This window comes from Desulfosporosinus metallidurans, from assembly GCF_001936615.1.
Lineage (GTDB): Bacteria > Bacillota > Desulfitobacteriia > Desulfitobacteriales > Desulfitobacteriaceae > Desulfosporosinus > Desulfosporosinus metallidurans.
This window is the reverse complement of record NZ_MLBF01000028.1, coordinates 1-56209: the sequence shown is the minus strand read 5'-3', so window position 1 is coordinate 56209 and position 56209 is coordinate 1. Positions and strand designations below refer to the sequence as shown.

70 protein-coding genes, 1 other RNA gene, 1 pseudogene and 1 riboswitch (1 of these 73 cut by a window edge) are annotated in these 56209 nt (G+C 42.3%); of the genes and pseudogenes, 56 read left to right on the top strand and 16 right to left on the bottom strand.

Annotation, left to right across the window (positions count from 1 at the left end; genetic code table 11):
* On the top strand, positions 1–161 hold the 3' portion of the coding sequence (locus DSOL_RS15990) for a hypothetical protein (protein WP_075365830.1). Its footprint begins 40 nt before the window's first position; only the last 161 of its 201 coding nucleotides appear in the window; the start codon falls outside the window, past its left edge; its stop codon occupies positions 159–161.
* 212 nt (positions 162–373) lie between these two features.
* The gene (gene lgt / locus DSOL_RS15985) at positions 374–1162 is read left to right on the top strand and encodes a prolipoprotein diacylglyceryl transferase (protein ID WP_075365829.1); all 789 of its coding nucleotides are present in this window, start codon (positions 374–376) and stop codon (positions 1160–1162) included.
* Between the two features lie 109 nt (positions 1163–1271).
* On the opposite strand, the gene DSOL_RS15980 is transcribed toward lgt, so the two are convergent.
* Both DSOL_RS15980 and DSOL_RS15975 read right to left on the bottom strand, forming a co-directional pair.
* On the bottom strand, positions 1272–1703 hold the full coding sequence (locus DSOL_RS15980; RefSeq protein ID WP_075365828.1) for a formylmethanofuran dehydrogenase subunit E family protein: 432 nt from the start codon (positions 1701–1703) through the stop codon (positions 1272–1274).
* 207 nt (positions 1704–1910) lie between these two features.
* Positions 1911–2282, bottom strand: coding sequence for a TIGR04086 family membrane protein (locus DSOL_RS15975; protein ID WP_075365827.1), 372 nt, complete (start codon positions 2280–2282; stop codon positions 1911–1913).
* Between the two features lie 190 nt (positions 2283–2472).
* On the opposite strand from DSOL_RS15975, the gene panB reads away from it, so the two are divergent.
* The 4 genes from panB to DSOL_RS15955 all read left to right on the top strand — a co-directional run bounded on the left by panB (position 2473) and on the right by DSOL_RS15955 (position 4980).
* Positions 2473–3306 carry a 3-methyl-2-oxobutanoate hydroxymethyltransferase gene (gene panB / locus DSOL_RS15970; RefSeq protein ID WP_075365826.1) on the top strand — a complete coding sequence of 278 codons (834 nt, stop codon included), beginning with the start codon at positions 2473–2475 and terminating at the stop codon, positions 3304–3306.
* 130 nt (positions 3307–3436) lie between these two features.
* The gene (locus DSOL_RS15965) at positions 3437–3895 is read left to right on the top strand and encodes an IclR family transcriptional regulator (RefSeq protein ID WP_075365825.1); all 459 of its coding nucleotides are present in this window, start codon (positions 3437–3439) and stop codon (positions 3893–3895) included.
* Positions 3896–3945: 50 nt separating this feature from the next.
* A non-coding RNA gene (ssrS, locus tag DSOL_RS15960) (6S RNA) lies at positions 3946–4131 on the top strand.
* Between the two features lie 222 nt (positions 4132–4353).
* A complete protein-coding gene (locus DSOL_RS15955) occupies positions 4354–4980 on the top strand; it encodes a histidine phosphatase family protein (protein WP_075365824.1) in 627 nt (208 codons plus the stop codon).
* A 104-nt stretch (positions 4981–5084) separates the two neighbouring features.
* Here the strand turns inward: DSOL_RS15955 and DSOL_RS15950 are convergent, their stop codons facing one another.
* The gene (locus DSOL_RS15950) at positions 5085–6113 is read right to left on the bottom strand and encodes a phospholipase D-like domain-containing protein (protein WP_083642645.1); all 1029 of its coding nucleotides are present in this window, start codon (positions 6111–6113) and stop codon (positions 5085–5087) included.
* 148 nt (positions 6114–6261) lie between these two features.
* Between DSOL_RS15950 and DSOL_RS15945 the strand changes: the two genes are divergently transcribed.
* The 11 genes from DSOL_RS15945 (at position 6262) to surE (ending at position 15551) form a co-directional block, all read left to right on the top strand.
* The gene (locus tag DSOL_RS15945) at positions 6262–8571 is read left to right on the top strand and encodes a M28 family metallopeptidase (protein WP_075365822.1); all 2310 of its coding nucleotides are present in this window, start codon (positions 6262–6264) and stop codon (positions 8569–8571) included.
* 74 nt (positions 8572–8645) lie between these two features.
* Entirely contained in the window at positions 8646–8885 is a 240-nt protein-coding gene (locus DSOL_RS15940; protein ID WP_075365821.1) for a YkuS family protein, read from the top strand.
* A 550-nt stretch (positions 8886–9435) separates the two neighbouring features.
* Positions 9436–9876, top strand: coding sequence for a Fur family transcriptional regulator (locus tag DSOL_RS15935; protein ID WP_075365820.1), 441 nt, complete (start codon positions 9436–9438; stop codon positions 9874–9876).
* Between the two features lie 350 nt (positions 9877–10226).
* On the top strand, positions 10227–11393 hold the full coding sequence (locus DSOL_RS15930; protein WP_075365819.1) for a tetratricopeptide repeat protein: 1167 nt from the start codon (positions 10227–10229) through the stop codon (positions 11391–11393).
* Entirely contained in the window at positions 11393–11914 is a 522-nt protein-coding gene (gene queD, locus DSOL_RS15925) for a 6-carboxytetrahydropterin synthase QueD (RefSeq protein ID WP_235838850.1), read from the top strand. The genes DSOL_RS15930 and queD overlap by 1 nt, the downstream gene beginning before the upstream one ends.
* A 3-nt stretch (positions 11915–11917) precedes the next feature.
* Positions 11918–12610: a 7-cyano-7-deazaguanine synthase QueC gene (gene queC / locus DSOL_RS15920; protein ID WP_075365818.1), complete on the top strand. Its 693-nt coding sequence runs from the start codon at positions 11918–11920 to the stop codon at positions 12608–12610.
* A 48-nt stretch (positions 12611–12658) separates the two neighbouring features.
* A complete protein-coding gene (locus tag DSOL_RS15915) occupies positions 12659–13222 on the top strand; it encodes a DUF366 family protein (protein WP_075365817.1) in 564 nt (187 codons plus the stop codon).
* Positions 13222–13953 carry a 7-carboxy-7-deazaguanine synthase QueE gene (locus DSOL_RS15910; RefSeq protein WP_075365816.1) on the top strand — a complete coding sequence of 244 codons (732 nt, stop codon included), beginning with the start codon at positions 13222–13224 and terminating at the stop codon, positions 13951–13953. Before DSOL_RS15915 ends, DSOL_RS15910 begins: the two co-directional genes overlap by 1 nt.
* Before the next feature lie 42 nt (positions 13954–13995).
* Positions 13996–14571, top strand: coding sequence for a GTP cyclohydrolase I FolE (folE, locus tag DSOL_RS15905; RefSeq protein WP_170871532.1), 576 nt, complete (start codon positions 13996–13998; stop codon positions 14569–14571).
* Positions 14572–14590: 19 nt separating this feature from the next.
* Complete coding sequence (locus DSOL_RS15900; RefSeq protein WP_075365815.1) at positions 14591–14785, top strand: YpmA family protein; 195 nt, start codon at positions 14591–14593, stop codon at positions 14783–14785.
* A 13-nt stretch (positions 14786–14798) separates the two neighbouring features.
* Positions 14799–15551 carry a 5'/3'-nucleotidase SurE gene (surE, locus tag DSOL_RS15895; RefSeq protein WP_075365814.1) on the top strand — a complete coding sequence of 251 codons (753 nt, stop codon included), beginning with the start codon at positions 14799–14801 and terminating at the stop codon, positions 15549–15551.
* Between the two features lie 165 nt (positions 15552–15716).
* Here the strand turns inward: surE and DSOL_RS15890 are convergent, their stop codons facing one another.
* Positions 15717–15944, bottom strand: a complete 228-nt coding sequence (locus DSOL_RS15890) for an alpha/beta-type small acid-soluble spore protein (protein WP_075365813.1) — start codon at positions 15942–15944, stop codon at positions 15717–15719.
* A gap of 121 nt (positions 15945–16065) precedes the next feature.
* Here DSOL_RS15890 and DSOL_RS15885 point away from each other — a divergent pair, with 121 nt between their 5' ends.
* Positions 16066–16323, top strand: a complete 258-nt coding sequence (locus tag DSOL_RS15885) for a hypothetical protein (RefSeq protein ID WP_075365812.1) — start codon at positions 16066–16068, stop codon at positions 16321–16323.
* A gap of 3 nt (positions 16324–16326) precedes the next feature.
* Here DSOL_RS15885 and DSOL_RS15880 read toward each other — a convergent pair whose 3' ends face one another.
* Entirely contained in the window at positions 16327–17877 is a 1551-nt protein-coding gene (locus tag DSOL_RS15880; protein ID WP_075365811.1) for a putative polysaccharide biosynthesis protein, read from the bottom strand.
* 146 nt (positions 17878–18023) lie between these two features.
* On the opposite strand from DSOL_RS15880, the gene iadA reads away from it, so the two are divergent.
* The 4 genes from iadA (at position 18024) to DSOL_RS15860 (ending at position 26536) form a co-directional block, all read left to right on the top strand.
* The gene (gene iadA, locus DSOL_RS15875) at positions 18024–19190 is read left to right on the top strand and encodes a beta-aspartyl-peptidase (protein WP_075365810.1); all 1167 of its coding nucleotides are present in this window, start codon (positions 18024–18026) and stop codon (positions 19188–19190) included.
* 191 nt (positions 19191–19381) lie between these two features.
* A complete protein-coding gene (gene fusA / locus DSOL_RS15870) occupies positions 19382–21403 on the top strand; it encodes an elongation factor G (protein WP_075365809.1) in 2022 nt (673 codons plus the stop codon).
* A gap of 181 nt (positions 21404–21584) precedes the next feature.
* Positions 21585–22166 carry a TetR/AcrR family transcriptional regulator gene (locus DSOL_RS15865; protein WP_075365808.1) on the top strand — a complete coding sequence of 194 codons (582 nt, stop codon included), beginning with the start codon at positions 21585–21587 and terminating at the stop codon, positions 22164–22166.
* Positions 22167–22216: 50 nt separating this feature from the next.
* Positions 22217–26536 carry a 2-hydroxyacyl-CoA dehydratase gene (locus DSOL_RS15860; RefSeq protein ID WP_075365807.1) on the top strand — a complete coding sequence of 1440 codons (4320 nt, stop codon included), beginning with the start codon at positions 22217–22219 and terminating at the stop codon, positions 26534–26536.
* 85 nt (positions 26537–26621) lie between these two features.
* Here DSOL_RS15860 and cobS read toward each other — a convergent pair whose 3' ends face one another.
* From cobS to cobT, 3 genes are read right to left on the bottom strand one after another with little or no spacing between them, the layout of a single operon-like run.
* Positions 26622–27356 (bottom strand): adenosylcobinamide-GDP ribazoletransferase, encoded by a 735-nt coding sequence (cobS, locus tag DSOL_RS15855; RefSeq protein ID WP_075365806.1) that lies wholly within the window; start codon positions 27354–27356, stop codon positions 26622–26624.
* Between the two features lie 5 nt (positions 27357–27361).
* Positions 27362–28000: a bifunctional adenosylcobinamide kinase/adenosylcobinamide-phosphate guanylyltransferase gene (gene cobU, locus DSOL_RS15850; protein WP_075365805.1), complete on the bottom strand. Its 639-nt coding sequence runs from the start codon at positions 27998–28000 to the stop codon at positions 27362–27364.
* Positions 28001–28043: 43 nt separating this feature from the next.
* Positions 28044–29123, bottom strand: a complete 1080-nt coding sequence (gene cobT / locus DSOL_RS15845; protein ID WP_083642643.1) for a nicotinate-nucleotide--dimethylbenzimidazole phosphoribosyltransferase — start codon at positions 29121–29123, stop codon at positions 28044–28046.
* 116 nt (positions 29124–29239) lie between these two features.
* A riboswitch (cobalamin riboswitch) is annotated at positions 29240–29414 on the bottom strand.
* Positions 29415–29687: 273 nt separating this feature from the next.
* On the opposite strand from cobT, the gene DSOL_RS15840 reads away from it, so the two are divergent.
* Together DSOL_RS15840 and DSOL_RS15835 are read left to right on the top strand one after the other, a co-directional pair.
* On the top strand, positions 29688–30986 hold the full coding sequence (locus DSOL_RS15840) for an acetyl-CoA hydrolase/transferase family protein (protein ID WP_075365803.1): 1299 nt from the start codon (positions 29688–29690) through the stop codon (positions 30984–30986).
* Between the two features lie 8 nt (positions 30987–30994).
* On the top strand, positions 30995–31276 hold the full coding sequence (locus DSOL_RS15835) for a c-type cytochrome (RefSeq protein ID WP_083642641.1): 282 nt from the start codon (positions 30995–30997) through the stop codon (positions 31274–31276).
* A gap of 94 nt (positions 31277–31370) precedes the next feature.
* On the opposite strand, the pseudogene DSOL_RS15830 reads toward DSOL_RS15835, so the two are convergent.
* From DSOL_RS15830 to DSOL_RS15825, 3 genes and pseudogenes are all read right to left on the bottom strand, one after another.
* Positions 31371–32000 (bottom strand): annotated as a pseudogene (locus DSOL_RS15830) (Nramp family divalent metal transporter); the annotation flags it as partial.
* Positions 32001–32191: 191 nt separating this feature from the next.
* Complete coding sequence (locus DSOL_RS30070; RefSeq protein ID WP_427846749.1) at positions 32192–32272, bottom strand: putative holin-like toxin; 81 nt, start codon at positions 32270–32272, stop codon at positions 32192–32194.
* Between the two features lie 122 nt (positions 32273–32394).
* Complete coding sequence (locus DSOL_RS15825) at positions 32395–33933, bottom strand: recombinase family protein (RefSeq protein WP_075365801.1); 1539 nt, start codon at positions 33931–33933, stop codon at positions 32395–32397.
* Positions 33934–34009: 76 nt separating this feature from the next.
* On the opposite strand from DSOL_RS15825, the gene DSOL_RS15820 reads away from it, so the two are divergent.
* Positions 34010–34213 carry a hypothetical protein gene (locus tag DSOL_RS15820; protein ID WP_075365800.1) on the top strand — a complete coding sequence of 68 codons (204 nt, stop codon included), beginning with the start codon at positions 34010–34012 and terminating at the stop codon, positions 34211–34213.
* 11 nt (positions 34214–34224) lie between these two features.
* Here DSOL_RS15820 and DSOL_RS15815 read toward each other — a convergent pair whose 3' ends face one another.
* From DSOL_RS15815 to DSOL_RS15805, 3 genes are all read right to left on the bottom strand, one after another.
* A complete protein-coding gene (locus DSOL_RS15815; RefSeq protein ID WP_075365799.1) occupies positions 34225–34596 on the bottom strand; it encodes a hypothetical protein in 372 nt (123 codons plus the stop codon).
* A 9-nt stretch (positions 34597–34605) separates the two neighbouring features.
* Entirely contained in the window at positions 34606–35154 is a 549-nt protein-coding gene (locus tag DSOL_RS15810) for an ImmA/IrrE family metallo-endopeptidase (RefSeq protein ID WP_075365798.1), read from the bottom strand.
* A gap of 214 nt (positions 35155–35368) precedes the next feature.
* Complete coding sequence (locus DSOL_RS15805; RefSeq protein WP_139314501.1) at positions 35369–35734, bottom strand: helix-turn-helix domain-containing protein; 366 nt, start codon at positions 35732–35734, stop codon at positions 35369–35371.
* 161 nt (positions 35735–35895) lie between these two features.
* On the opposite strand from DSOL_RS15805, the gene DSOL_RS15800 reads away from it, so the two are divergent.
* From DSOL_RS15800 to DSOL_RS15785, 5 genes are all read left to right on the top strand, one after another.
* Positions 35896–36180: a helix-turn-helix transcriptional regulator gene (locus tag DSOL_RS15800; RefSeq protein ID WP_075365797.1), complete on the top strand. Its 285-nt coding sequence runs from the start codon at positions 35896–35898 to the stop codon at positions 36178–36180.
* 235 nt (positions 36181–36415) lie between these two features.
* The gene (locus tag DSOL_RS15795; RefSeq protein ID WP_075365796.1) at positions 36416–36616 is read left to right on the top strand and encodes a helix-turn-helix domain-containing protein; all 201 of its coding nucleotides are present in this window, start codon (positions 36416–36418) and stop codon (positions 36614–36616) included.
* 68 nt (positions 36617–36684) lie between these two features.
* Positions 36685–36846, top strand: a complete 162-nt coding sequence (locus tag DSOL_RS28025) for a hypothetical protein (RefSeq protein WP_170871531.1) — start codon at positions 36685–36687, stop codon at positions 36844–36846.
* Between the two features lie 130 nt (positions 36847–36976).
* Positions 36977–37189, top strand: a complete 213-nt coding sequence (locus DSOL_RS15790; RefSeq protein ID WP_075365795.1) for a hypothetical protein — start codon at positions 36977–36979, stop codon at positions 37187–37189.
* Positions 37190–37207: 18 nt separating this feature from the next.
* On the top strand, positions 37208–37891 hold the full coding sequence (locus DSOL_RS15785; RefSeq protein WP_075365794.1) for a DUF2786 domain-containing protein: 684 nt from the start codon (positions 37208–37210) through the stop codon (positions 37889–37891).
* A gap of 163 nt (positions 37892–38054) precedes the next feature.
* Here the strand turns inward: DSOL_RS15785 and DSOL_RS27380 are convergent, their stop codons facing one another.
* A complete protein-coding gene (locus DSOL_RS27380) occupies positions 38055–38666 on the bottom strand; it encodes a restriction endonuclease (RefSeq protein ID WP_139314500.1) in 612 nt (203 codons plus the stop codon).
* Between the two features lie 40 nt (positions 38667–38706).
* Here DSOL_RS27380 and DSOL_RS15775 point away from each other — a divergent pair, with 40 nt between their 5' ends.
* From DSOL_RS15775 to DSOL_RS15765, 3 genes are read left to right on the top strand one after another with little or no spacing between them, the layout of a single operon-like run.
* The gene (locus DSOL_RS15775; RefSeq protein WP_075365793.1) at positions 38707–39051 is read left to right on the top strand and encodes a hypothetical protein; all 345 of its coding nucleotides are present in this window, start codon (positions 38707–38709) and stop codon (positions 39049–39051) included.
* Positions 39052–39064: 13 nt separating this feature from the next.
* Entirely contained in the window at positions 39065–39247 is a 183-nt protein-coding gene (locus DSOL_RS15770) for a hypothetical protein (RefSeq protein ID WP_075365792.1), read from the top strand.
* Positions 39244–40314 (top strand): hypothetical protein, encoded by a 1071-nt coding sequence (locus DSOL_RS15765; protein ID WP_075365791.1) that lies wholly within the window; start codon positions 39244–39246, stop codon positions 40312–40314. The genes DSOL_RS15770 and DSOL_RS15765 overlap by 4 nt, the downstream gene beginning before the upstream one ends.
* 95 nt (positions 40315–40409) lie before the next feature.
* Here DSOL_RS15765 and DSOL_RS28020 read toward each other — a convergent pair whose 3' ends face one another.
* Positions 40410–40556, bottom strand: coding sequence for a hypothetical protein (locus DSOL_RS28020; RefSeq protein WP_170871530.1), 147 nt, complete (start codon positions 40554–40556; stop codon positions 40410–40412).
* A 96-nt stretch (positions 40557–40652) separates the two neighbouring features.
* Here DSOL_RS28020 and DSOL_RS15760 point away from each other — a divergent pair, with 96 nt between their 5' ends.
* The 23 genes from DSOL_RS15760 (at position 40653) to DSOL_RS15685 (ending at position 55837) form a co-directional block, all read left to right on the top strand.
* On the top strand, positions 40653–41363 hold the full coding sequence (locus DSOL_RS15760) for a hypothetical protein (RefSeq protein WP_075365790.1): 711 nt from the start codon (positions 40653–40655) through the stop codon (positions 41361–41363).
* Positions 41364–41935: 572 nt separating this feature from the next.
* Positions 41936–43015: a DnaD domain-containing protein gene (locus DSOL_RS15755; RefSeq protein WP_075365789.1), complete on the top strand. Its 1080-nt coding sequence runs from the start codon at positions 41936–41938 to the stop codon at positions 43013–43015.
* Positions 42918–43787: an ATP-binding protein gene (locus DSOL_RS15750; protein WP_139314498.1), complete on the top strand. Its 870-nt coding sequence runs from the start codon at positions 42918–42920 to the stop codon at positions 43785–43787. Before DSOL_RS15755 ends, DSOL_RS15750 begins: the two co-directional genes overlap by 98 nt.
* A 1-nt stretch (position 43788) precedes the next feature.
* Positions 43789–44163 carry a hypothetical protein gene (locus DSOL_RS15745; RefSeq protein WP_075365787.1) on the top strand — a complete coding sequence of 125 codons (375 nt, stop codon included), beginning with the start codon at positions 43789–43791 and terminating at the stop codon, positions 44161–44163.
* Between the two features lie 32 nt (positions 44164–44195).
* Positions 44196–44444, top strand: a complete 249-nt coding sequence (locus DSOL_RS15740) for an RNA polymerase sigma factor (protein ID WP_075365786.1) — start codon at positions 44196–44198, stop codon at positions 44442–44444.
* A 19-nt stretch (positions 44445–44463) separates the two neighbouring features.
* Positions 44464–46143: a DNA cytosine methyltransferase gene (locus DSOL_RS15735; RefSeq protein ID WP_235838849.1), complete on the top strand. Its 1680-nt coding sequence runs from the start codon at positions 44464–44466 to the stop codon at positions 46141–46143.
* A 23-nt stretch (positions 46144–46166) separates the two neighbouring features.
* Entirely contained in the window at positions 46167–46382 is a 216-nt protein-coding gene (locus DSOL_RS30065; RefSeq protein WP_427854416.1) for a helix-turn-helix transcriptional regulator, read from the top strand.
* Between the two features lie 11 nt (positions 46383–46393).
* Positions 46394–46741 (top strand): hypothetical protein, encoded by a 348-nt coding sequence (locus DSOL_RS15730; protein WP_075365784.1) that lies wholly within the window; start codon positions 46394–46396, stop codon positions 46739–46741.
* A 130-nt stretch (positions 46742–46871) separates the two neighbouring features.
* Positions 46872–47027 carry a hypothetical protein gene (locus DSOL_RS28015; protein ID WP_170871529.1) on the top strand — a complete coding sequence of 52 codons (156 nt, stop codon included), beginning with the start codon at positions 46872–46874 and terminating at the stop codon, positions 47025–47027.
* A 248-nt stretch (positions 47028–47275) separates the two neighbouring features.
* Positions 47276–47431: a hypothetical protein gene (locus DSOL_RS28010; protein ID WP_170871528.1), complete on the top strand. Its 156-nt coding sequence runs from the start codon at positions 47276–47278 to the stop codon at positions 47429–47431.
* A 199-nt stretch (positions 47432–47630) separates the two neighbouring features.
* Complete coding sequence (locus DSOL_RS28005; RefSeq protein ID WP_170871527.1) at positions 47631–47774, top strand: hypothetical protein; 144 nt, start codon at positions 47631–47633, stop codon at positions 47772–47774.
* 63 nt (positions 47775–47837) lie between these two features.
* Positions 47838–47981 (top strand): hypothetical protein, encoded by a 144-nt coding sequence (locus DSOL_RS28000; RefSeq protein WP_170871526.1) that lies wholly within the window; start codon positions 47838–47840, stop codon positions 47979–47981.
* Between the two features lie 100 nt (positions 47982–48081).
* A complete protein-coding gene (locus tag DSOL_RS15725; RefSeq protein ID WP_075365783.1) occupies positions 48082–49230 on the top strand; it encodes a glycosyltransferase family 2 protein in 1149 nt (382 codons plus the stop codon).
* Entirely contained in the window at positions 49196–50515 is a 1320-nt protein-coding gene (locus DSOL_RS15720; protein WP_075365782.1) for a fibronectin type III domain-containing protein, read from the top strand. Before DSOL_RS15725 ends, DSOL_RS15720 begins: the two co-directional genes overlap by 35 nt.
* An 8-nt stretch (positions 50516–50523) precedes the next feature.
* Entirely contained in the window at positions 50524–51549 is a 1026-nt protein-coding gene (locus tag DSOL_RS15715) for a fibronectin type III domain-containing protein (RefSeq protein WP_170871525.1), read from the top strand.
* A gap of 19 nt (positions 51550–51568) precedes the next feature.
* A complete protein-coding gene (locus DSOL_RS27375) occupies positions 51569–52087 on the top strand; it encodes a hypothetical protein (protein WP_139314496.1) in 519 nt (172 codons plus the stop codon).
* 36 nt (positions 52088–52123) lie between these two features.
* A complete protein-coding gene (locus DSOL_RS27370; protein ID WP_139314495.1) occupies positions 52124–52828 on the top strand; it encodes a hypothetical protein in 705 nt (234 codons plus the stop codon).
* 26 nt (positions 52829–52854) lie between these two features.
* Positions 52855–53313: a hypothetical protein gene (locus tag DSOL_RS15710; protein ID WP_075365780.1), complete on the top strand. Its 459-nt coding sequence runs from the start codon at positions 52855–52857 to the stop codon at positions 53311–53313.
* Between the two features lie 2 nt (positions 53314–53315).
* Positions 53316–53579: a hypothetical protein gene (locus DSOL_RS15705; RefSeq protein WP_075365779.1), complete on the top strand. Its 264-nt coding sequence runs from the start codon at positions 53316–53318 to the stop codon at positions 53577–53579.
* Between the two features lie 40 nt (positions 53580–53619).
* Positions 53620–54105 carry a hypothetical protein gene (locus DSOL_RS15700; protein WP_075365778.1) on the top strand — a complete coding sequence of 162 codons (486 nt, stop codon included), beginning with the start codon at positions 53620–53622 and terminating at the stop codon, positions 54103–54105.
* Positions 54106–54440: 335 nt separating this feature from the next.
* A complete protein-coding gene (locus DSOL_RS15695) occupies positions 54441–54791 on the top strand; it encodes a hypothetical protein (RefSeq protein WP_075365777.1) in 351 nt (116 codons plus the stop codon).
* An 18-nt stretch (positions 54792–54809) separates the two neighbouring features.
* Entirely contained in the window at positions 54810–55145 is a 336-nt protein-coding gene (locus DSOL_RS15690; RefSeq protein ID WP_075365776.1) for a hypothetical protein, read from the top strand.
* The gene (locus tag DSOL_RS15685) at positions 55145–55837 is read left to right on the top strand and encodes a zonular occludens toxin domain-containing protein (protein ID WP_075365775.1); all 693 of its coding nucleotides are present in this window, start codon (positions 55145–55147) and stop codon (positions 55835–55837) included. The genes DSOL_RS15690 and DSOL_RS15685 overlap by 1 nt, the downstream gene beginning before the upstream one ends.
* The last annotated feature ends 372 nt before the right edge of the window (positions 55838–56209 follow it).

The following is a 56209-nucleotide window of genomic DNA, read 5'->3' as shown; positions in this document are numbered from 1 at the left end:
CGTTAATAGTTACCTTTTATTCCGATCTGCTAACAGGCAAAAAGAAACATTCAAGTTATTTCCAAACGGTTCAGACGCCAACTGGAAAAGCGGAGCGTGAGGCTGTGATCCCTAATCTTAATCAATACGACTCTTTTTATGCCAAACTAAATAGCCTATAATAATAACAAACAGATCCGATGTACATCTTCGGATCTGTTTGCTATTTTTGTGGCTTATCGGGTTTGGAGTATAGGCTCGTGAAGGTGGAAGCTTGTCAGTTAGGTAGAAAACTTGAGACAGATGCTATTTCAAGCTATAATGGAGAAACAGTCGAAGATTTACATAATGAATCACTATATTGAGACAGTATTTAGAATACAAGGAGGAAAAAATGCATCAGTATTGGTTTTTTATTGGGAATTTCCCCCTTCGAGCTTATGGGACACTTTTCGCGTTGGCTTTTGTTCTAGGATTAGGGGTTACGCTATATTTTGCCAGAGCAGAAGGCCGACAGGACTATATGGAGATTATGATGGATCTTGGGCCACTCTTGCTTCTTTCTGGGATATTGGGGGCTCGCATCTGGCAGGTGTTTTTTTTCGATTGGGCATACTATAGCAAGAATCCAGGCGAAATTATTGCCATCTGGCATGGGGGGCTTTCGATTCAAGGGGGAGTCGTCGGGGCATTACTAGTCGGCGGGTTGTATGTTTGGTATAAGAAGATACCCTTTTGGGAAATTGCTGATTTGGCGGCGCCGGGGCTTATGTTGGCTCAGGCCATTGGCAGGGATGCTAATCTTATGAATGGCGACGCCTTTGGCGGACCAACCGGAGGAGATTTCGGGATTCTCTATCCAGTGGGTACAATCGCTCGTGACACGTTTGGGAACCAACCGCTCTGGCCTGCAGAAGTGTGGGAAGGGCAAGTGGATGTGATAATCTTTGCTTTGCTCGTGATCTTAAAATTGAGAAAATGGCCCTCGGGTACGATCTTTTTGTTATATATGGTCTTTTACAACCTATCTCGTTTCTTTTTGGAGAGTTTGCGAGGGGATAGTCCAAGATTTTTATTCCATTGGACAGCGGCGCAATGGAGTAGTATTGTGGCGGTTGGAATTGCTTTAGTCCTCCTATTATGGAGAATATGGAGAGAACGGAAACACGAAGTTCCTATGTAAAGATGACTAAGTAAAAGAAAGCATGAGAATTCTAAGGAAAGAGTTCTCATGCTTTCATAGTCCCTAGGGTGTATGGAGGTTTGTTTAGGATCCATCATTTAAGGAATGCTCAGACTTTTTGAAGGGCACAAAATTGGGTTTCTTCGGTTCCAAGGATAAATTGAATGGCTTCTAGATACTTATTTTGCTTTTCGCGCGCACTGGTGTGGATATGAGCCTCGGCAAGGTGTTCCAATAGTTCTGGCCGGATGGAAATAAGAATTCCCTCGGATGTACCCGTATATTGAAAGTGATAAACATGTTCCTTCGTTTCGTTGACAAGTAAATTTCCACGACCGTAGGTTGCACGGTTTAAGATCTGAAAGGCGTCAAGGGCACAGGAGTGGGTATTGGCAGTAACGGTTAGTTCGGAACTTGGAGTAGGACGAATACCCAATTCACGCATGGCAATCTGGGCCACTCGAAAACCGACTGAAATTTCTGGGCAGGTATGACCGTGAAAATCAATAACTTGTTCCCAAGGTGTTTTTTCAACACACATAATACAATCCCCCTCTCTAGCTATGAGAATATTGTAGTACTGACGTGGGTATTTGGAAAGTCTTTTGGTTATCTTTAAGAAATATTAATTCTTTAATTGCAGGATTTTTTGATTAAAAATAGAAAATTACAAAAAGGAATAAAGAAGAGAGGGGAATCTCACTGTGAGATTTCCCTCTCTTCTCAAGGAAGTTTTTCTGGGATGGGGTTAAGAATGAGGAAATAGAACTCCGATGATTCCGCCCACTCCACCAGAAACTAGGGCTATAATGGATTTTTCCCCCATTCTTAGCCAAGATGGAGTATCTGACCAGAAAATAGCTGATAGGATAAGTACCAAAAGGGTAAAGCCAAGGCCTACAGCCAATCCATAGTACAATCCTCTTGTGCCTGCTTGGTGAGCGGTGATAAACGCTCCGACGAAGATGCTGGTGGCAAAGATAATATTGATCGACAGATCGGATTCAGGAAGTGATGTGTAGGAAAGCAGAACGCCAAAGACTAGAGACATTAACAAAGCTAAGATGGTGGCTAAAAGAATTCCTTTAAGAATTAAGGTAAGTTGAAAGGATTTTGACATGGGTCATCCCTCCTTTAATTGATTACCTATGCTTTAATTTAGCAAAATATGACTGGGAAGAAGTGTCTTTGCCTGTACGCACACGTGGCATTGCTATACGCTTGATGCACGGGAGAACGCGCATGTTGGGTGAAATTCTTGATTCTATGAGAACAGTGATTTCGTACTAAACTATAAGGGGGAATTTTAGATGAAAAAGATGATACCTGATTTTGAGAAGATGAAACAAGCCGGTGAGAAGATTAGCATGTTAACGGCCTATGATTATCCTTCTGCCCAGTGGGTTGAAGCGGCTGGGGTGGATACGATTCTGGTTGGTGATTCTTTAGGTATGGTTGTCTTGGGGTATGATTCTACAGTTCCGGTAACGATGGAAGAAATGCTTCATCACACTAAAGCGGCTCGTAGAGGAGCACCACAAACATTTGTGGTCGCTGATATGCCGTTTATGAGTTATGCCACACTTGAGCTTGGTATCATGAATGCTGGTCGGCTGATCAAAGAAGGGGGAGCAGATGCTGTAAAACTTGAAGGTGGAAGTGAAATTGCTCCTATTGTTCAAGCTCTTACGCGCGCAGGAATACCAGTTGTTGGACATATCGGGCTGACTCCCCAAACTGCAAATCAACTTGGGGGATTTAAAGTTCAAGGACGGGATCTGGAAAGTGCTAAGCAGATCGCCAAAGATGGACACGCAATAGAACAGGCTGGGGCGTTTTTACTTGTCCTTGAGGCGATCCCTAGACAGGTTGCGGCGCAAATCACGACAGAACTGAAAATTCCTACGATTGGAATCGGGGCGGGACAGGATTGTGACGGGCAAGTTCTTGTGTACCACGATATATTAGGGCTTTTCGAACGGTTTAGACCTAAATTTGTAAAACAATATGCCCAATTAGGGCAAGACGCGGTTCGAGCAATGAAGGAATTTAATAACGAGGTTAAATCAAGCGTTTTTCCAACGGAAGAACATACTTTTGGTCTTTCTGAAGGTGTTATTCAAAAACTTTATGGAGATAAGTAAGTTAAACTCTATATAGTATAATTAAAGTTCAATTTAGAATACTATTTACGCTAGCTTTTTCTATTAAATTTGATATAATATAGATAAAAATTTAGGTAATTTAATAACTTCGTGGAAGGATGGACTTGTGTTGAGATTAAAGGAAAAAACCCATAGGAAATTTGTCGAATTTTTTGAGAAAATTTCTAATATGTACCAAGGTAAGGATTTCGAATTGGCATATTCAGATATTCAACGGGAGACAGGCGCAGCTAGTGTAACCTTAAAACGTGCCATTAAGGCTTTAGCTGAAGACGGCGTGATTGAAGTTGAACCGGGACGCAACTCGAGATACGCTCGTTTTCGATACCTTTTGGTTTCTCAAAACGCGGAGGAACTATCTGCAGATACCGCATCCAACGGATCAGAGAACTTGAGTGCCGAGGAAAAGGCTCCACCTAGAGGAACTTTTGATTCTGTGAATGAGGACGTTAGTGAACTTTCTCAGTTGGTTGACCATCTTCGGCGGCGTGTACGTAATCAAGAAATGGCGATTGCCTTGCTTCAAGATCGTCTAGCGGAAATCGAGGATAAGCTGCGGAAACGATAATTTCCAAACATTTGTAGAGATTTTTTTCGAAAGTGGTGCTATAATAAAAATACATCCTGGGTTGTGCGTTAGATTATCTTGGTTTTGATCCTATTAGTGACAAGGGAACTAAATGTCAAGTTAGTACAACAAGCCCTTTTCTTCCTGAATAAGGGAAGTTGGAAAGCTTGGACTAGGTGCCCACCTGCGAGAGCAGGGTCAGAAACCTGGAGTCTTACGGCAAGTTGGGGAAGGGTAGGGAGAATTCCCTACCCTTATTTATTTTACCAATCAGAAAGTATAAGTTTCGGGTGGCATAAGTGCAACTAAGGCGACCGCCTTCGCTAAGGCTTGGCGCTAGCCAAGTTTTCTTTATACCAATCAGAAAGTATAAGTTTTGGGTGGCATAAGTGCAACTAAGGCGACCGCCTTCGCTAAGGCTTGGCGCTAGCCAAGTTTTCTTTATAAGGGGGGTAAAGATGACACGGATCATTCTAACACGTCATGGCCAGACCTTGTGGAACATTGAAGGGCGGGTTCAAGGAAGTTTAGACTCTCCGCTTACTGAAAAGGGGATATTACAAGCCCGCTCTTTAGCTTCTAGGTTAAAGAACGAGGGAATTACGCATATTTATTCCAGTGATTCCCCTCGAGCAATGGGTACTGCTGAAGAGATTCGCAGCGAACTCGGACTTGATAAATTACGCATAGATATTGCGCTGCGTGAGTTTTCCTTTGGAGAGTGGGAAGGACGCATATGGCAAGAGCTACGAGTTGCCAATCCAGATGTATTTAAAGTCTGGGACGTAGAACCGCACTTAGTCACTGCACCGGGCGGGGAAAACATGGAAATGGTTTTGGAAAGGGCCTGGAACTTTTTGCAGAGCATTATAAAGAACCATTCTGGGGAGACGGTTTGTCTTGTGACTCATGGATTGACACTAAAACTACTCGTGACGAAAGCGCTGGGCTATGAGGTTCACGAGTGGGCTAAATCACCGTGGCAACATAATACGGCCTTGAATATATTTGAGGTTGATGGCCAACGATGGATACCAACGCTCGTTGGGGATTGTCATCATTTAGAGGAATTAGAAGACAAATAAATTTGCTATTAACATTGAAAGAGAAAGGTAAAGGGACAGGTTTAAACCTGTCCCTTTACCTTTCTCTGTTTGTTATTTTAAACTACATGTAGAGAGATCTTTGCTTATTCCGTGCTTTTGTTCCAATCTTGCTTAAACAACTCGCCGAATTTAACGGAGGCGGCAGGAGAGGGAACGGTAATGGAAAATTCGTGGTTTGCGACAAATGAGTAGTGTGTCCATCCTGAACTGCTTAAGAGAAATGAGGTATTATCAAAAATAGCTATGTGCATACCTAGTGGCGGTGAGCTCGGATAATACCGGATTTGAACCCCTTTGGCCTTTAACTTTTCTAAGGTGACCGGAGTTTTACTGTACACAGCTCGATCCCCAATAATACGAACGTCCCGTCCTTTCTCAGCGGCATTAGTCAAGGCCAGAATTAAATCAGGATCAGTAATTTCGGGGTTTTCTATCCAAATAGATTTTGTACCTGCTGATATCAGATCAGAAACCTGTTGTTTGACATTGGCATTGACCGCCAAAACAATATTATCCTCCGGTAGAGAGGATGTCTTGGCCACCGGCAAGGGAAATGTTGTGGTAAATTCCCAATCCTTTGAGAATAAGGCGGCTGATTTCCAAGCGGATTTTCCGGATAGCTCGATGGCAAGATCATGGGCCTGAAATCCACTACTGGTCCAGGTAGGGCCATTTATTAAAGCCCGTTTTTGGTCAATAATTAGGAGTTTAGTATGGTTAATTTGTCCTTTTTGGGCGGGGTAAAACTGAATTGATATATTGGGGTTGTTTTGGCTTTTCAATTGATCTAATGTGGCCCGATTTGCTTTTTGCCATTGGTCCAAGAGGATGCGGACATCCACTCCTGAATTAGCTTTAGTGAGGAGAAGTTGAATGAGGCGTGGGTCATCAAATTCTGCTTGCTCAACGTAGATAGACGTTTGTGCGGACTCAAGGAGAGCTAAGGTGCGGTTATAAATGGCGTCGTCAACAATAATGGCCTCAACGGGCAGATTGGAAACTGGGACTACTTTGGGGAAAAGGCTTGGTAGTTTAAGTGAACATCCAGTTAAAGCGACGATACTGAACAACGAAAGAACAAGGATAGAAACAAAAAATTTGAGTTTTGGCATGTACATACTTTCTCCCAAGTTTATAAATATTGTCTATAGTATACCATATATGTCCAAAAGGTTAAAAGGCTTGAGAGGCATAACCCTAAGAAGTTTCTCATAATAATGGGGAAAGTGACTATAAAACACTTTGAAAGGGCATGGAGTTATGAAATTATCGAAGACTAGTATGATCGTGCTCATGACAATTTTAAGTCTTATGGCAATTCCATGGCTAGTTTATTCAAAAACAAAGAGTACGCCTCTTCCCAGCCAATCGACAATGGGGTTTTCGGCTTCGAAAGCGTATGATCATGTCAAGTATCTTGTGCAAAAAGTTGGGCCTCGTCCGGCGGGAAGTAAGTCGGAATTAAAGGCTGCACAATATATTAGTTATGTGTTAAATCAAAATGGCTGGAAGGTCCGACAACAGCCCTTCAGTAAAGTGGTCGTTCGGGAAGTTTCCGTCATGCAAAGGGAACAACAGGTGGAACTGATAAATAGTCAAAACATCATTGCTGAATTACCGGGAAAACGACCAGACACTATTGTGATAGGAGCTCATTACGATTCGGCGAATCTGAACGCTCCTGGGGCAGTGGACAATGCTTCCGGTGTAGGGGTGTTACTGGAACTTGCTCGAATTCTAAGTCAGGAACCTCATGAAGAAACCTATCAGCTTATTTTCTTCGGGGCTGAAGAGTATGGGCTGGTCGGTTCGCAATATTACACCACTCAAGCAGATTTATCTGCCGTCCGCTGGATGTTCAATGTCGACATGGTAGGAACTCCATTAGAAATAGATGTGGCAGGTAAAAAGTCTGCCCCTCCAGAGTTGATTAGGCAAGTTACTTCAATCGCGAAGGAACGTCAGATCCCCTTCCATCTTAGTCGGGATTTTATCTTAATGACTCGTGAAAGTTCGCAAGGTGGAGCAAGTGACTTCAGCTCCTTCTTGGATAAGGGAATTCCGGCTTTTGGTCTCGGTATCTCAGGGCGACCTGCGGGTTATTTTCATCGACCAGAAGATCGCCTAGAGCGCGTTACTCTGGAAGAGATGCAGAACGTTGGGGATTATTCCCTAAGTTTGCTAAAGACAGTACGGATGGAAAAACTGGGACCCTATGTCTGGGATGAGTTATATTTGCCGTTTCAAATAGAGAAGAATGTATTTATTCTCCCTAGTGTTGGAATTCGAATTTTTACCTTCTTAACGTTTCTCTTAACGGGTTTGATTATAATTAAGTTTATGAGAAAAAATACGGAGAAGCAACGATTAAACTGGAAAAAGGTTTTCGTGATTCTTGGGGTTACGCTCATGCTGAGTTTGATTGTAATGGGCTTAAGTGGAATAGGAGAAATGATCTGGCAGGGGGTTAAACAAGTTCAGACAATCTATTTCGCTTATCCTTCCCTCTTTCTCATGGCGCGAATTGGAATTGCCCTAGGGACATTCATTTTCATTGCGAGTTGGGTTTATAAGCTTCCTTTAGCGCGTGATCCCCAGCTCTATTGGTTTACAGGCGTGATGCTGCTTTTAGGAGTGAGTTTAGTAATGGCCCTAACGCGAATTGACCTTGCTTTTCCCTTTGTTGTTTGGCTTCTATGCCTAGATTTGCAGTTTTTCTTCCCGAGTATTATCCTAGTCTTGATCGGCCCCTATTTCATTTATCGCCTACACTTTGAACTCTTAAATTCACAACAGTGGGTGAGCTATTACGAAGCAATCCATAACTATTTCTTGGTTTTCCTTGGTATTTATAGCTTGCTACTGATTCCCTTCTTCTTAGCTGGATTACATGTGGCGATCAGCAAAGCTCAATTTTCCAGAAAACTGTTGTATCGCTTGCGAAAACCTGCGTTGCTAGTTACAGGATTACTTGTTTTATCCTTAGGGTTAGTCCCCGCTTACACAACAGATTACCCACAGTCTGTCACAGTTCGAGAAGAGTGGTCAGGAAGTAGTGACGGAGTGGTGCATGTTTTCTCTGATGAACGCCTGCCGCGCCAACTGGTGAACGACCTGAGCGGTCAAGAGGGTAAGAGCTTATACGTCCCCATACTCAATGAAAAACCACCCATCAGCGTGGAGACATTCGTGTTGGAGAAAAAAGGAAATTTAGAAAGAACTCTAGATATTTCTTTGAAACTTAACTATACAAGTGAACCCTATTTGATTCGTCTTAAATTAGACAGTGCTCATCCTTTTGAAGTAAAAACGGATGATTTTTTACCAATGTCGAAACTGCCCAGAAAACTGCAACTAAAAGGTGTGCTGCAACCCTCTGGGAACTATTCAATCCTATTACAGAGAACCCCTCCCCAGAAAACTATGATTCAAATATCTGTGGAAACTCCGGGTATTATGACGTGCTCTCTAGAAGGGATATTTGCGGATCCGTCTCCACGGATACAAGTACAACACGCGCTTATATCTGCAGATTATCAGATCCGGTTTAAAGAAGACTTCCAATTTTAAAGGAAAATTGATCCTGTATAGGTTGAAACTATTGAGTAGAAAATAACGGTAGTAGTTAAGGAGGGTGAGAAAAAATGTATAAAATCATAGCTGTTGAAGATGGACTGGGAAATGTTACACAGGCTCTTCATAATGCAGGATTTAAAACGACGCCTTTAGAAGGGGAATCCTTACAGAATGTTCGGGCTGTCGTCGTTAAAGGAAATGGCACAGATATTCTAGCACCTGAATGGCCTGTCAAAATGCCTATTATCAATGCAGCAGGTCGAAGCGCGGATGAAATCGTGGATGTACTGCGGGATCGTTTGTCTTGAGACAAGGATATCACTAAGGTAATAGCTCTATAGGGTCGTCCTTTTATGATGGACGACCTTTTTTATACCCAAAAGGTAATGCTTTCCATATAATGAATTGGGAATCTAATCTCATTCAGGAAGGAGTTGCTCTTATGTTTTTCGGCATAATACCCTTTGCCCTGGGTTTTGGTTTGGGAACGTTAACGGCACCACGTTATGTTCCATCTTATCAGTATCCCCCATATCCCTCGTATCCCCCGTATCCTTATCCTTATAGGGGATGGTAGTGGTTTAACGTCACGATATAAAGAAAAGGAAGCAAAAGCTTCCTTTTCTTTCCACCAAACAGAAAGTATAACTTTCGGGTGGGTCCCTTCTCGCCATCCTTGGCCAGCGCATATAGTGCAACTAGGCGGCCACCTTCGCTAAGGCTTGGCGCCAGCCAAGTTTTCTTTAGTTGTATGGAGTTTCTCAAACAAAATCGCAAAAAGACTACAAATACTCTTTGCAAAGGATTGTCTTTAGCATATAATAGGAAACATATGGAGGAGAGTTAGGAGCGGAGGACGTGAAAACATTTGAAACTATTTGCATATTGCTACGTGATCACTCCTATAAGCTAACCCCCCAGCGTCAGACGATATTGCGAATGTTTCTGGAACAAGAAGATCGTCATTTAAGTGCTGAAGAATTGTATATGCTGGTAAAACACCAAAACCCGGAAATTGGCTTAGCTACAGTTTACCGGACCCTTGACATCTTGGCGGAAATTGGAGTTCTAATCAAGAATGATTTCGGGGATGGCCGAACGAGATACGAATTTAGCAGAAAAGACGAACATCACCACCACCATCACCTCATCTGTTTGGGTTGTGGGAATGTTTCGGAATTTGATGACGATCTATTAGAGTCACTTGAAGCGGTGATTACGAAGCGAAATCAGTTTAAAGTGATGGATCATGATTTGAAATTTTATGGATATTGTCGTAAGTGTGAAGAGGCGCGGTAAAATGCGCTTCTTTTTTCAATTTCCTTGAGTATAGCAAGGTAGCGTGTGCGAACACGATAGTCTCCAGTGACGATAGTGTCCGGTGGACACTATCGCCGAAGGCGCTAACCCCAAAAGAATACTATCGCCGTAGGATGCAAAGAAACTTCCTCATATTTTGAAAGAAAATAAAGAACCAGAGATGGCTATCTCAGAAATCTGACGAGGGGAGCAGATATAGCAACACTTCTTTACGAATTACCGCGCAATTGATAGGCATTTGGCGTACGATTTTAGGTATCAAGTAAAGGAATAAGGGGCCGGAAGGAGAAGATGTATATGGTAAAATAAGTAAAAAAGGGGCGAAGTATATGGGTGTACCTTTGGCCTCGAATGTCAAACAAAAAAGGCCATCTCTTAAGAGTTCATATTTATGGAATTCTCTACAAGGCAAATGGCATCATTGGTCAGGTAAGACGGATGTAGCTATTCAGGATTGGGTGGATTTGTTAAATCAGGATTCGACTAAGGCACGTTTTACAGAGGTAAGACATTTGATCGAAGTCCAGGCTTTTCAGGAAGCAAGAGATTATTTAGAACGTTTGGATCGTGACCATCATGAAGATTCGGCGGAAATATCCTATCTGCTCGCCCAGTGTTATCTTGGACAAGCGCTCATACCACAGGCTAAGCAAATAATTGAGCGAGCCATCCACGAAAAGCCACAGAAGGCCTGTTATTGGGACTTACTCGCGGATTGTCACTTAGAGCTTGGAGATTGGCGCGAGGGGATTAAAGCCCTAGATAATTCATTTCGTGCGTCCCCCCAAAAAGCAGAAACAAATTTCCGTCTGGGGACTATTTATGCTTATCATGAAGAGTATATGGAAGCCTTAAGGTGTTTTCAAGGATGTTGCCAACTTAAACCACGAGAATCCCTATATTGGGAAATGAAGGCTGAGATGCATTTGCAGTTAGAACAGTTGCCAGACGCCTGTATAAGTTTTGATAGAGCGCTTCGCTATGGAGGAACCCCCGATTTGGCCGCTCGCTTAGCGTACTGTTACATCCAGACAAATCAGATAAAGAAAGGAATACAGTACTATAAATTCACGCTTAAATATGAACCGGATCATTATGATTCATTAAGCAATCTCTCTGCTGTTTATCAAAATCAAGGTCGATCTCAAGATGCTTTGAATTTGTTGGAACGTGCCAAAAAAATATATCCCAAGGATCCAATTTTGCTTAATAATTTTGCGTTTACTTTAGTTCATCAGGGACGGACGAGAAAAGCAACGGAGTATTATCGTGAAGCTTTAGAGTTGGCACCTAATCACCCGCTTATTCTCTATAATTTGAGTGTTTGCCTTACTCGTAAAGGAAATTGGCAGGAAAGCATTGAATCACTAAACCAACTCTTTAAAATCGATCCGAATCATTCCGCGGGTTGGGCCTTGCTAGGAACTATTTATGATCAAATGGATCAATACGATACGGCGATTGACTGTTTTAATAAGGCACTGAAGCTTGCGTGATGGAGATCATTGTAAAGCGAGGGATTTTCCCTCGCTTTATTTTACCAAAACTGAAGATGAATTTCAGATTTGTTGATATTTCATTTTCTTTTGTAAATAATAATGGTAAAATGGATTGTAAAATGTCAAATAAGGAGTATAAAATGTTTCAGGTATGTGTTCAAATGCATTTTGATGCAGCTCATTTTATCCGTAATTATGATGGTAAGTGTGCAAACTTGCATGGTCACCGTTGGAATGTAGTAGTTTGTATCGAGGGTAGAGAATTAGATGATTTGGGGATGTTAATCGATTTCAGTGAAGTAAAGAAGGCCATGCGAAAATCATTAACATTGCTGGACCATAGTTTGTTAAATGACTTACCTTCCTTTGGGCCACAAGGGGTGAACCCTACAGCTGAGCACCTTGCACAATTCATGTTTAGGGAATTACAGAACGATTTGGTCTTAGGGGATAAGCGTTTGGCATGGGTTAAGATCTACGAATCGCCAGATACGTGGACCATTTTCAAGGAGGATTGATCAATGGCTGGGATCGTCTTACTTTCAGGTGGTTTAGACTCAACTGTTGCCTTAGCGCTCTACTTAGAAAAGAATAGTCTTAAGTTGGCCCTTACCTTTGATTATGGACAGAGGGCCAACGAAAAAGAAATTTCGTCAGCTCAAAAAATAGCGGAATATTATGACATCCCACACCGAGTTGTACCCTTGCCTTTTTTACAGGAACAGACCCATTCTGCTCTTGTAAATCGCTCGGAGGATCTGCCTAATATCGGAATAGAGGAGCTTGATCTTCAAGGAGTAACGACGCAGAGTGCAAGTCAAGTATGGGTTCCTAATCGCAATGGTCTATTTATGAATATCGCTGCCGTCTTTGCTGAAAATATGGGGGAACCTTCGGATATAATCACGGGTTTTAACCGAGAAGAGGCTGCGACGTTTCCCGACAATTCCTTAGAATTTATAGATGCAATGAACCGATCTTTTAGCTATTCAACTCAAGAAAAGGTGAGCGTCGTCAGTCCCACGTCAAATTTAACAAAAGCGGAGATTGTCAGAGAAGGATTGCGCTTGAATGTTCCGTTCGAGCATATCTGGAGCTGTTATGAGAGTAAGGATAGAATTTGTGGGCAGTGTGAGAGCTGTCAACGATTAAAACGTGCTTTGATGAACAATAAGGCTCAGGGACTTGTCAGTCAACTGTTTGGAGACGTATGAGGATGGTCCTTACCGTTTAAGAAAAGAAGCCGTTTAAGAAAAGAGGGAATGATCATTAAATACTCTGTGCAGCACAAACCTCTGAACTATGATGGTAGTCAGCTTCAATCTTTGTTTGCTTATAAGAATTTTGGCCTTAAGGGTGATAGCATCATCGTATTTCGTGGCTCGTGCCGTGTCGAACAAAACGAGATGGTCGATATGGAGGATGTTTTAGCCAAGGACTGGATCTTTAGCGAGGACATGCTGCATTTTATTGTTGAACATTTCGAAATGGATTTAGAAAAGACAATTATTCGCCAACGGTTACTTATAGCGATGATCAAGGAAGAACTCGAAAAGCTCGGGGTTACAACCCTGAGCCGGAGTGGGGATGATCTCTATGAAGGGGATAAGAAACTTTCTGTGAGTATTGCCACTCTTTCCCCGGTATCTTCCCTCATTCATTGTGGACTGAATGTTTTGAATGTAAATACGCCGATTCCTACGATTGGCCTTGCTAATCTACAGGTTAAGGATCCTTTGTCGTTTGGGGAGAGTGTTGCCCAACATTATTGTGATGAGGTCCGATCCATGCGCCTCGCGCGTTGTAAAGTTCGAGGGGTGCAATAATGCTAAATCTTCCGGTTACTGAAATCTTCTCGTCGATACAAGGGGAAGGTCCTTATGTCGGAGCTCGTCAGATATTTCTTCGTTTACCAAAGTGCAATATCTCCTGTCCCTATTGTGATACTGAGACTAAGGTGCTACAAAAGTTTCGACTGGAAACGGAACCAGGCTCACGGGTTTTTGAGGAGATGGACAATCCCGTATCCTTGGCTAAATTACTAGAACTACTAGAAACCTTTGACTTTTCGATTCATCACTCTCTGAGTGTCACGGGGGGAGAACCCCTGCTTTGGGTCAAAGAACTACAGGTTTTGTTTCCCCAGATAAGAGAGAAGCGTTTGAAGATTTATCTTGAGACGAATGGGACTTTACCGAACCAGCTCCTTGAAGTTTTACCCATGATCGATATCATCAGCATGGATATTAAGTTGCCGTTTGCTGGTCAGTCTTTTTGGAATGTGCATGAGTCCTTTCTGAGAAATAGCCTGCCCAAAGAAGTTTTTGTTAAGATTGTCGTTAATGAGGATACCCCTCAGATAGACCTTGAAAATGCCCGCGATTTAATTGCTGGGGTCAACCCATCGATTCTAACGATCCTTCAACCGGTTACCAAAACGCGCGGCATTAATGCTCCTAACCCTTGTCAGCTTTTGGAGTGGCAAAGCCTTTTTCTTAAGAAACTTAACAATGTACGAGTCATTCCTCAAACCCACGTTTTTATGGGACAACTTTAGATTGTGTTAATGAGGATTGAAGAGAGAAAAGGAGAAAAGATTATGGGGATGGATCTAGAAAAAATTGAGCAAGCTGTATTCATGATTTTAGAGGCTATTGGGGAAGACCCTAGCCGCGAAGGGTTAAGAGACACACCGAAACGTGTGGCCAGGATGTATGCAGAAGTTTTTGCTGGGTTACATGAAGACCCTAGTCGGCATTTAAAAGTTCAATTCACTGAAGAACAACATGAAGAGATGGTGATCGTGAAGGATATTCCTGTCTACTCAATGTGCGAACACCATTTGGTTCCGTTTTATGGTAAGGCACACGTTGCCTATATTCCGAGAAAAGGGAAGATAACTGGGTTGTCGAAATTCGCCCGTGTCGTTGAAGGGTTTGCGCGCAGACCTCAGCTTCAGGAGCGTCTGACATCCCAAGTTGCGAATGCTATTATGGACGAACTTTCTCCGCTAGGTGTCCTAGTCGTTATTGAAGCAGAACATATGTGTATGACTATGCGAGGGGTAAAGAAAGCAGGTTCACAAACCTTAACCTCTGCAGTACGGGGAATCTTCAAAACCAATCCTATTACGAGATCAGAAGCGTTTTCGATGATTCAAGGACACAGACTCTAAGAAAGAGGTAGCCATAGTCATGGATGATCAACAAATGAAATCGACCGATCGCCAAGGAAAAATAGAACTGATTGCGACACAACGGGTCGGTGTGAACGGTGAACTTTATAAGGTTGTTGACTTTCTTAATAAAAATCTAAAGGAACATCGGCTCATGTTTGGCTTGACAAAAAAAGAGGATAAGATGGTAATTTCCGTCTACGAAGTAGAGTGATTGAGGTAATAGCATGCATATTTTACTGACCAATGATGATGGCTATAATGCACCTGGTATCCAAACCTTATATCGCACCCTTAGATCCCAGAACAAGCATGAGATTAGTATATTTGCCCCTGAAGGTCAGCGCTCGGCCACAGGGCACTCCATTACCTTGTTTCAACCTTTGTTTCTCACAGAACACAATGTTGATGGAAAGCTAGAGGGGTATGCCGTTAGTGGCACTCCATCTGATTGTGTAAAAATAGCCATCCAAGGGGGATTTATTGCCAAGCCTGATCTTCTTATTTCGGGTATTAATCAAGGCTCAAACTTAGGCACAGATGTTTATTATTCGGGGACTGTTTCGGCCGCCATGGAGGGAGTATTGCTAGGAATTCCTTCTTTAGCAATCTCTTTAACAAGCTTTGATTTTAGGGATTTTGAACCAGCAGCTACGTATCTCGCAGACCAATTAGACTTCATTGTTCAACATCATCATGAAGGATTAGTGAATATTAATATCCCAGGGAAGCCTGCGTGTGAGTGGCGTGGTCTCAAAGTGACCAAATTGGGGAAGGCAATTTATGAGAACGTTTTTGAGCGACGAGTTGATCCTCATGGCAGAACCTATTATTGGCAGGCTGGGAATTTAACCCAAACCCTAGAAGAGGACACGGATTTAAGAGCAATTCAGGAGGATTTTATTTCGCTCACCCCAATGCATAGTGATTTAACCGATTTTAAGGCTCTCGAGGCGTGGCAAACTCTTTTCGACAGATAAAGAAAACTTGGCTAGCGCCAAGCTTTAGCGAAGGCGGTCGCCTAGTTGCCCTTATGCCACCCAAAAGTTATACTTTCTGGCTGGTATAGAAACGAAAATTATACTTTCTTTTGGGTAAAATAAAGGAGTACAGATTTTCTGTACTCCTTTATTTTAGACTTAGATTTACATAGGCGTGGTATTTAAGGATTCCTTCGCCCTACGAATCATGGTTTTTACCATGCTTCCACCGATTCGTCCTCCTACATGACCACATTCTCGAGAGGTCATATTCTCCCAGCCTTGCTCCTTGATTTTAGCGCTTAAACCTAATTCATCGGCTACTTCCCATTTGAATTGCTCCAAAACAGATTGAGGCAGAATGCCACTATTGCGATTGCTACTGCGACTCATATGAATGCATCTCCTCTCACTTAATATTTGGGACAGTTGTAGTATTCTCGAAAATTCGCCAGTTTATAGGGATCAAATTTTGGCTAGACTATGTCTTTTTGCTAATGGAGGAAGTTTGAGTATGATTATCGGAACATTTATAGTTTATTTCCTGCTCTTTATCATTATTTTTTCTTATCCTGGTGCGAGAAACAAAGAAAAATCAAGTACGGTATTTAGGTTTTTGGCAATACCTGCTATTTTAGGTGTCATAATAACCCTTTTTACGGTCATTAAGGTTTACTTCGTTTATAAATTATTGCTTTTGCTCTTTGGGTTTGTGACTCTTCTTTTAACTTATTGGCAATGGGGGGACCAGATCCGCCGCTGGTGGCGATAAGACCTAGTGTGGTAGATATTTTCCAATCCAAGGAAGTCGTCTTAAGTCTGTAAAGGTAACCCCTCCATTAATAAACAAGATCACACTGTAAAGTGCTATGCCGAGCGAAAATTCGCTGACATACCCTGCAACATGCCCTCCTAAGATAGGGTCTAGAAAATGAAAAACAAGTAACATACCGGCCGCCCCACTGACGGGTTGGAGGACGAATCGCTGTAGGTCTAAGGGCATTCCTGTATAGCGTACAATAGCCATAAGATTTAGAGCTGCCGTGATGAAAAATCCAAGGATAAAAGCCCACGCTGTTCCCCGGAGACCCCATTGGGGAAGGCCGGTTAGGTAGATTAAGATTGGAATACGAATAATAGCCGCAATGATGGAATGGAGGACCGGAAGATGAACTTTTCCTAGTCCTTGCAGGATTCCCGTTGTGGTTTGTTGTATATATGAAAATATCCCCCCTAAGGCTAACACGCGCAAAATAGGAGATATCTCCGTACTTTTAAAAAAAGAGGTTAGCGGCAAGGAAAAATAAAACAAGATAATAAGGCAGGGAATTCCGATCAAAATTGTTAAACGGATGGCTTCGGCGCTACGGGCTCGGACGACATTAAATTGGCATTGGGCAGCCGCTTCCGAAATGGCCGGAACGAGCGAAGTTGCTAAGGCAAAGGTAAATACACTCGGAAACGTGAGTAAGGTAAAAGCGGCACCCCCTAGTTGCCCAAATAAGGTTGTTGCTTCTCGGGCTGCGTATCCGGCCACTTGTAGGCGCAAAGGGATGAGCATGGCATCTAAGGCAGATAACCCAGTGGAAAGCAGCCTTCCGGCTGTTACAGGAGAAGCTAGGTACCATAATTTACGCAAGATGTGCCGAGCCGAATAAGTTGGTTTAGGACCCTCCCCCTTTGATTTAACCTTAGCCTTTACCCTCTGATATTGGAAGACAATAGCCAATAAACCAACCACTTCTCCCATTAACATACCGAAGGCTAAACCTACTGCAGCCCATTCAACCCCGTCATCAAAGAGCCGTAATGCTACGGTATAACCGACCGTGACTCGGACAATTTGTTCGAAAATCTGGCTAACAGCTGTTGGGACCATGTTTTGTAAACCTTGAAAGTAGCCGCGAAACACTGAGGAAATAGAGACAATAAAAATGGCCGGAGTGCAAATGAGAAAAATGTTCAGGACCCTAGGATCTGGAAAAATTCGATGTACTAAGTATGGGGTAAGAAAATAAAGTCCGATGGATACGATGGCTCCGGAAAGGCTGAGAAGCCAAAGGGCCACGCGGAAAATGGATTGTGCTTGTAAAGTGCGTCCAAGGGACACTTCTTCGGAGACCATTTTGGCAATGGCGAGTGGGATACCGGCTGTCGTGAAGACCAAGGCCAGCATGTAGATTGGGAAAACCATATTGAATAGACCATAGGCTTCCCCGCCAATATGGTTCATAATTAAGTATTGGTAAGCAAAGCCCAACAGGCGGTTCAATAAGTTTGCTCCCAAAAGTATGGTTGCCCCATAGACAAAGGTCCTTTTCGGCATGTAATCCTCCTGAGCAAAGTATAAAGGTTGGCACAAGACAGGTTTTCTATATAACCTTATGCTCGGGTAAAATAAGAAATGCTTTTCTGTTTTGGAATATTACACTAGAAGTAGGGGTATTCTACCTCCAAAGAGGGGGTATCACGATGTGGCAACTTCTTAAGAATGCAAAAATTTATAATCCTGAGGCAATAAAAGATACCGACGTCCTGATCGTGGGTAAGAGTATTGCTGCGATCGGCAGAAATTTGATAATACCTGATTATGTGGATGGGGAAGTGGTTGACCTTCAAGGAAAAACAATAGTGCCAGGGTTTATTGATGCCCATGTTCATCTTTGTGGGGGTGGAGGAGAAGCAGGCCCAGCCTCACGTACTCCTGAAATTCAACTTTCCCAGCTAACTCGGGGAGGAACGACCACGGTCGTCGGCTGTTTAGGGACAGATTCCGTATCGAGGTCGATGTCTGAACTTCTCGTGAAAGCACAAGCACTCGAAGATGAAGGGATAACCACGTTTGTATATAGCGGTGCTTATCAAGTTCCAACGCGAACCCTGTTTCCCACACTACAAGAAGACCTTGTGTTAATCGACAAGGTCATCGGGGCAGGGGAAATTGCCATATCGGATCATCGGTCCGCACAACCACAAATCGCTGAACTTGAACATTTAGCTGCAGAAGCCCGAGTGGGTGGGATGCTGGGGAATAAGGCCGGAGTGGTCCATCTCCATCTTGGGGAGGGAAAGCGAGGCCTGCAACCAATATGGACAATTCTTGACCAAACTGAGATTCCGATTACGCAGTTTGTTCCCACGCATATCAACCGCACGTATTCCTTACTGGAACAAGGCATCCAGTTCCTACAAGCGGGGGGGCACATTGATCTTACAGCGGGGTGTGACGATTTCCCTGTTGAACTTCAGGTCCCAGCGGTTTTGCACATGTTGAACCAGCGTAAAATGCTCAACGATCACGTTACCGTGACTTCAGACGGGAATGGAAGTATGCCTCAATATAATGAAGCGGGGGTGCTGATTGGCATGGGTGTCGGTTCTGTTGAGGTTTTGTGGCGTGATGTTAAAGAATCTGTCCTACATTACGGACTTCCATTAGAAGTTGCCTTGCGTACGATAACGTCCAATGTGGCTAATGTGCTTGGCTTTAAGAATAAAGGGATGATTCGTGTCGGCTTTGACGCGGACCTAGTGGCGCTAGACCAAGCCTTAGAGGTTCAAGATGTCTGGGCGATGGGGCAACGTATGCTTGCCGACAAACAAACACGAGTATGGGGGACCTACGAAAAGAGAAGTTAATGAGGAAATCGAGAAATTAATGGGGGGCCTACGAAACGAGAAATTAATTATGAGGATAGAGAATACTTGACCCACTCTCCTCGATAAAATAATACAAGAGGAATCTTCAGACATAAAGAACTCCGGTAATACTGTTGCAAGTTAAAGGCACGTGTCCTTTTTCTTAATAACATATCAGGGAGGAAATCGTATTGAAGACCTATGACGCAGAACATCTTCGCAACGTCTGTTTGGTGGGGCATGGTGGAGGGGGAAAGACATCCTTAACGGAATCTTTTCTTTTTAATTCAGGTGTGATCAAGCGTGTTGGCAAAATTGCTGAGGGAAACACTGTCTCGGATTATCTGCCAGAAGAAGTGAAACATCAAGTGTCGATTAGTACGAGTCTTATTCCGATTGAGTGGCAAGGGGTCAAGGTTAATGTTCTCGATACTCCTGGATATTCGGATTTCTATGGGGAAGTCAAAAGTGCCTTGAGAGTCGCCGAATGTGGGATTTTGGTTTTATGTGGTGTGACAGGTCTAGAAGTTCAGGCGGAAATTACTTGGGATGTCATGGAGGAACAGAAGTTACCTAGAGTGATCTTTATTAATAAATTGGATCGCCAAAATGCTAATTTTGACAAGGTATTGGAACAACTAAAAAGTACTTATCCCCAAACTCGGTTTGTTCCTTTGCAAATTCCAATCGGTCAAGAAGCAAGTTTTAATGGACTTATCGATATTATTGAGAATAAAGCGTATGAGTTTGACGCTCATGGAAGCGGAAATTATTTACTTAAAGGGGTCCCACCAGAGTATAAGGAAGAGATCGGCCGCTTAAGAGATCAATTAGCTGAAGCAGTCGCCGAAGCGGATGATGACATTTTAACGAAATACCTTGAAGGGGAAGGCTTGAATAAGGGGGATTTTCAAATTGCCTTGAGGAAAGCTTTGAAGCAAAATTTGGTGGTCCCAGTGCTTTGCGGTTCCGCGTATAAAAATATAGGGATTGCCAATATCCTGAATTTCGTTGCCGATTTTGTCCCAAGGCCAGACGTTATGGCCGAAAAAGCAGCTTTAGTGTTTAAAACCTTAGCAGATCCTTATGTGGGTAAAATGTCTTTCTTCCGCGTTTATGGAGGAAAGTTTACGGCCGAATCCTTGGTGTATAATTCAACTCGCGATTTAGAGGAAAAAATGGGGCAGCCCTTTTATCTGCGTGGAAAATCACAAGAACCCGTCTCGTTGGTTCCAGCAGGAGATATTGCAGTTGTCGCCAAATTGCAAGACGTAAAAACAGGGGATATGTTATGTGGGAAGGAGCACCCCGTAAAGCTTCCGGGGATCGATTTTCCAGTGCCTTATTTATCCGTGACCATTGAACCGAAGAGTAAAGGGGATGAGGATAAGCTAGGTAGTACCCTAGCACGTTTGGCAGAAGAAGATCCAACGCTTAGGATTAGTAAAAATACAGAAACTAAAGAATTGCTCTTGACAGGTCTAGGGGAGATGCAGTTGGAAATTCTTCAGGAGAAGCTGAGTCGTAAATTCGGTGTCGCTGTGGCCATGAAGGTTCCGCGCGTACCTTATCGTGAGACAATTCGCAAAGCGGTCAAAGTGGAAGGAAAACATAAGAAACAAACCGGTGGACATGGTCAATATGGTCATGTCTGGATAAACCTTGAACCCTCAGATGGGAAGGAATTTGAGTTTGCCGAGGATATCTTTGGTGGATCCGTCCCCAAACAATACATTCCGGCCGTGGAAAAAGGAATTCGCGAGGCCATGACAGAAGGAGCAATGGTTGGTTACCCTGTGACGGATATTAAGGTCACGCTCTGTGATGGTTCTTATCATGCCGTTGACTCCTCAGAAATGGCTTTTAAACTTGCCGCCATTATTGCCTTCCGCAAAGGAGTAGAGCTGGCAAAACCCATCTTGCTTGAACCCATCGTCGAGGTAGAAGTACATGTACCAGAAGTTTTTATGGGAGATGTAATTGGTGACCTTAATGCCAAACGAGGAAAAATTTTAGGTTTAGTGGCCACCGAGCGATACCAGGTGATCCGGGCCCATGTCCCACAAGCGGAAATGATGCGCTATGCTATAGATTTGCGTTCTCTCACGCAAGGGAGAGGGACATTTAGCATGGAATTCAATCAATATGAAGAAGTGCCCGATAAACTCAGCGAGACCTTAGTTAGTAAATTAAAAGTCGCGCAGAGCCACTAATACTTACCGGAATAGGAGCTGTTTTCGATTTTTCGCAAACAGCTCCTATTTTATTTTACTAAATATGGTGTAAGCTCCTTGTTTATGGATTGTTAAATTTCTCTGATAATGGTAGAATAATGTTAGTATCAACTAACATGCAGTGTTGTTTGCATGCTGGTAATGGGAGACGAGACGAGCTATGTGTAGTGTTAATACGGAAGATAAGATATTAAATGCATCCATTATTCTCTTCTCACAAAAAGGGTATAACGCTGTCACTACGAAGGAAATCGCCAAAGAAGCGGGCGTAAGTGAAATGACACTCTTCAGACATTTTGAAAGCAAACATAATCTATTCGAAAAAGCGTTTGATAAATTTGTTTTTTCTCCTAAATTTAAAGCCTTGTTTGAGGGGTTGGAATGGGATTTAGAAAGCGATTTAAATAAAATATGTTCCTCGTACCATGACATATTGTTTAAAAATCAAAATATTATTTTGATGTACTTTAAGAATGAGGAATTAAACCCTGAGTTTGATGCTACATTATTTAAATTTCCCAATGAGTTAAAAAAACTATTGAGCCGCTACTTTGAAAAAATGAGAGAACGAGGGGTCATCCAGGAAAATCCGGATTCGTTGGCCATAAGTTTCTTAGCTACGAATTTTGGCCTGTTCTTTACGTTTTTAATGATGAATAAACTGACATTTGAAACCGATATTCAGGTTTGTATTTCGAATTATATTAGAATCTTCGCAAAAGGAATAACCTGTTCAATGTAATTTTGGAGAAAGTACGGGTTTTCTAATGTTGTACATAGTGGAGGAAGATAATGAGTACAATTTTTAATATTGGATTGGATGTTGGTTCTACAACGGTGAAGGTTGTCGTTTTAGATGACAATAAAAATATAGTGTATAAAAAATATTTAAGACATTTTTCAAATATCAGAAATACAGTGGTTATGATGCTTGAAGATGCTAAAACCATTATGCAAGGACACTTATTGACCTTAATGGTGACAGGATCTGGAGGATACAATATTTCACAAAAGTTAGAGGTTCCTTTTATTCAAGAAGTCATTGCGTGCACCAACGCTATTAAAATCGTAATTCCAAGGACAGATGCTGCCATTGAACTTGGTGGAGAAGATGCTAAGATTACCTATTTCGGGGAATCCATTGAGCAACGAATGAATGGAACGTGTGCCGGGGGCACGGGGGCATTTATTGATCAGATGGCGACCTTGTTGCAGACCGATGCCCCAGGCCTCAATGAACTTGCCAAAAATTATCGGACGATTTATCCAATTGCTTCAAGGTGTGGCGTATTTGCCAAAACAGATGTGCAACCCTTGTTAAATGAAGGGGCCGCCAAGGAAGACATTGCTGTCTCTGTGTTACAGGCGGTCGTTAATCAAACGATTAGTGGCCTTGCCCAGGGGCATCCTATTAGTGGAAATGTGGCGTTTTTAGGTGGACCGTTGCATTTTATGTCCGAGTTGAGAAAACGCTTTATTCAAACCTTAGATCTGGAAAACAACAATGTGATCTTTCCTGAGGATTCGCAATTTTTTGTGGCGATCGGAGCCGCGTTGTCCTCACGCGATAAGGTGCCTTTTACCCTAGAGTGTCTCTACGAAAGAACCCCCATGATTTACGAGATCAATGATACTGAGGGTGGAAAATCAGAAGTTTTATTTGCCAATGATGAGGAATATCAAGAGTTTAAAGCCAGGCATGCTTTGCATCAAGTTAGGCGAGTGGAACTAGACAACTATTCAGGAAATGCTTACCTCGGAATTGATGCCGGGTCGACGACCACTAAGATTGCGTTGGTCGATGAAGAGGGAAGCTTGTTGTATTCACACTACGGCAGCAATATGGGCAACCCTTTAGAATCTACAATTGAAGCTTTAAAGAACTTGTATGGAAAACTGAATCAAGAGACTAGAATTGTCAACTCGGCCGTTACCGGATATGGAGAGCATCTCATAAAAGCTGGCCTGAGAGTGGATATAGGAGAAATTGAAACCGTAGCCCATTACACGGCCGCTAATTTTTTCCGACCAGGTGTTGATTTTGTTTTAGATATCGGTGGACAGGACATGAAGAGCTTAGTGATCCGGGATGGAGTCATTGAATCAATAACCTTGAATGAAGCATGTTCTTCCGGGTGTGGATCCTTTGTGGAAACCTTTGCTAATTCTCTCAACCTCGACGTCAAAGAATTTGCTAAGTTGAGCCAGGGGTCGAGACATCCCGTCGATCTTGGCACTCGTTGTACCGTTTTCATGAACTCTAAAGTAAAACAAGCGCAAAAAGAAGGGGCGGAGATTAGCGATATTTCAGCAGGTATTGCTATTTCAGTCATTAAGAATGCTCTCTATAAAGTAATTCGTCTGAGAAGTGCTGAGGAACTCGGCCAAAAAATCGTCGTGCAGGGAGGAACATTTCATAACGATGCGGTCCTCCGAGCCTTCGAGAAAATAACTGGCCAAGAAGTGGTTCGTCCTGATATAGCAGGCATCATGGGGGCTTTTGGCGCCGCTTTGATTGCTCAAGATCGATATGAAATTGGGCATCAATCCGCCCTCGTAAAAGGGGAAGAGTTACTTGACTTCAAGACAGAAACATCGACGAAACGGTGTGGATTATGTGGGAATAATTGCTTAGTTAGTGTCAAACAATTCTCAGGCGGAAGTGACTATATTTCTGGAAACCGTTGCGAAAGAGGGGCGGGGAAAGACGTTATTAAACGTGTAATTCCTAACCTCTATGAATATAAGTATCAAAGAGTCTTTAACTACAAGCCTTTAACCAAAGAACAGGCTAGGAGAGGGACTATGGGAATTCCCCGGGTCTTAAATATCTATGAAGATTACCCCTTTTGGTTTACCTTTTTTACGGAACTGGGTTACCAAGTCATCCTATCTGGTCGATCCTCAAAGCAACTCTATGAGCTGGGAATGGATACGATCCCTTCCGATTCAGCCTGTTACCCCGCCAAACTTGTCCATGGACATATTGCTAATTTAGTTAAAAAAGGGGTTAATAAGATATTTTATCCTTGCATTCCTTACGCCCCAGCGGAAGATCCGTTAGCAGACAACCATTATAACTGTCCCATCGTCACCTCTTACCCCGAAACCATCAATGCAAACATGGATATTCTCCGTGAATCAGATGTTACGTTTTATCACCCTTTCTTGCCGCTGGATATGCCGAGTAGAATGCTAAAACGCTTGGCTGAAGAGTTAGCACCTGAAGGAATCCCCAAGCAAGAGATAGCCAGTGCCCTCACTAAGGCTTATGCTGAACAGGATAGGTATAAGGATGACGTAAGACTTAAAGGAGAAGAAACCCTGCGCTATATTCGAAAAAACGGGATTAAGGGAATTGTACTTGTGGGCAGACCTTATCATATCGATCCCGAAATTAACCACGGTATACCTGAAATGATAGGGTCTTATGGGTTCGCAATTTTATCCGAAGATTCTATCCAGCATCTTGGCAAAATTGAGGGACCTTTGCGGGTCGTCAATCAATGGGTGTATCACTCCAGAGAGTATACTGCGGCTAGCTATGTTGCGGAGCAGAACGATCTAGAGTTAATTCAACTAAATTCGTTCGGGTGTGGTCTTGATGCCGTCACCACGGATCAAATCAAAGAAATCCTAGAGTCCTTTGGCAAAATTTATACGGTTTTAAAAATCGATGAGATCAACAATCTAGGGGCCGCCAGAATCCGTCTTCGTTCCCTAATTGCGGCCATCAACGAGCGAGATAAGAGAAATTTCTCCCCTAAAAAACTCTATGATAAGCCACAAAAAGTGTTATTTACTAAAGAGATGAAGAAAACACACACGATTTTAGTACCCCAGATGTCCCCGATTCATTTCCAGTTTTTCAAGACAGCCTTTGTGGGTGATGGGTATAATATTGAAGTTTTGCCTTCAGTTGACAAATCGGCCATTGATGAAGGCTTAAGGTATGTGCATAATGACGCCTGTTATCCGGCCATCATCGTTGTTGGGCAGTTGATGAGAGCCTTGAAATCCGGGATGTATGATTTAAGTAACACTTCAGTTATCATTTCTCAAACAGGCGGAGGGTGTCGAGCGACCAACTACATCGCGTTTATCAGAAAGGCCTTGCGAGATGCCAATATGGAACAGATCCCGGTGATTGGCTTAAATACAGGAACTTCATCTGGTTTAGAGAGTAATCCAGGCTTTAAACTCACAATTCCTATTTTTAACAAGTTGATGAGAGGGTTAATCTACGGGGATCTCCTGATGAGGGTTCTCTATCGAGTGCGTCCCTACGAGAAGGTACCGGGTTCCGCCAATCGCTTATATGAGTATTGGGTTCAGCACTGCCAAGAATCATTGAAAAATGGAACTAAAAAGGACTACAACGAAAATCTTCGCCAAATTGTTAAGGACTTTGATACTTTGGAACTACATGAGGATCTGGTCAAACCAAAGGTTGGAGTCGTCGGCGAAATCCTTGTTAAATTCCACCCTACAGCCAATAACAATATTGTGGAACTATTGGAGTCTGAAGGAGCTGAAGCGGTCGTTCCGGATTTAGCTGACTTTCTTCTCTATAGTGCTTTTGATAATAGCATTAAGTATGAAAAACTATCCGGTAGTTTTTGGGGCATGGTGGCCGGTAAGCTCTCCATTAATAGAATTGAATCCTATCGCAAAGAAATGAAGAAGGCCTTGACAGCCAGTAAGCGCTTCGAAGCTCCTAAACCCATCGCAGAGATCGCCAAATATGCCCAACAACATCTCTCATTGGCCAACCAATCGGGAGAGGGGTGGTTCCTAACTGGAGAGATGGTCGAGCTCATTCGTAGCGGAGTGAATAACATCGTCTGTTTACAGCCCTTCGCTTGCTTGCCCAATCATATTACTGGCAAAGGTATGTTCCGTGAACTCAGGCGATCTTATCCTTCAGCAAACATCGCTCCCATCGACTATGATCCAGGTGCCAGCGAAGTCAATCAATTAAATCGAATTAAGCTTATGCTTTCCGTTGCCTTGGAGAATTTGCCCAACAAGATTCTAGTGGAACCTAAAGTGCCCTTGCCATCTAAGTTAGGGAATAGTTTAGTGGATAGTAAACTGTCGATAAAAATGTAAAATTTAATTTAGATCGGAGTTAAGAAACGCCTCTGCAGTAATGCAGAGGCGTCTGTTACATTCAAGACGTCAGTAAGTCTTTGTCTTATTTGAGAAAAGGGAAAGCTACCAATAAGCATATAACTTCCGAAAGTTCGATCATGGCTCCGTACAGGTCTCCAGTTAATCCCCCTAAAAGAGAAGAAATTCTGGAAGCTAGCAGGGTTATAAAGAGAACAGAGAGCGCAAAAGCAACGATTCCGGCTAAGCCGACGAGGAGAAAAGAAATCCCACCAACGACTCCCCCAGTAAGAAGGAAAGGAACCCAGTGGGTGGCTTCATGAAATCCTTTGCCAAGGCCCTGGGCGCGGGCATAGGGAAATCCGATAACTCCTATTTGGAATACCCAGCGAGAGATCATGGGCACTACAAGGAGGAGGGAAACCCGAGGGGACGTTAAGCTGGCAAGCAACGTGAATTTTAGCAGTAATAAGCCTACGAGGGCCATTGAGGCGTGAGCTCCGACTCGGCTGTCCTTCATGATTTCCAAGATTCTTTCGGGACTTCGGGCGGAAAGTAAACCATCCATGCTATCCATGAACCCGTCGAGATGGATTCCGCCCGTGAGCATTAACTCGCCGACCAACAAGAGAGCGCCTAGAACTAAAGGAGGATAGAAGGGAATTAAGAGTTTCGCCATAAGCCAGAGAAGCAGGCCTATGACCAGTCCGACCAAAGGATAAAACCGATAACTGCGAGTAAATTCTTCCGCAGTAACGTCTTTAGGTCCTGGCAGAGGGATGCGGGTAAAGAAAGTTAGGGCAATAAGAAAACCGCGCACATAAATCACTCCTCGCGCAGGGAAGCAAGGAGTTTTTCCCCAGCATGTTTAATCTCGATTGGGAAACCTGCCACTACTAAATAGACATCATTTGCACTCTGAGCCAGGACTCGATTGCATCTCCCAACTAAATCCCGATATGCTCGAGCTAAGGGGTATTCCGGCACAATCCCTTGGCCTAGTTCATTGGTGACAAAAATGACTTGAGGTTTAATCTCTTGAGCTAGTTGAGCAACTTCCTTAACCGTAGCTACAATCTGAGGTTCTAGGTCAGTGAATTGTTCCGAAGTTTCTTGAGGGTCTAATGAGGATTCTTCAGGAGTATGTTCGGAGGGTGCAGCGGGTTTGGTTTGTCCTTTTAGGAGAAGATTCGAAAGCCAAAGGGTGACACAATCTAGGAGAATTACCCCGTTTTCATCTTTAAGTTGAAACAAAGTATCTCGGATAGCCTGAGGTTCTTCGATGAGCCGCCAAGTGGACGGACGTTGCTGCTGATGCTTTTTAACGCGCAGGGCCATTTCATCATCCCAGATTTGGGCAGTAGCAATGTAAATAACGGGGCTCTTTGCCGAAGCGGCCAGGAGTTCGGCGAAGTGGCTTTTGCCACTTCGCGCACCCCCTGTGATGAGTGTAAATTGAGACATAGTATTCACCGACTCCCAATGTTTGTTGTTTGAAGTTCCAGGGTTAGTTTGACTTTTCGCTAACTCCTGCATCGGCAAAGGTCGCCATTTCTTCGAGGATATGCAGAGCTGCTTCTACAATGTAAAAGGTTATCGCTGCTCCTGTTCCTTCCCCAAGCCTCATATTGAGGTTAAGCACCGGATCAAGACCCAGTCCTGCTAAGGCCTTGCAGTGGCCTATTTCTACAGAACCATGGGAAGGAATCATATAAGCGGTGCTCTTTGGGGCGAGTTTCGCAGCAATAAGTGCGCCAGCAGTGGAGATAAACCCGTCAATCACAAAGGGAACATGGCTGGCAGCAGCTTGAAGGATAGAACCTGCAATAGCCGCAATTTCTAAGCCCCCAACTTTGGTAAGGACATCTAGGGCATCGGTTGCGTCGGGCTGATTAACTTCAATGGCTTTTTCAATGGCGCTGCGTTTCCGAATTAAGCCGGCATCATCGATTCCGGTTCCGCGTCCAACGACATCTTCAACGGAGGAATTGGTAAGGAGGGCGACGATAGCTGAGCTGGGTGTGGTATTGCCGATACCGAGTTCTCCGGTGGCAAAAAGGTTATATCCCGCTTGGATTTTTTCAGCGGCAACCTCTGCGCCCACTAGGAGAGCTTGCAGGGCTTCTTGCCGTGTCATGGCTGGGCCTTTGGCCATATTCTTTGTCCCGTTGGCAACACGTTTGTGGATAATATCTCCCTCTAAGGGGAAAGCAATACCGACATCGGTTAAAAAAACATCGGCCTTCGCTTGGCGAGTCAGAACATTGATGGCCGCGCCCCCACTCATGATATTATACGCCATTTGAGGGGTTACTTCTTGTGGAAAGGCACTTACCCCTTCTTCAACGACTCCATGATCTCCTGCCATTAAGAGGACCGCTTTCTTAAGAATTTTCGGGCTGGAGGTCCGTTGGATGCCACCGAGCTGCTTAGCCAAAGTTTCTAGTTGACCAAGGCTTCCTTGGGGTTTTGTGAGCGAATCTAAACGTCCCTGGATCGTTGTCATCGCTTCCTCGTCAAGGTCTGAAATCCTCCCTATGAGTTCTTGAAGTCGGGCATATAATTGGTCCTCTGTTAAATCTGCCATGGTTTTTTCCCCTCTCATTGTCACTTTTTAATCGTTGGAAAATAATAGAGTCCCGACCACAAATTTCTCTGTGGTCGGGACTTTACCGTCATCACCGCCGCTCCCTAGTTTGTAGGAAGACGTTAACATTTTAGGCAGGTCTCCTGGCTATCGAATCATCGCTTAATCCGTAACCTTCCCAGCATAGTGCCAGTGATTTACGAAGCTCATCGAATACAGTGGTGGGTCCGCGTCGGTTTAAACCGAACTTCCCTATTCTCCCCAAAGGGCACCTAAAATGACAATATTTTTTCTTTAGCATAACACAACTATATCTTGATATCAATACATGTCCGAGGGATTACCAACAGTGCTGCAGATATTTATGTGAGGAGATTTTAAGCCTAAGCAAGAAACGATGAAGGGTGAAAGGTGTAAAATTAAGTGAAAATATTCAGATATATTAGAATAATACAATAATAGTATTGACGATCCTGAGCTATCTAGGTATGATGTATTTGGGTGTTCGCATAAGAATTGTTTTTGAGACTAGAGAGAAAATCAGAAGACGTGGGGTGAGAGAAAATGTCAAAGGTTAATGAACTATACCGGGAAAAGCTTATAACTCCAGAAGAGGCAATTAAACTAGTGAAGAACGGGGATTTTCTCAGTGTGCCGACTGGGGCTGGCGAACCGCCAGCACTTTTGACAACTTTGTCAGAGCATCGCAGAGAATTAAATGATGTCAAAATATGCCAGATACTTCCCCTCAGAAAGTTTGACTATATTGACCCTGAAACAGTTGATCACGTCCGCCATCTATCGTATTTCTTAGGCGGCCCTACACGTGCAGGCGCCCAGCAAGGATGGATTGATTACATCCCCAGTTATTTTGGCGAAATGCCAAGAATGATTCGAGATGGTCTTCTTCCAGTTGACGTTGTCTTTAGTCTTTCCTCCCCAATGGACGAACATGGGTATTTCTCTATTAGCTTAGGAACGGATTATACGTTAGCTGCGATTGAAAAAGCCCGCAATGTTGTTTTAGAAGTGAACCAAAACGTTCCTTTTGCCAATGGAAACAACCTGGTTCATATCTCTCAGGTTTCAGCTCTTGTGGAAGATAACACCCCATTGACGGAAGTTGCGCTCCCAAAAATCGGCCCGGTTCAGGAAGCGATCGGAAAATATGTGGCAGACCTTATTGATGATGGATCTACGATTCAAATCGGATTCGGCGGAATTCCAGATGCTGTTGTGGTACAACTCACTCATAAACATGATCTTGGGATTCATACGGAAATGGTCGGGGATGGGATTTTGACCCTAATTGAAAGCGGTGCAGTCAATAACCTTAAGAAGAATTACTTACCAGGAAAGGTCGTAGCGACATTTGCCCTTGGATCTAAGCGACTCTATGAGTTTATGAACCGTAACCCACAGTTGGAGATGCATCCTGTTGACTTTACGAATGATCCATTCCTTGCCGCGCAGAATGATAATTTAGTCACAATTAATGCCTCTGTGCAAGTTGATTTCTTGGGTCAGTGCTGTTCAGAGAGTATGGGCAGTACCATATACAGTGGAACGGGCGGTCAAGCTGACTTCGTGCGGGCAGCTAATCGTTCCAAAGGTGGTAAATCCTTTATCGTTCTTCCTTCCACGGCGAAAGATGGAAAGATCTCACGGATCACTCCAACTCTTACACCGGGTTCCGCCGTTACAACTTCAAAAAATGATGTGAACTACGTTGTTACAGAATATGGCGTAGCCCAGCTACGGGGCAAATCCGCAAAACAACGGGCCCAAGCCCTAATTGCCATTGCTCATCCGGATTTCCGAGCCGAATTAACTGAAACGGCTAAGACAATGAAATTATTCTAAATTGAGATATCCCGAATTTTGTAATTAAGAAATGTCAGACCCTTACCCCTTCCTCGACTACGACAACGGTTGGTAGTGGAAAAGATGTTTATGACAAAAATTGTGCAGGTTGTCATGGTGCAGCCGGTGCAGGTGCTTCCGGCCCAGTTTTAACTTCTGAAAAGAGGACTCAAGCCCAAGTGGCTGATGTGATTAAGAAAGGTAAAGGAACAATGCCGGCTTATGCAGGTACACTGAGTGACACGGAAATACAAGCTGTATCACAATATGTTGCAGATCTCAAAAAATAAAGAAATCCTGCGAAAAGCACCTCTTAGGCTCGAAGAGGTGCTTTTCGCTTCGCTTTGGTTGATGAAGTTAAGAGGATAGAACAAGAATGCTCGTTTAGGTATTAAACGTCATATAGAGCAAAACAGCGTTTAACGTAATAATGATACTAACTACGATTACCCCAATCCAGTTTGTTACTCTCCGATTAACCATTTCTCCCATAATATCTTGGCGTTTAGTGATCAAGAGTAAGGGAATAACTGCAGACGGAAGGGCAAAACTCAGGACCACCTGGCTCATAATAAGGATTGTCATAGGGTTAAAACCAAGGGCTAAAAGGACTAGGGCAGGAATGACAGTAATGATACGGCGGACATTGGGCGAAATATCAAGGCCAATAAATCCTTTCATCATGCATTCTCCCGCCATTGCCCCAACGGCTGAGGAAGACAGGCCAGATGCTAGAAGTGCCAAACCGAAAGCTCCGCTTGATAAGGATCCGAGAAGGGGAGTCAAAGAACGGTGAGCTTCTTCGATCGTATCAATCGGCAAGCCTTCCGAGTAAAACACTGAAGCGGAAACGATAACCATCGCGGCATTTACCAAGAACGCAATATTCATGGCGATGATGATGTCAAGACGTTCAAGCCGAAAGTGCTTTTGATTGGCAGCAAGATTATTTGATGTTCTGCGGCTTTTTACAAGATCAGAGTGCAAGTAGATGACATGAGGCATGACAGTTGCTCATACAGAAAGATGTATGATAGATGCTATTAGCGCACTTGCTCAATATGTTAAAGGGATATATAATTAATTCAGAAGAACTTGCATAAAATAAAACCAGGATGCGCTAACATCCTGGCTGTACAACTCAGCCGCAGAAATGGGCGACTAATTAGGGGAAAAGCAAAGGTAGCCTTCGCTTGACAGGTGGGCTACTTTTGCTTTGTCTTAAGTATCAAAACGACTAATGTCGCAAATGCAATCATTAGTGATATTGTTTGATACACACTCATAAGCCTCACCCCCTTTCGGGAGATTTGGCCGCCCACCCTGCCCTGTAGAGTTGTACATGCTAATTATATCACGAGGGAATATAATTGACTAACATTAGCCTATATCATACAATTCAGCTCATTTAACCAAAGGTGATATTTGTCTTGATTTCGGCGCCCAGGCTTAGACCAACGTTACGTTGGTCTATTCTTTGGGCTTCGATTTTTTTTACCACACTCAAAATAACGTGACGTCTTAAATTTGGGTCTTCCGTGTCGGCCAAGAGTACAAGGTCCTTAAATTTGGCCATAAGGTTATCAGGTCTTATTGGAGAGAAACTATCCTCTAAATCCTTTTCAAGGATCTTTCTTTGAGTTTTTATATTTGCAAGGGAATTTTTTATCTCGGTAAGTTGTTTTTCTACCATGCTTAGGTCAATGAGATCTTGTCTGAAGAGTAGTGTTACTTTGTCTCGTTCTTGATGTAGCCTTTCTTCTTTAGCGTTAAGACGTAAAATAGCTTCTTGAAGAGAATTATTATCTTCTTGTTTATTTGATTTACTTAATTCATCAGACATTATTTCAGGGTTTTTAAGGATGCCAGATATATATACCCACACACTTTCGTCCAGATCTTTGGCTGGTATCTGTCGAGCGGGACATTTTTCTGTAGATACTAAGTTAAACTTACCACTGATTGATCTACCTGTTTTACACACGTAATATGGTTTGCGTCTTCCGCCGCTCAGCACAGATCGCATATGTTGGCCACAGAGGGGACAGACAATTAGATTGCGGCATAAGTATTGATAGTCAAAAGGTTGTTTTGTAATGCGTTTATTGATTTGTAATTGCCTCTGTGCGGCTTCCCAAGTCTCACGGGGTATAATTGCAGGTACGGGAACTGCGATCCATTCTGAAGGCTTCCTGGTACCCCTTTTAAACTTATTTTGGCCTATCTTAGTTTTATATTCTTTATTTACCCAATGTATACCGGCATACGTTTCACGACGGATGATGTCATGTACCGTTCCCATGCTCCAACTGTTTTTTTCGGTTCTAGTGGGATACTGCAACTTGGCTAGGCGTGTTGCAATAGCCCTTATACCCATATGATCATCAACTACCCACGAGAAGATCTGACGAATCATTTCAGCTTCCTTAGAGTTGATCGTATAAATAGAGTTTTCCGCATCCCAGCTATATCCATAAGGTCGATTATTAGCTATGACCTTGCCTGACAAGGCCTTACCACGTTTCCCCCGTTGCATTCTTTCCCTGATTTTTTCGCGTTCGTAAGCACTTACAGCACCTTGGATGCTGTAAAATAGTTTTCCTTCCGGGGTATTTTGCCATTCAAAATTTACAAAGTGGAGTTGTGCACCACTACTTTCTATTTCATCCGTTATTAATAGCTGATGAGTAAGGTTACGAGCTAGCCGGTCTGGATCATAAACGATTACAGCACCAAAACGTTTTTCTCTTAATACATTGCGCATTCTATCTAAGGCGGGACGCTCCAAGTAAGCACCTGAATAGCCATCCTCTATAAACTCTTCCACGCTCAAAGCGTTGGGAAGCTCATGGGCTTTCTTTCGGCACTCAGAAAGTTGGGTATCGAGACTATATCCTTTTTCGGCTTGTTGGTCGGTAGAAACGCGAACGTAAATAGCTACAATCAAAATTAATTCACTCCTAGTCTAGGATAGGCCCAATAAATAGGCCCCCACGCATAGGATTGTTGTGGGGGTGAGACTAATGGCAAAAGTAATTATCACGATTGAAAGTAACTGGGATCATCTCACCAGGGCACAAAAGGATTGCCTATGCCGTAGATATGCAAATGTTTTAATAAGCTCCTATCTTAAAAATACAGGAAAAGACGAAACATTAATTAAAACTCTTAAAACGATTTCATTAAATGAACAATCTATTGTTCAAGAAGAGAGCAAAGAGGATTAAGCTTCAATAATTTAAAATGGTTCATTATCGTCATTGTTAATCGTTATAGCTACTTCTTTTGAAAAATTATTGTTTGCTGCTTGACCAATTCTTGTAATTGATCCACAAAATTCACAGTAAAATGCATCTGGAACATTTGGACGCCCACACCATTCAGAATCACTATCAGGAGCATTTGTGCAAAAATTAAATAATTCGGAACCACAGCGCTTACAAAATCTTGCATCATGCGAGAAAACAGTATTTTCGCAGAAAGGACAAGTTAAAAATCTGAAATTCTCATCAACTTCCACAATCTTTATTGACCCCATCTCCATCACACTTTTTTTATCATATGTACAAAGGTTCAAATCACCATTAACTACTTCCGGATCGCTGACCATATACAGTGTTTAAGTTTCCTTTTCGATTTTCCTAGCTTCATGTAATGATAAAACATAATCCTTAGAATAAATATTTAATTCATCGAGACGATAGGTTATTGCTTGCCAAGATACATCAAACAGATTTTTTAACTTAGCAAGTATACTTATCGTAAGTGGATGTTCGCAATTTGATTTCACCCATTCTCTTGGCATAAGTAATTCACGCGCAAAAATTTCTGCTTCCCTGTCAAGGATATCATGTTCCTCGTCGTTTAAGTTATCAATATCAAATTCTATAAAGTGATTAAGAATAATATGCCCCAATTCATGGGCTATTGTCCAATTTGTACGCCCCTTAATCATTTCTTTATCAATGCTTACAATGTATTTCTTTTTACGCCGAAATGGATCGTAGTATATAAACCCCTCACAAGCATCTGCATGCCATTTTAGTTTTGCATATTGTTTAATTAGCGAGAGAACAGGTATTGGTGGTTGGGTAAAAGCGATATTATTTAGAAACTTATTAGCTGTATCATGTACATAGCTACTTCTAACTTTGAAATTACTATTCATCTTCTTCTGTATTAAATCTCTTTTCTTTAGAATAACTCATTTTAAAATTAAAAATTTTAAAATGAGTTTTGCAAATATTTGTATATTGATTTTTACATTTGCATCTAAGGATGATCATTATTCAGTATTAATCCCTAAAATTCTAAATTCTCCTTTACCAACCCCTTAATGCATTATCTAAAAGAGATTAGACAAAGTGAAAAATATAATGAGTTTAGTCTTCGTCATCCTCTTCTTCGTTGATATAAGTTTCTATAAGTCTTAGCATTTTGCGCTTTTTTTCCGGTGTAAGTTTGTTATGAGCACGTAAAAGGACTTTTGTGCCTTCCGGCCATTGTTGTTCTAATGGCGAAGACAAGTTGGGCTGGGTTTTATCCGTATTACCAAGTAGATAGTCTACACTGACACCGAAATAATCTGCAAGACGCTGGAGGGTAGGGGGGTCAGGCCTTCTCGTTCCTTGTTCATAGTTAGCTATTTGTCCGCGCGAAAATCCCAGTGCTTTAGCTAGGTCATATTGGGTAAGGTCCTTGATTTCACGGAGATTTTTTAAACGCTGAGGCAAAAAGTATGTTTCCACATATATCCCTCCTAGGTATAGTTATATTATAAGACACGTTCTGTTTCGCTACCACAAAAGACACGAAAAGTTTCTAAACTGTATTGACAGAAACAATACGTGTCCGTATAATTAAAGCATTAGGACACAATATGTTTCCGAGATAGAAAGGAGGGAAGAACTTGAACAAGAGAGAAAAATTAATAAAGCTAAGAAACAATCTTCCTAGACCCAAAATAGCAAATAAAATCGGCATTACACCTCAAATGCTTGGTATGGTAGAGAGGGGGGAAAGAACTCCATCCCTATATTTAGCCAAGAAAATTGCTGATTTTTATGGGGTTCTGGTCGAAGACATTTTTTTTGAATCATCGGGAAACGATATGTGTCCGAAAAATGTTACCTCGACACTAAACCTTACGGGATGCAAAGATCCCGCCAGTAACGAGGCGAATATATCTGCCTAACAAGTTTAAAACGATACCAGAAAAGAGGTTGTGTATTTAAACATAAAAAACATCGAAAAAAGACATGACTAGAAATCACTCAATAACTGAGATCTTCTCAGGTTAACTACAAGTAGCCCTAGTCATTAATTTCCCTTTGTGAAAATCATGATGTTCAGTTTTTGTGCAGTTTATGTTCATTTTAGTTTCCATATGATTATGTTAAATTCTAATTAAATAGAAAGGTTGGATAAAGATGAAAGAACCAGTCAGCTGGGATAGATTGCCAGAGGTAATTTCTTCTGAAGAAGCTGCTGCTATTGCAAGGATTGGCAGAGTACAGATATATAAACTTGCTAAGCAGGACGGCTTCCCTTGTGTCTGGTTTGGAAAAAAGATCCGGATTTCACGTGATCTATTCCGGAAGTGGATAGAAACCAATGGTCAAATAATTTGAGTACGTGCTACCAGAAACTCAACCTGAATTAATTAAGAACCTTGAAAAATCAGCCCGAGGTGATAACCATGGCGGCAATTGTCACTATCACGAGTAATTGGGGTCAACTCAAACAAGAGGAGCAATCACATCTTAAAACTCTTTACGCACGTATCTTGGCTAAAGCTATTCTCACAGGTGGTCATGGCGCATCCAAGGATACTAAGGTTTTAAAGGCCTCCAAGGAGTAACCATATTTTACCACGAAATATAAGTTTTAACCATGAGACTAAAGAACCAATAAGCTTATGTCCTTATCAAGGAAGCATGAGATAGGTTTTTATCTTCCTAAAAAGTAATTTTCAATGGAGTTGAACCAAAATGAGACACAATTTTAATATTGAGATTCACGGCGTCAAGCTTGGAGTTATCGTCAATAAGTCAGGTTACTGGGGGATGTATAGAATGGCCCCAAAGCCGTTTGAAACTGAAACCATTAATCCGCAGACAGAACTATCCTACGCTTATTATGCTTTAACCCATAATCGACGAATTCAGGATGAATTACTTAAAGGTAAGCCTGTAAGACTGTAAATTTAGGAGGGATAATTCTTGGCATCAAATGAAAAAATTCTTGAGAAGCTCCGGAAGGTTCTAGCTAAGGCCAACAATAATCCATCGGTTGAGGAAGCCGAAACGGCTATGCTGATAGCTCAAAGGATTATGGTCGAGAACAATTTGTGCATGGATGATGTCAATCTTACTGAAGGAAATGAAATTAAAAAGGAGGCTGTAGAAGTTACTGTATCTGATAAAAAGCGTCAGATGTGGTGGGAAAAAGATTTGATAAGAATCATTTCGAATAACTTTCGTTGTAAATTTTTCGTAAGACGTTTCACTTATCGTAATAATAGTCATTTATGTCTAATTGGACTTAAGGAAGATGTTGAGATTGCAAAAGAAACTATCTCTTATGCTCTAAAGGCCATGACTTATTATTCTTCTCAATATGTTAAAGAAAACAAAGGCTCTGGTTTCTCAACAACGCAAATCAAGAATAGCTGGTTACAGGGGTTTATTCGGGGTCTTGAAGCTAAATTTAAACAGCAAGTAAAGCAAAACAATTGGGGTCTTGTACTTGTCAGAGACAAAATTGTTGAGGATGCCATCGGAAAACTAGGACTAAAAAAGAGTAGTAGTAGGGGGAGCTCAATTCGAGCAGGTGTTAGTTCAGCATATAAATCAGGGTATCATCAAGGGAATTCCTTCGAGAGTAGATCAGGAGTTTTAAGATGATTAAGCTTAAAAATGAAAAAGCCCACATCGGCTGCAACCGACGTGAGCGAACTGAAACAAATACTTACTTATTTCACTTCTCATTTTAAACGAAATTTCAGGTCAAAACAAGTGCTTCTGTATGTTTGTGGATTTCATCCAAGCAACAAGTATTATGATCGGTTTAGGATTTGGCGTGCAAGGTTCTTAGGGTTTCATTGTAACGATTCATCATCTTGATTAGCTGATCCCGATCCACCAGTTCCACCCGGTTTGATCTGGCAGCTTCTTTGGCACCAGGAGTGTAATAGTTATTCGTGAAAACCATCATCAGAGTCAAACCATACATGGCCTTTGAGGCAACGATGTTCTGCACTGCTTTATTATTTACCGTACTAGCGTAGCGTTTGCACTGGATACCCAGTCGATGGCCGTCACGATAGTGAATGATAAGATCACAACCCTGATCACCGGTCGCAGGTGTGAACTCAGTTTTAAGGATCTTATCTTTCTCTAAAACTCTAAAAAGCTTTTCTACGAATAACTCAAACTCATGGCCTTTCATTTTATCTACTTTGGCAATGCTGTAGGTGCCGTAAACCTTGTCTAGTTTCTGAATTTTCTTCTCGTGAGTTTTTTGAGATTCTTTAGTGTCTTGAGGTCGCTTTTTCCTAGAATTATCGGCTAAAAATATACGCCATATAGCACCTAATGCGGCAATACCTCCTAAAAATAAAGACAGCACAAGGATAATTTCTAAGAGTTGTGTCGCCATACCCCATGAGTCAATATTCACGGCATCAGTCCTTTAATTTGTAGTCAAGGAGGTTGTTTCAATGGCAGTTTTAGCACCTAAGAAATCAGTGAGCACCTTGCCCAAATGGGCCAAAGACGATATTTACTGGCATGGCGCCTTGTATATCCTCGGCTCAATGGCTGATCGAGAACCTAAGTTCCGTCCTTTACTACGTCAATACGTCAACTTGGATGAATCCACCATTGATTTTTTCGCCATAAAGCGCGCTGTTTCCTCCTGGTCCCACGGTGAAAAGATCATGGTCAACTTGGCAGCGCATCTTTTCAATGAAACACATGAGTTTAAGCTATCAGATCTGGATTATTTGGGTGGTGGTAACTCAAAAGTTGCTTTAAAGGCTATTGAATACAGATTTATGAGGTAAGAGAGGGGTAATTATGATGAATTTAGAGATCAACTTAGATATTAACATTGATATTGTTTGCGATGCCGATCGTCGTGAAACAAATCCTTTAGTTGGGTTGGATAGTAAGATATTTACCCTAGATGAAGCGATCAGAAAATACTCTGAATTGGAGTATCGTTGCGGATTAGTTCTTGGTTGGGACGCTGTGCCATGACCCCATGGGAGTTTATGCAAAAGCAAAGCCTTCCATATGAGGCAAAGGTAGTTCACGCCACACGAATAGCCCGCGAATTCGAAGACTGGTCAATAGAGCATGGCCACGACACATGTGTTAGTGTCGGTGGACTTGATAGTATTACCCTATTCTACTTCCTCAAGTCACTAGGAATTGACGCTACACCTGTTTCAGTTTCAAGCATTGAGGATAAAAGTAATCAGGAGATCCACAAGCAAATTCCGGGTATGGTTTTCGTTAAACCATACAAAAGCAAAGTCCAAGTCTTAGGGGAATTCGGTTTCCCTGTAATCAGTAAAGAGAAGGCCGCCAAAATTGCTAACTTGCAAATATCAAACAACCCAAAGCAAATTTTCATCCATGCAATTATGACCGGAGATATGGGGGAGCAAGGTAAGTTTCAGCATAGCGAAAAACTTAAGCTTCAGGACAAGTGGATAAGAATTTTTGGTGGAAATTATTCCGAACACAGACCCGACATAAGGTGGACTGCTCAGAAATCATGCGGGATTGCACCTTTCAAGGTATCTGCCGATTGTTGCAAATGGATGAAAGAAAAGCCTGTACAGGACTGGCAGAAGGCAAATAACATGATTCCTTATCTCGGATTAATGGCTTCTGAAGGTGGACAACGAGAAAAGGGCCTCATGAAAAATGGTTGTAATTACTATGGAAAGTCGACCATAAGAAGTTGCCCATTCGCGATATTTAACCGACAGGATATTTTACAGCTTGCAGTTGACTTGAACGTCCCAGTGCCTAAAGTATACGGCGAAATAGTTAGAGATTCGAATGGCGAACTAAGGACAACAAGGGCACAGAGAACGGGATGCAGTATGTGTGGCTTCGGAATTCACATCGAGAAACGGCCTCACAGATTCGACCGACTAAGGGAAGATAACCCTAAAGAGTGGGAGTTCTGGATGTATAAATGCGCGAAGGATAATAATGGCCGTGTGTTTGGTTGGGGTGAAGTTCTGGATTATATAGGCATTGGTTGGGAAAACGTGGTTTTGGAGTATACGCAAACTGAGTTATTTGCCTAAGTCGAAGCGGCGAAGAAAGGAAGGAGAGCCGTGGTACCCCCTTTGGTTAAAGTGAAAACAGGACAGCCAAGGCCGTCCTGCGAGATGTTTAATAATCAACTATGACTAGGAGTTGAACTTTCGTTAGTTAAGACATCTGTCTTTTCCGCTATTACTTCTGACTTTGGTGTTATTATTCCTGGTTTGGGAGTATTTCCTTGCGGTACGAATTTTATATTGTTGCCTTTACCTAAGGTTGCCATGTTTTAATCTCCTTTACATTAAATCTAAATTTAGTTTCTGCAAAAGGAAGAATTCTAAAACGTTAATTTATGCCATTTTGAATGGGGGGAAGTTAAATGAGTTTTACTGATTGCGAAGAATGCGAACACTACGAGGACGAAGACGAATGTTTAGGATGCTTTCACTCCGATGATTGGGTTGATAATTTCGTACCGATCACGCCTGAGAAAAAGGAAGATCGAGCAAAGGAACAAAAGCGTAAGTTTATTGCCAGTATCACAAAAGAGGAAATATCAATTGTCCCATCTCCAGAGTTTATGGATCGCTTAAAGCTTGCGTGGAAGTTCGCTACAAAGGTAGAGCATGAAAACGATAAATTATTTTGTGTATATTGTGGCAAAGACTATTTGATGGCGAGTGATACTTACCGGCTAGCAAAGATCGAGGCTGATTGTCTTGAAGAATTCGTCGGTAAACATATTGTTTGGGACGATGTAGAGCACAAGCTTTATGTAAGACCTGCGGATCATGTATCTCCATTGTCGGACGGGCAAGCCCAGGAAGTGCTTGATAATGCCAAAGGGTATGAGATCAAAGGATTAAAGTCCACAATGCCATTCAAAGATATTCCCCTGGATGGAATAGATAAGAGCGAGACTCATGTCAGGCTCAATTACGCTGTTAGGTTGAATAAATCCTATGTGAACGATGTTCTCGACGCGATACCGGATGATGAGGAAATTATAATCATCCACGGAGGCAAGCTAGAAGCGATAAGGATTAAGGCACTAGGGATTGATGCAGTGATCTTGCCGGTTAGGGAGTGATGGAAATCAAGTCCGTTTTTCAGCCTAGGAAATGTTTAGGGGATATCACGTTAGCAGAAATCAAGGCAGAAGGATTTTCATCAATGGGAGCATTTATAGATGCTTGGTTAGATCACTTTGGGTACTGGGACCCACAGGAAAGTTTGCAGCCAACGTCAGTTAGGAGGATAGCATGATAGGAGTATTGTTAGTAATCGGTTTGTTTGTCTCATTGTTTTTAATCGTAAATGCAGTTGAAGAATCTGAATCGTCAAGCCCGTGGCCTAGGCCTTGGGACAAGTCTATGAAGAGGTAAAGACTATGAACTGCCCGGAATGTGGAAATTTGGTAGTGCCGGAGGGCGGTTGTGTATACTGCCCTTCCTGCGGATGGAGTCCATGTAGGGGGTGAAAGACGTGAGCAACGTCAATCAATGTCCTGAATGTCTTAAACTGGATTACACAGTCGTCGATTATTACTCAAAGAATGGCGGAGTGGAGTTTGAAGTCAAATGTAATTCTTGTGGCACAGTATACTTTTATTTCAGGTATATTAACGAATTCTAATTATACTAAGGCAGGTGTTAAGGATTCATGAGATTACACAATCGTCAACTCAAAGCTAGCTTTTTTAATGACGGTGATCTCCTTCAGTGGCCTCGTGACAAACGATTTTTCTACGCAGGTCTTATACAGATAGCGGATGATTCTGCTTGCCTTGAAGATAGCTCATTTTCGTTTAAATTGCTTATATTCCCTTCTCCTCAAGATTCAGATTTGACGATTGAGCAATTATCAGTGTGGAAAGATGAGCTCATTGCTGAAAAGAAATTGATTAGCTACACCTCACAGGGGAAGAAATGTCTTTACCTAACAAATTTTCACAAACATCAAACGTTAAAGAATCCAAGTCTTCCTACAGTTCCATTGCCTGATTGGATTACTTGGATTCCTGCCAAATCTAACCCAAACGCTGGTAAATATGCCATAAACAAAGACATGGTTAGCTCTATCTTACATTCTTCTTGCGATGTACTTACTATTGACTTAGATAGTTCTTATAAAGTTCTTAGTAATGACTTACAAAAGTCTTATGAAGTTCTTACAAATGTCTTCCAACCTAAACCAGAACCTAAACCAGAACCAGAACCAGAACCAGAACCTAAAGAGTATACGGATGATGATGATAACGCGCAGGCGCGCGAGCAATCAAAAAATGAACTCTTGGATCTTAACCCGGAGGAGCCTAAAAACCCAGTCCAAGCCCTAGGATCCAAGGCTATAACCTTTGCTGAGGTAAACTTCGGTCGTTTATTGTCCCCAAGCGAGACTAGTTCAATCCTTGATTTTTGCCAAGAATTCGAGAACAAGGCAAGTCCTGATCCAGATGCTATTGTCATTGCTGGCCTTAAGCGTTGCATTGACAATGATCAACGCAAGATGAGTTATCTTAAAGGCATTATGCTTGATTGGATCGATCACGGAGTTGTTGATCTCAGCCATATTAGCCTTAGGGATAAAGAGTTCACTGAGGGCAAGAAAAAATCAGCAAATAAATTCAAAGGGGGTAAGGAAAGTGCAAAAGATATCAGAGCTGCTAGGCCTAGAATCAACGATTCAGCCGCATATGACCCTAGTGCCTGGGCTAAAGCAGGCTACGCAGTATCAACATGACTTAGTTTATACCTGCCCTGAATGTGGAGCAGTTGTAGAACCACTTTTGGTGGAATTTCCCCCAAATCTTGGTGGGCCAAGATATGTTCAACGTCGATGTCAATGCGAGTTGCAAAAAAATATCGACGCAGTTGAAAGGGCTAAAAACTTCGAACGCATGCGAAGGTATGAACGCTATTTCTCTTACTCAACACTAGGCAATCGTTTTGCGAGCAAGACGTTTATTAACTTTCTAGCTACTCCCCAAACTTCGGTGGCGCTAAGGGAATCCAAGCGTTTTACTCAGACAGCTATGAATGCTACGACTGAGGAAGAACGAGCTGATGGAGTGCTCTTGATCGGGCCGGTCGGGACAGGGAAAAGCCATCTTGCGGCAGCCGTGTTCAACAGTCTCAAAGAATCGAAGTCGTGTATTTTCGTAAATGTGCCAGAGCTATTGGCAAGAATCATGGCATCGTACAGTTCAAAATCAACCGAAAGTGAGGAGGAAATAATCAATGCGGTTAAACAATGCGACGTCCTTATCCTTGACGACCTCGGGGCCGAGCGTCATAAAGGTGATGATGACTGGGCAACGGAAAAACTTTTTACCATTGTTGATTTTAGGTACCGTAATATGCGTCCAATTTTTAGCACTACAAACTGCACACCGGACAGCTTGGAAGATAAAATAGGTCAAAGAATCATGTCCAGGTTACGCGAAATTTGCGATTTAATACCTTGCTTGGGAGATGATTATCGTAACCGCCATGCAAGTGAAAGGAGGGCCTAAAATGTCAGCAGTAGATCGGGCAGTGGAACTTTGTCGGCCTATAGTGAATTATCATGTCTCCCCCTTCAGGTGCTATTACTACAATCCTAGTAAGTACACCCCCATAAGACTTATGAAGTGGATGCAAAAATATGTTGCTAACCGTCAGTACATGACGCTTATTAAAGCCTCTCAAGTCATGGGCATGGAACCAGTACCCGGAGAATTAGTCATGCACCATGCAGCGAGGGACGGCTTCGATCATCGAAGAGTAAAGATCGGTAAACTCTCATTTTACTTGCTTAAAACAGAGGAAATGAGTTCTGGACTAAAAAAAAGGTATCAAGAATTCAAGGAAATGATGGCGCAAGATCTTAGTAAGAGCCTTACTCAGTAACGTATGGAATGGGGTGAAGGGGAGGAAACAAAATGTCAGAACTGCGTGAGCCGATGGAACTTGAGTTTTATCCCTTTTTATCAGATCAAAGTCGTGAGGCCGTTGACCAATTTTTAGAAAAACTCGACCCTCGTTTCAGAACGTTTGCACACAAGAGATATTTTGAGTGCAAAACTATTCCGCAAATTGCTGAAGAAATGGGGTATAGCGAACGTAATCTTTTCAAGTTTCGGAAGAGGATTTTAATGTGCTGGTACTTTCAGAGCCAGAAAGTTTCTTAGATAGAACGAGGAGATGGTTGTGATAACTAAATCATTCGAGGTTCAACAATGCCAGTGGAAAGTCTTACAATTGTTTTCAGGCAGTGGTGGGGCAACATTGGGTTTCCAAAGAGCAAAAGTTAATTGGCGGGGTATGCAAGGGAGTTTTAAAACTCTGGCCGGCATCGACGTTGACCCGAGAGCCTGCGAAAATTACGAATACCTTACCGGATCAAAGGCAGTTTGTATGGATCTATTCGATAAAAGGGACTATGTTGCTTTTCATGGTCATGAACCCTTGTCAAACTGGCATGAAGCTAATCCAGAAGACTTAATTAAGACAACCAATGGGGAGTACCCGGACCTGGTATTCCTCTCTCCCCCCTGTAAAGGGTTTTCAGCTTTACTTTCACAAAAAACCTCTGAGACAGAGCGTTATCAAGCCTTAAATCGGTTGGTTGTGCGTGGCATCTTTCTAACGTTGGAAGCTTTTAAGGATGATCTTCCTGCATTTTTCTTCTTGGAGAATGTTCCCCGCATTCTGACTAGGGGCAAGAAACTCTTGCATACCATCACTAGGATGTTGGAGTCTTATGGTTATGTTGTCAATGGTCGATCGCATGACCTAGGAGAGATTGCCGGGCTTGCTCAGCACCGGAAGCGTTACCTTTTAGTGGCTAGGAATCCCCGAAAAATCAGCACTTTCCTGTATCAACCACCGAAACAAAGAATTAAAAGTATTGGAGAAATTTTAGCCAAAGTTCCTCTTCCAGATGATCTGGCATCAGGTCCGCTGCACCGTCTGCCACGTCTCCAGTGGAAAACGTGGGTGCGCTTAGCGCTTATACCCGCTGGTGGAGACTGGAGAGACTTGGAGGAAATTGCTCCCGAACAATACCGTCTGGAGTATGTTCCACGCGGTAGCGGACCTTTTGGAGTACTTGATTGGGAAGGACCAGCTGCAACGGTAATCGGTAAGGCAAGTGTCAAAGGGAGTAATGCGGCAGCAATTGCAGATCCACGTTTAAAGCCCAGGGAAGGCCGTCATGCTTGTGTCTATCAAGTGGTTGAATGGGATGAACCAGCTAAAACCGTCACGGGTACCAGATTTGGGTCAGGAGCTTCTGCAATATCGGATCCGCGCACTGGATTCAAGGATAACACTCATCACATTGTTTACAAGGTGAACAAATGGGGCGATGAAGCCAACACTGTAACCGGGGCCTATCGACCTAACAACGGCGCAATGTCTATAGAGGATCCACGAATGAGCTGTTCTCCTCGTTCTGGTACCATGGGGGTTACTTCATGGAATGAACCAGCAAAGACAGTCATCGGGGCCGGTGATATCCATGCAGGGTCAGCAGCTATTGCAGATCCTAGAATACCAAAAGATAACGAAACATTAGATCCACCACCGATTATTATATCTCTTGATGGTACTTGGCACAGACCATTAACTACGCTGGAATTGGCAGCCATTCAAGGACTTCCACTTATGGTGAATGGCAAGCCTCTTCAATTCTCAGGCAATTCGGATGCCGTGTGGCGGGAGCAGATCGGCAACATGGTTCCCCCAGATGCTGGTCAGGTTATGGCAGAACAAGCCCTTTACGCTTTCATGGCTAGTGCGGAAGGGGTTTGGACTATGGCTGCAGAGGGAATATGGGTGGCTCCGGAAGGAGATATGCATGATCATGAGCCTCTTAACCAGCTTTAAACTTACACATCAAAATTGTCAATGTGGACTATATCGTAAACGAAAGGCTAGTAGAAGCACGCAAAGCCCGAGCAATGTCCCAAGAAACATTAGCCTATGCTCTTGGTGTATCCCAAAGAGATCTAGGCCTATGGAAAAATGGTCACGTTCCATTGCCCCTTGAAAAGCTTTTCGATTACATGAGGGTCTTAGAATTTCCAAAGGGATTCTTTTATCAAGAGAAGTGGGAGAGGGTATAGGAGGATAAAAAGTGAACAAAGTATATTTCTTTACTGAGAAAGATGCTGATACCGGCGTATTCATCGGGGCAATGACTTGGCGAGAAGCAAGAAAGATCGCTTTCACATGTGATGAAATTGATTGTGAGTTTATCGATGTTGAGGGACATATCTGCAAAATAGACCAGAAACCTGTCCTTACGGAAGTCAACGGGAAAATGGAATGCGACGACTTATTAAAAAGCGGATATGAGGACTTTTATTGGGAATATGGAAAATGCGAAAAGTGCTGCTTGGAAAATGGGCCAGTTTATCCTTCGGAAGGCAGGATGATTTGCTATGAATGTAGGGAGATAGAACGAAACGGACAACCCGTATGAAAATAGAGTCTAGATTCAGTTATTTTAGTAAGTTAGCGCCTAATACACATTAGGCGCTTCACTTTTAGTACAGTTTTTGTTCATTGCGCGAGCAGAGAATTCAAATCTATAATGAAGTAAGGTGATTAACATGAATTACCAAATACAAACGCCCCATGGTTTCTTTGAAGTGATCCAGAGCCTAAGCTATGGCGACATGATCATAGCAGGTATCTTAACCGTTATCGCGGTATTGGTGGGAATCAAAGTTATTTACGATGTCGCGGATCGGGAGGGATATATCTGATGTGGCCGGTGATGGATAGTCACAGTCTAGTAGCAATCTATGGTTTTATGATTCTTACACCAGTGATATCAGCCCTTTTCATTACAAAATTTATATCCTGGTGGAAATAGGTGATCAAATGGATTACAACTTTAACTACTGTGTTTTCTGGTTTCTATCAAATCCATTTTTAGTAAGTGTTGTGGGTTTTGTTTCATTGGGATTGGGTTTCTTTGTAGCGATTCTGAAGTTTGGTAGGTGATGAAAGAATGAGTTTTACCGTAGACATGTCCTCTGTCTACCAACAATTCGCGAATATCTTCGGAAGCTTAACCCCACTGCTTTGGCCGTTCATCGGCGCACTTCTCGCCTTGTTTGTCTTTGGTGGGATTATAAACATTCTTAAAACTTACCAGAATAGGTAGGTGAGGACATGTCTTTAACGCTAAACTACGATATCACTCTTTTTTACAAAGCGTTTGGATCCACTATGACTAGTTTATGGCCTATCATAGCTCCTGCTTTTGCAATTTTGTTAGTTGGACTTCTGATGGGTGGCATAATAGCAATTTTCCGTAAATGGCAAGAAGGCTAATAATATTTTAGTGAAAGGAAGTGTTAAAAATGAGTCTATCTATTGTTCCGTCAGACGTTCTTGGATACATTGGCAGTGTTTTCAATTCTATTTGGCCCATTTTGGCAGTTGGCTTGGGAATCATGGCTGTCCCAATGGTTATCCGGGCAGCTAAGAGCGCGTTCAGCCGCTAGGTTTAAGGATACTCAAATCTCAACACTATTTAGCTACTAATTTTAAGAAGGAGGAGATCTCAAATGAGTTTAGCAATTGTTCCTGGTGACGTACTTACCCAAATAGGTAGCGTATTCAATGCCATCTGGCCTATCCTCGCGGTTGGCTTGGGGATCATGGCTGTGCCAATGGTCATTCGGGCAGCCAAAAGCGCGTTTAGTCGCTAATCAAAATTAACCGGTGCCTCCCGGGCCGCCGGAGCCCGGAAACTAAGCTAAGCGGCCTAATTAGGCCGCTTTAGTTATGTTACAGGAAACGAGGTACGATATGAAAATAATTGCGTTCGTAATAGTAATATATTATCTCTATCACATGGTCTTTTTACTAGCCAGCTTAAGCATAAAACGGGATAAAATAGGCACGCCTTTAGGTGCCGGTGAGAGCCGTTTCGCGGTATTCATTCCCGCACACAATGAACAAAACGTAATTCGAGATTCGGTGAAGTCAATTTTTGCAGCTCACTACCCATCGGATAAATTCACAATCCATGTCGTGGCTGACAACTGCACTGATAAAACAGTCCAATGCGCTCGTAATGCAGGGGCTAAGGTTATAGAAAGACATAATCCCTTACAACCTGGAAAACAATTTGCCCTTGAATGGGCTTTTAAACAGATAGATTTAGATAACTTTGATGCTGTAGTTATCCTGGACGCAGACAATCATATTGATCCTAATTTTTTTTCAGTCCTAAATCATCACTTGCAAGCTGGACATAAAGTTCTGCAAGCATACGAAGAGACAAAGAATCCGAATGATTCATGGGTGTCTATGAACAATGCGTATATTTACTGGTACATGTTCAGGATGCAAATGATTCGCACGGCATTAGGCATGTCGGCTTGGTTGGCCGGCACTGGGGTGTGTATCAGCACTGAAGTATTAAAAAAGATCGGATGGAATGTTACAACGATCGTGGATGATGTTGAATTCACTTGCAAGCTATTACTTAATGGTGAGAAAGTTACTTTGGCTGATGGAGCTGTCATTTACGATCAAAAGCCTGCTAGACTGATGGATTCCATGAAGCAAAGGCTCCGGTGGATTCGGGGGCAAACTCAAGTTGGAATTAAGTATCTACCCAAGTTAGCAGCTTATGTTTTAAAGGAATCGTTTAAAGGAAATTATGGGCAAGCGTTTCGAGCATTCGATGCTATTATGTGGCTACCAATGCAACTCATCATTCTTGCCTCGTTTGTATATTCATTTGCTTCGGGTGGATTTTGTTATCTTTTGACATTGCTAATCACAACGCCGGTTTTTTATATACTCCCGTTGGTGGCTGAAAAAGTAAGACTTAGAAAGGCTTGGAAATATCTCGCAACTTCAGGAGCATTCTTTTTGACATGGATACCAATTACGGCATATGGGGTGGTGACTTATGGAAAGCAAGGGTGGTGGAGGACGCCACATTAAAGATTTAGTATCCAATAAGATAAAGTTGACTAAAAGAATAGCTTTGGCGGTAGTCTTAGCAATTACTTTTCTTTTATCAGATTTTACGCTAGCAATTGCATCTACTGATGGAACTATGCTTTATACACAAAGTGTTTTCGGTTCTGCTATGTGTGGTGTTATGTACGATTCGTCTAGTCCAACTGGTTTCCGGTTTGCATGGACGTATGGTGGCAGTCCAACGGGTTTTGGATTAACTCTCAATGGTGCGACAGTTATAGCTTATAAATCTTTTACGATTACACCAAATAATTATGTTAATTCCGGTGTTGCTGTTAGTTCGGGTGATACATACACGGTGCATATTGCTGATAATATTTACACTGGAACTATAAAAATATTACCTCCCTCGCCACCAATTGAATTACAAGCCTCAAATATTACAAAAAATTCCCTTGACTTATCTTGGTCAACTACCAGTGGAGCAACAAGCTATGTTCTCTTTCAAGATGGTAATCAAATATCAACTACAACGGGTACCACTTATCATATAACAAACTTAAACCCAAGCACCGCTTACAGTTTTCAGATTGCCGCAGTTAATGGTGTCGGTCAAAGTCCACTGTCAAATAAAGTCAACGCAACAACACTTGGAATACCTCCTATAGCCCCCAATGGTCTAAGTGCCGATAATATTACCCAAACATCTTTTACCCTTTATTGGCTAAAACAGTCCGATGCTACCAGCTATAACGTCTATCTTGATGGCACGCTAGCGGGAAATGTATCACAGCCGCTAGTGTACAATCCATCTTTTGATATTAGCAATTTAGCTGATGGTTCAACCCACTCCGTGACCGTTACCGCCGTCAACCAATGGGGAGAAAGTACCGCATCACAGCCACTATCCGTGACTACAACAGTTCCCACTCCAGTTCTTAAAGCTATTATTGATAATAGCAAGATCAATCTAACTTGGACAGGGATTGGAAGCAGTTTTGATATTATGGTAAACAATATATTAGTTACTCAAGCTACAGCGAGTCCTTACACTCTAACCGAAAAGCCCGGTACTTATCAGATCCAAGTCATCCAAAATTATAATGGTCAACAATATCCCTCAAATATCATATCAGTAAAGATTTCAGCATTACAAAATGTCGGTGCCGCACAAATGACAGGAGATCTCTTATCAAACACTGGTGTCGTCATAGCACCAGTAGGTGGTTTGATCGCATTGGCCTTGGTATTGAAGGGTAGTCCAATGCTTCTAGCAGCGGCGAAGGCATTTTTCCTGAAAAGTTAGGGGAAGAGGTGGAATTCTTGAAAAAATTATTTTGCGCGATAGTAATGTCAATATTTGTTCTGATAGGGAATCTGCCTGCGTATGCGACGGTAACTGATGTGAATATTGTTCCGCCTCTTCCGCCTACAGCACCAGTCAATGTTACGGTTACGGCAATAACCGACACCACGGCACAAGTTTCTTGGCCTGCGGTGACGTCTGCTCTTCAATATACAGTTTATCTAAACGGACAGGTTTATTCAGGATCCAATAGTCCTAAAGCATCTATGACAGGACTCACACCTCATACTCCATATACGCTCTATGTAATAGCAAATAATAGTGGGGGGGATTCCCCACTATCAACGACCGTCAATTTCACAACGTTATCCCCGATCCCAACAGCACCTTCAGCTCCTACTTTGACCACGACAAGCACGACGGCCAAGCTCCAATGGCAGCCTTTGACCGCAAATTATAATATCGCTCAATACACAATTTACCTTGATGGGCAGGTGAGTACAACAGTTAATCCACAAACAGGCATGCAAGCAGCAACGCTAAATATTTTAACTATTGGAAGTCATACCGTAGCTATCTCAGCCACAAATGACAACAGGGAAGGTCCACAATCTCAGCCAGTTTCATTTAAAATTAGCACTGTCCCAGCACCCTTGGGAGTCCAGATTTACAATAAATCTGCAGACACAGTATGGTTAGCTTGGCAACCTGTACCCGGTGCATCAAGCTATAATCTATCCCTTAATGGTCAACTGATAGGTCAATCATATCAACCATCTTATATTTTTCGAAACCTGAACGCTGATACGACTTATCAAATATCCGTGGCGACGGTGATGCCGGATGGGGAGCAGAGTCAAAGCACGAATATAACCGTTAGAACGGAACCATTGGCCCAGGCTGTGACCGTGACAAGATTAGAAAGCAAAATATTCGCCTATATACCCGATTTGCAAATGTACATTGAAATTTTATTTGCGGTGATGGTGGCACTCTTGCTAAGTAATACGCTTAAATTTTCATTAAGACGATAATTAGGGGAGCGTGAGGCTGGTGATGAAACGCTTTAATTTAGTTGCTATATTGCTACTAATCTTAACTATGTTTAATGCACATTCCGTATTTGCCTATACAACGACGTCATCGACACCTTTGGCACTTATAACAAGTAAAGCGTCCTATCAAAATTTGAGTGTCAATATATATGCCGACACCACGGATAATACTGCTACATTTACCTCGATTGCTGTTTCTTGGTTAATACAAACGGGAGATCAAGTTGCGATATATTGGATGGGTTCCAGTGGGGCCTACACTCAAAATATTACTAATACATTAGATTCTTCCTTATCTGGAAGTAATGTAACAATTCCTATTTCTACTGTTGGAGCACCATACACTACATGCGAATTAGTTATATATTCAAGTTCAAATACTGGTTATCGATACATGTGGGTAAATAGTGCAACCAATTCAAATGGGAATACTGCAATTTTCCCGGATCCAGACACGAGTAATTATGTACCTCCCTCGCCACCGACACCTCCACCGACGACCACATGCACCCTTTGAGACGTTGTAAACGCAATTAATGCGTTAAGTAGCCAGTTGGCTACTATCATAACGAACCAGGGCACACTTGCTTCAGAATTATCAAATTTAAGCACTCAATTAACAACAGCAACTAATAATCAAACAGCGATACAAACGGCCTTAACGAACATGGGGACTCAATTAGGCCAAATATCGACTAGTTTAGGAAATCTTACAAGCTATATAACGACTCCAACACCAGCTAGTCCTCTTAGCACCAGTAGCCTTGGATCGGTACCCACGTTTGATCCTACTGTGCCTAGTATACCGGGAGAGCCTAATAATCAGCCATACACTTATACGACCCCTGCTCCTCAATTACCTACTTATATTGCAAGCCCAAACGTACTTCCAACAATTCCCGATCCAATTGCCATGGCGCATGATACTCCTACTGTAAGTAATAATCCATTAACTTTATCCACTCCTATTAATCCGCAAACGCCAGCAACCTCTCAAACACCATTACTGCCTCAATCACCATTAACTACTTCCCCAGTAAAAATGGATACACCTTTACCGCTTTCATCTGTGCAGCAATCTAAACCCATAACACCACAAACTCCGATAGCATCTCAAGCACCATTATCAACATCTCCTGTGACGATGGACGCACCTCTTACTCAGTCTGTAATGCAAAAATCGACGCCTCTTACACCACAAACACCGATCTCTCCTAGCCAACCTTATACCATGGAACCCCCCATTTCTCCGAAATAGATAAAATCATGGAGGGATAAAATCCTATGTATGAATTTTTTCAATCAATATTTCAGTGGTTGCTTAACGGTATTATTTCAATTGCACATTGGTTTGGTGGAATTATTACAGGCTTATTTAATGGTATAAAAGCTTTCTTAATGGCCCTATTCGGGCCTATTATTTTATTCCTGGGTGGGATTTGGTATCTCATTACAAGTATTTTTAATATTATTGTCTTGATAGTTCAGGTTGTGCTAGGTCTATTAGGAGTTGTGACAGCCATTGTAGGCGGTGTATTTAATACTTTTAGTGGATTAATGGGTTACTCAGGAAGTACGTCCTATTACGCCTTACCTAGTGCCTACTCACAAGGATTTAACGCTGTGACAGGAGTCCTAAATCAAACGGGATTTAACACTATTGCGTATATAATGGCTACGTTTGTGTGGATGGCCACAGCTTATGCCGTTATCAAGATCGCAGGCGGTCAAGGAGGGAATTAAGCATGCATGCTATCGTAGATACTATATTAGGTCCAATCACAACTATGTTGCAAAATGCTCTCAATTACTTAGGTCAAATATCATTAGTGGCCGGGAGAGGCCTCAATCTAGACTACTTCTTAGGACCATTAGCCATGATGGGTTCAGGCTGGACAATGCTAGTAGGTTCAATTGTTTCAAGTGCCTTTTTACTTTTAGTAGTCTTGGTTGTCAGAAAAACGTTCGATATGTACCTAGCCTTTAAATCAGGCGTTAAGTGGTGGTAGTCAAATAGTAGGATTATTTGACCTAAAGGAGGTGAGAGAAATGTTTCATACAAATTCAGCCGATGTGTTAAATCAGATGTTTACCGTTTTAAAACTATTGGGCCCGATATACGCAATCGTTTTTGGCATAATGGGTGCTCGAATGCTAATGGAAAAGGGCTTAAAGAAGATATTTCCAAATTATAATCCTAAAAAAGGTAGAGGAAAAGGCAGGGGAAAGGGTAATTCCGCAAAGACCTCTATGACACGAGCTAGTTCAAAGAGAAAATCAATTAAAAAGGAATTAGCATCGTATATGGTAGGCGCTAAGGCTCCTACAAAAAGAAAAGAGCGAATAACTAGGTTATTGTCCGAAGCTATGAATGGAGAAGTTCATCAAATTAAGGACAAGGTATATATTTCCTATGACTCTAAAACGGAAAGAACTGTAGATGGAAGACCTCAAAGAACAAATCTTGTTTTTGATAAAAGTCGAAATGCTAGGTTTAAAAAGAGAGGAAAGACAATTGAATTTTCTTATGATTAGCGTTAATTTGCTCTTAGTAATTAACAGAAGGCGGAGAGACAATCTCCGCCTTCTGTTAATTAATGAGGGTTGATCCGATATCTCCTTTGTCGATGGCCGTTTAAACGCTTCTATAAGCTTTTATTTCTAATCCAAAAAGAGTGCAGTTTTTGTTCATTGTACGCCGCGTGTAATGGAAGGATAATTAAGGAAATGAACTTACATGAGGTGAAACTAATGGCATTTCAATTCTTTTTCCAGGCTGCGGCTGGAATTACTACCGGTGTAGCAAGCGTAATATTACCTTGTCTCTATTTCTATAATCGCTTTTTAAATCGTGGAAGGAGCACCAGAGGATGATGATACCGGGCTTGAGGAAGTCAAAATCAAACGATGATGTAATCTTAATTTCCCATTCGGAGATTCAAGTCATAGGGGTATCAGAGATCGATGAGGAATCGGTAAGTGCCGGATCCTTAAAACTCCCTCGAGCAGATGCTGAAGTACGTTATTATCCGGGAGGTGGTCGGGCTTTTGTGTATGGCTGGGAAGGGAATTACTTAGCTGAAAGTGAGCGAATCGCGGAGCTAGAACAGAATGTTGCTCTCAAAAATATGTTTAACTTCGGAACACAAAGCAAGCTGAACCTGCCGTTTTTTGTGATGGCTGCTATCTTAGTTGTTACCATTATCGTTTTACATCACTAATGGAGGAGATCAGAAACTATGGCTGATAATGAAACTGGAGGGAAATCCCTGCAAGATATTATGTCTGGAGATCTATTCGCAAATTCGTCGGGTGAACTTGTATCGGTCCTTAATTTTATGGAGAAGCATGGTACACCATTAAGCCCTTACCAGCTGCAGGGAATTGCTTATTTACGGTATATGCAAGCCAAAAGGGGAAACAAAGCTTATGAGCCCATCATCTCAACTATTACGAACATGGCCAAAAATTTGACGTTCCCCAGCACGTTCATTGAGGTCATAAATGCTTACTTTACGGGTCAATTCATCGACAAGCGCATGATGAATAATGCCCTCAAAGGAGGATCCAAGTAATGTATCTATGGGTCTTCCAGGGTAACTTGGGGGACGGTAAAACATTCGGTGCAAGTGTCCTAGCTCATTACTTCCAGTCAAAAGCTAAAGCGGCGGGAGTACCAGTTGATCTATATTCTAACTATGGTCTAAAAGGATCAAAAGGGTTAGATAACTATAAAGATTTCTACAACGTAGCTAGGTCCCCTAATTCGATTGGGATCATGGATGAAGCACATGTAAATCTTGATTCAAGGCTTTTCAGTAAGGGTAGTAATATCTATATGACACAGTTTTTCTTTTACTTCCGCAAATTGCACCACACTATGTTTTTGACGACTCCAAGCATACGGAACTTAGACAGCAGGGTAAGAAACCTAACGAACATCTTAGTGGATTGCCGTAAGGCCGGTGGATCTTTCATCTACAATGTGTATGACTATTCGGGGGAAAAGCTACTTAAGAGGCTATATCTACCATCCGCTAAGGTCAAGCAGCTCTTTGCGTGTAAGCTCTACAACACGGATAACATCGTTCGTAACGTTCAATTCCCGTCCACGGAAAGAGAATTCGATAAGTTTCTGACCGAGATTATTAATGCGCGAAACGAATTTTTATCAGGAGTAGTTAAGGGCCGAAAGAAGTTGAGTCAAGACGAAACTGATGAGAGATACGTTAAAATGTTAACTGAAGGGATGGAGATTGAGGATTGAACACCTTAGTTTTTCTTGAGTCACTTCCTTATGTGAGTGACAAAAGCAAGCGCATACCCGTTGACCAAGAGGATAGCGAGGTAATAAATAATGTCAGATTGGGTTTGGAAATTACATTGTCCACTTTGTGATTCTGAGCTTGTAATTGGTAAAGATGTAGACGACAAGGATGTACAAGCTGCAATTAAGGACCTAAAGTACACGGACTTCGGATTACAAAAGATTTCCTGCATCTGTAAGGATTGTATCGAGGCATATTTTTCTATACGGTTTTCGTCTATGTTTAGGAAGGGGAAATAGACATGAATGGAAACTCTCCATATGACATTATTTTGGTTCATAAACTCTTATCCACTATGTCGGATGATAATA

Coding starts and splice junctions, on each gene's coding strand:
- lgt (WP_075365829.1), top strand. CDS start 374: ATGCATCAGTATTGGTTTTTTATTGGGAATTTCCCCCTTCGAGCTTAT.
- DSOL_RS15980 (WP_075365828.1), bottom strand. CDS start 1,703: ATGTGTGTTGAAAAAACACCTTGGGAACAAGTTATTGATTTTCACGGT.
- DSOL_RS15975 (WP_075365827.1), bottom strand. CDS start 2,282: ATGTCAAAATCCTTTCAACTTACCTTAATTCTTAAAGGAATTCTTTTA.
- panB (WP_075365826.1), top strand. CDS start 2,473: ATGAAAAAGATGATACCTGATTTTGAGAAGATGAAACAAGCCGGTGAG.
- DSOL_RS15955 (WP_075365824.1), top strand. CDS start 4,354: ATGACACGGATCATTCTAACACGTCATGGCCAGACCTTGTGGAACATT.
- DSOL_RS15950 (WP_083642645.1), bottom strand. CDS start 6,113: ATGCCAAAACTCAAATTTTTTGTTTCTATCCTTGTTCTTTCGTTGTTC.
- DSOL_RS15945 (WP_075365822.1), top strand. CDS start 6,262: ATGAAATTATCGAAGACTAGTATGATCGTGCTCATGACAATTTTAAGT.
- DSOL_RS15940 (WP_075365821.1), top strand. CDS start 8,646: ATGTATAAAATCATAGCTGTTGAAGATGGACTGGGAAATGTTACACAG.
- DSOL_RS15930 (WP_075365819.1), top strand. CDS start 10,227: ATGGGTGTACCTTTGGCCTCGAATGTCAAACAAAAAAGGCCATCTCTT.
- queD (WP_235838850.1), top strand. CDS start 11,393: ATGGAGATCATTGTAAAGCGAGGGATTTTCCCTCGCTTTATTTTACCA.
- queC (WP_075365818.1), top strand. CDS start 11,918: ATGGCTGGGATCGTCTTACTTTCAGGTGGTTTAGACTCAACTGTTGCC.
- DSOL_RS15915 (WP_075365817.1), top strand. CDS start 12,659: ATGATCATTAAATACTCTGTGCAGCACAAACCTCTGAACTATGATGGT.
- DSOL_RS15910 (WP_075365816.1), top strand. CDS start 13,222: ATGCTAAATCTTCCGGTTACTGAAATCTTCTCGTCGATACAAGGGGAA.
- folE (WP_170871532.1), top strand. CDS start 13,996: ATGGGGATGGATCTAGAAAAAATTGAGCAAGCTGTATTCATGATTTTA.
- DSOL_RS15900 (WP_075365815.1), top strand. CDS start 14,591: ATGGATGATCAACAAATGAAATCGACCGATCGCCAAGGAAAAATAGAA.
- surE (WP_075365814.1), top strand. CDS start 14,799: ATGCATATTTTACTGACCAATGATGATGGCTATAATGCACCTGGTATC.
- DSOL_RS15890 (WP_075365813.1), bottom strand. CDS start 15,944: ATGAGTCGCAGTAGCAATCGCAATAGTGGCATTCTGCCTCAATCTGTT.
- DSOL_RS15885 (WP_075365812.1), top strand. CDS start 16,066: ATGATTATCGGAACATTTATAGTTTATTTCCTGCTCTTTATCATTATT.
- DSOL_RS15880 (WP_075365811.1), bottom strand. CDS start 17,877: ATGCCGAAAAGGACCTTTGTCTATGGGGCAACCATACTTTTGGGAGCA.
- iadA (WP_075365810.1), top strand. CDS start 18,024: ATGTGGCAACTTCTTAAGAATGCAAAAATTTATAATCCTGAGGCAATA.
- DSOL_RS15865 (WP_075365808.1), top strand. CDS start 21,585: ATGTGTAGTGTTAATACGGAAGATAAGATATTAAATGCATCCATTATT.
- DSOL_RS15860 (WP_075365807.1), top strand. CDS start 22,217: ATGAGTACAATTTTTAATATTGGATTGGATGTTGGTTCTACAACGGTG.
- cobU (WP_075365805.1), bottom strand. CDS start 28,000: ATGTCTCAATTTACACTCATCACAGGGGGTGCGCGAAGTGGCAAAAGC.
- cobT (WP_083642643.1), bottom strand. CDS start 29,123: ATGGCAGATTTAACAGAGGACCAATTATATGCCCGACTTCAAGAACTC.
- DSOL_RS15840 (WP_075365803.1), top strand. CDS start 29,688: ATGTCAAAGGTTAATGAACTATACCGGGAAAAGCTTATAACTCCAGAA.
- DSOL_RS30070 (WP_427846749.1), bottom strand. CDS start 32,272: ATGAGTGTGTATCAAACAATATCACTAATGATTGCATTTGCGACATTA.
- DSOL_RS15820 (WP_075365800.1), top strand. CDS start 34,010: ATGGCAAAAGTAATTATCACGATTGAAAGTAACTGGGATCATCTCACC.
- DSOL_RS15815 (WP_075365799.1), bottom strand. CDS start 34,596: ATGGTCAGCGATCCGGAAGTAGTTAATGGTGATTTGAACCTTTGTACA.
- DSOL_RS15810 (WP_075365798.1), bottom strand. CDS start 35,154: ATGAATAGTAATTTCAAAGTTAGAAGTAGCTATGTACATGATACAGCT.
- DSOL_RS15795 (WP_075365796.1), top strand. CDS start 36,416: ATGAAAGAACCAGTCAGCTGGGATAGATTGCCAGAGGTAATTTCTTCT.
- DSOL_RS28025 (WP_170871531.1), top strand. CDS start 36,685: ATGGCGGCAATTGTCACTATCACGAGTAATTGGGGTCAACTCAAACAA.
- DSOL_RS15790 (WP_075365795.1), top strand. CDS start 36,977: ATGAGACACAATTTTAATATTGAGATTCACGGCGTCAAGCTTGGAGTT.
- DSOL_RS15775 (WP_075365793.1), top strand. CDS start 38,707: ATGGCAGTTTTAGCACCTAAGAAATCAGTGAGCACCTTGCCCAAATGG.
- DSOL_RS15770 (WP_075365792.1), top strand. CDS start 39,065: ATGATGAATTTAGAGATCAACTTAGATATTAACATTGATATTGTTTGC.
- DSOL_RS15765 (WP_075365791.1), top strand. CDS start 39,244: ATGACCCCATGGGAGTTTATGCAAAAGCAAAGCCTTCCATATGAGGCA.
- DSOL_RS28020 (WP_170871530.1), bottom strand. CDS start 40,556: ATGGCAACCTTAGGTAAAGGCAACAATATAAAATTCGTACCGCAAGGA.
- DSOL_RS15760 (WP_075365790.1), top strand. CDS start 40,653: ATGAGTTTTACTGATTGCGAAGAATGCGAACACTACGAGGACGAAGAC.
- DSOL_RS15755 (WP_075365789.1), top strand. CDS start 41,936: ATGAGATTACACAATCGTCAACTCAAAGCTAGCTTTTTTAATGACGGT.
- DSOL_RS15745 (WP_075365787.1), top strand. CDS start 43,789: ATGTCAGCAGTAGATCGGGCAGTGGAACTTTGTCGGCCTATAGTGAAT.
- DSOL_RS15740 (WP_075365786.1), top strand. CDS start 44,196: ATGTCAGAACTGCGTGAGCCGATGGAACTTGAGTTTTATCCCTTTTTA.
- DSOL_RS28015 (WP_170871529.1), top strand. CDS start 46,872: ATGAATTACCAAATACAAACGCCCCATGGTTTCTTTGAAGTGATCCAG.
- DSOL_RS28010 (WP_170871528.1), top strand. CDS start 47,276: ATGAGTTTTACCGTAGACATGTCCTCTGTCTACCAACAATTCGCGAAT.
- DSOL_RS28005 (WP_170871527.1), top strand. CDS start 47,631: ATGAGTCTATCTATTGTTCCGTCAGACGTTCTTGGATACATTGGCAGT.
- DSOL_RS28000 (WP_170871526.1), top strand. CDS start 47,838: ATGAGTTTAGCAATTGTTCCTGGTGACGTACTTACCCAAATAGGTAGC.
- DSOL_RS15725 (WP_075365783.1), top strand. CDS start 48,082: ATGAAAATAATTGCGTTCGTAATAGTAATATATTATCTCTATCACATG.
- DSOL_RS15720 (WP_075365782.1), top strand. CDS start 49,196: ATGGAAAGCAAGGGTGGTGGAGGACGCCACATTAAAGATTTAGTATCC.
- DSOL_RS15710 (WP_075365780.1), top strand. CDS start 52,855: ATGTATGAATTTTTTCAATCAATATTTCAGTGGTTGCTTAACGGTATT.
- DSOL_RS15705 (WP_075365779.1), top strand. CDS start 53,316: ATGCATGCTATCGTAGATACTATATTAGGTCCAATCACAACTATGTTG.
- DSOL_RS15700 (WP_075365778.1), top strand. CDS start 53,620: ATGTTTCATACAAATTCAGCCGATGTGTTAAATCAGATGTTTACCGTT.
- DSOL_RS15695 (WP_075365777.1), top strand. CDS start 54,441: ATGATGATACCGGGCTTGAGGAAGTCAAAATCAAACGATGATGTAATC.
- DSOL_RS15690 (WP_075365776.1), top strand. CDS start 54,810: ATGGCTGATAATGAAACTGGAGGGAAATCCCTGCAAGATATTATGTCT.
- DSOL_RS15685 (WP_075365775.1), top strand. CDS start 55,145: ATGTATCTATGGGTCTTCCAGGGTAACTTGGGGGACGGTAAAACATTC.